Origin of the sequence: Hymenobacter sp. 15J16-1T3B (genome assembly GCF_020711235.1) — a bacterium.
In the GTDB taxonomy this organism is placed as follows: Bacteria; Bacteroidota; Bacteroidia; order Cytophagales; family Hymenobacteraceae; genus Solirubrum.
This window is the reverse complement of the sequence record NZ_JAJFAV010000015.1, coordinates 1-57,196: the sequence shown is the minus strand read 5'-3', so window position 1 is coordinate 57,196 and position 57,196 is coordinate 1. Positions and strand designations below refer to the sequence as shown.

The window sequence follows — 57,196 nt, the reverse complement described above, 5'->3', positions numbered from 1 at the left end:
CGCAGCAGCCGCCCGCGGGCACGGCCCCGCCCCAACCGGCCGCCCCACCGCTGCCCGCGCCGCTGCAGGCGCTGCTGCCCACCGCCCGCATCCCCTTCGACTCCGCCAGCGCCCGCCGCGACATCCGGCGCCTGCAGGCCGCCGGGCGCTGGCGGTCCGATTCGTTGGCCCGGATGCTGGTGCACTTGCGCCTGGCCAATGATTACCAACAGGTGCCCCGCCTGGATTCCGCCTATTGGCACCTGCTGCAGGCCCAGCGGGCGGCCGGGCCGGCACCCCGCCGCGCCCAGCCCGCCGAAGCCGTGCTGCTGGCCCGCGAGCTGGCCGTGTACCACTGGCAGCAGCAGAACTACGACAGCGCCCGTTACTACTACGCGCAGGGTGCTGCCCGCTTCACGGCCGCGGGGCTCGACAGCGTCCGCAGCGGCTTGCCGGTGGAGCAACAGCTGTTGCTGACCAGCGGCTACCACTGGGCTTGGGGCAGCGAGCTGGCCGGCCTCTGCGCCAACGCCGGGCTGGCCCACCGGCAGCTGGGCCAACTAGGAGCGGCCCTACCCAATTACGAGCGGGCCATTGCCCTATACCAGGGCCAAGCCAACCAGCCGGGACTGGTGTGGACGCAATGCCTGCTGGGCAAGGCCTACGAGGAGCAAGGCAACGACGCCCGTGCCGCGCAGGCCTTTGAACGCGCCCTGACCACCGCCCGCGCCATGCTCCGGACTGCGCCTAGTGCCGTAGGCACGTTTCAGGGCGCCCTTGACTACTACTGCCGGCTGCTGATTCGGCAGGGGCGGCAGGCGTACCTGGAGCAGCTGGTCGGCGAGAACTTGGCCGCCGTGGAGGCCGCCGGACACGACCCCGCCGCCGATGCCCGGGAGCTGCCCTTGCTGAGGGCGCGGCTGCAGCTGATGGTGGCCGGGGGGCGGGTGCAGCTCGCCCCGAGCCGGGCGGCGCAGCCGCTGCGGGAGGCCGCCGGCGCGTTGGCTGCCGTGCGCCGCTACTTCACCCCCGATCAGCTAACTATTGTCGACTACTACCAGCTGCGGGCCACGTGGTGGGCGCTCCAGGCTTGGCAGCAACCGGCGTCGCGCCGCGCCGCGCTGCTGCGCCGCGCCATTCCGACGCTGGATTCGGCCCGCTGGCCCAGCCAGCGCGAGCTGAGCCGCCGCGAGCTAGCCGATTTTGCCGTGGCCATGCAGCAGCCCGCCGTGGCCACCCGCCTGCTGGCGCCCCTGGTGCGGCCCTACGAGCGGCACCGGCGTCGCCTGCTGCTCAGCCAAGTATACAGCCTGCTGAGCCTGGCCCACGCCGCCACCGGCCGCTTCGACAGCGCCTACTACTACACCCGCCGGCACGAGCTGCTCACCGACACGCTGCGCGCCGCCCAGCAGTACGCCGCCCTGGCCGCCGCCGAAACCCGCTACCGCACCCGCGTCACCGAAGCCCGCCTGCAGCAGCTGACGACCCAGAGCGAGCAGCAGCGCCGCCAGACGCGGTGGGCCTGGGGCACGGCGCTGCTGCTCGGGGGCTTGCTCACGGCCGTGGTGCTGGCCCTGCGCCTTGCGCGCCGCCGGGGCCAGCTGCTCACCGCGCAGCGCAACCAGCTCCAGGACCAGGCCAGCCACCTCGCCGCCCTCGACCACGCCAAAAACCAGTTTTTTGCCAACGTCTCGCACGAGCTGCGCACCCCGCTCACCTTGGTGCTGGGGCCGGTGGAAACCCTGCTGACCAGCGCCGCGCCCCTGCCCAACGCCGTGCGCGAGCCGCTGGCCGTAGCCCTGCGGCACGGCCAGCGCCTGCGCGAGCTGATCAACCGCATTCTGGAGCTGACCAAACTGCAGGCGGGCCGCCTGGAGCTGCACCTGGCGCCCGTGCGGCTGGCGCCGCTGCTGCGCCGGTTGGTGGGGCAGTTCGAGGCCGCTGCCGCCCAACGCGGCCTGCACCTGCGCTTCCCCACCAACGTCGCGGAAGCCCTGCAGCTGCGCACGGACGCCGACAAGGTGGAGCAGGTGCTCACCAATCTGCTGGCCAACGCCCTGAACCACACTCCGCCCGGCGGCAGCATCACCGTCACGGCGGCCTGCACCGAGCCGGACCTGTGCACGCTCACCGTGCAAGACACCGGCCCGGGCATTGCCCCAGCCGAGCAGGCGCGCGTGTTCGAGCGGTTTTACCAGAGCCCGCAGCGGCAGGCGCAGGGCGGCACCGGCCTGGGCCTGGCCCTGAGCCGGGAACTGGCCGAGCTGCTGGGCGGCTCCCTCACGCTGAGCAGCCGGCTGGGCGAGGGCACCACGTTCACGTTCCGTCTCCGCGCCGCGCAACTACCTGGTGCTGATTCGGCGGAAGGTGACGCCCGCGCTGAGCCGCAAGTCCCGGCGGCTGATGCCGGAGTCGGCCAACCGGCGCAACCATTGGCACTGCGGCAAACTCCGTTGCCTATGCCGGCCCCGCCGCCCGCGGCTATGCCCGGCGTGCCCGCCGAGGCGCTGGCCCGGGTGCTGGTGGTCGACGACGAGGCCGACCTGCGCACGTATCTGCGCCAGCTGCTGGCCCCGCACTACCACGTGCTCGAGGCCGAAGACGGGCGCCAGGCCCTGGCCGTGCTGGCCCGCGAAGCCGTGGATTTGCTAGTGGTCGATTCGATGATGCCCCACGTAAGCGGCATTGAGCTGCTGCAGACGCTGAAAACTGACCCGGAGCGGCGCGGCCTGCCCTTCCTGATGCTCACGGCCCGGGCCGACGACGCCCACCGGCTCACGGCCCTGGAAACCGGCGTCGACGACTACCTGACCAAGCCCTTTGCCGCCGCCGAGCTGCTCACGCGGGTGCAGGCCCTGCTGGCGCGCTACCGGGTGCGCCAGCACTTCGCCGCCCTGCCCGCCGAGGTGTACTCCGGCGTCGACGACATGCTGGCGCCCGCCCCCCGGCCCGGGGCGGCCACCCCGGCGGCGCCCGACCTGCTGCCGCAGTGGCGGGCCGTAGCTGCCCTGCGCCTCACCGACCCCGACTTCGGCCCGGCCGACTTGGCGGCGGCGCTGCACCTGAGCGAGCGGACGCTGTACCGGCGCCTGAGCGAGCTGGCCGGCCTGACGCCCGCTGCCTGGCTGCGCGAGCTGCGACTCGACCACGCCCGCCGCCTGCTCGAAAGCGGAGCCTTTGGTACGGTGGCCGAGGTGGCCTACGCCGCGGGCTTTGCCAACGCCAAGCACTTCAGCACGCTCTTCGCCCAGCGCTACGGCCGCAAGCCCAGCGAGTACCGCCGCTGAAGCGGCTGCACTGTTGCCGGACTGCTCATGCCCGCCACGGCCTAGCCGTGGCGGGTTTTTAGTGCCCGCCGAGTCCGCGCCGCAGGGCCGAATTTCTGCCAATCTGGTCGGCGTGGCTGCCACGGGGCGGGCTGGCAGCGGGCCAAACCACATTGGCAAGCGCAGCGACCCGGTGGGAGGGAAGACCACAGAACTTTATCGGAAGAATGTAAAACGGCCGCCGCGGGTCTTGGCAAAGCGCCTGCCCGGGCCGGTCTGGCCGCGTTCCGGCCGGCCCCGGCGTGCGGCCCGCTCACTCCGATTTTCTGTCATCTACTCAACCGCAGTTTCCTATGCGCAACCTTTTCTCCTGGCCCGGCCGGGTGGTTGTTTTGTTGCTCCTGCTGGCGCTGCTGCCCGGCCGGGGAGCGGCCCAGAACGTGGGCATCAACACCACCCAGCCCACACAAACGCTCGACGTCAACGGCGGCCTGCGCGTGCGCGGCCTCAGCGGCGCCGGCGACAGCCGCCTCGTGACGGTGCAGCCCGACGGCACCCTGGGCCTGACGCCTTCCTTCTACAACGCCCAGGCCACCGGCGACCTGCCCGGCCTGCTGGGCGCGCCCACCACGCTCGGCGAATCCCCGGTGTGGGCCGAAACGCGCGGTAGCCTGCTGTACGAACTGGGCATAAGCATGAGCGGTGCCGGCGGCCTGGTCAAGATCTACAACGTGAGCAACGCCGGGGCGCCCGCGCTGCTGAGTACCCTCGCCACGGGCACCATCGTTTACAAAATGGCCCTCAACGGCGCGGGCAACATGCTTGTCGTCATCAGCTCAAGCGGCGGGCGGATGCAGCTCATCGACGTGAGCAACCCCGCGGCGCCAGCCTTGCTGAACACTTATTCCATCGGGTCCAACCCGCGCGGTCTGGCCATGCAAGGCAACACGGCCTTCGTGCTCAGCGGCAACCTCTCCACGCCGACCTTGCGCGTCTTCGACCTGAGCAACCCGGCCGCTGCCACCCCGCTGCTGCTGGCTACCATTCCCACGGCCTCCGCCGGCGAAGCGGTAGCCCTGAACGCCGCCGGCACCCGGGCGTACGTGGCGGAGTACGGCTCCGGCAGCACCGGGCAGATCGAAGCCTTCGACATTAGCACGCTGGCCAGCCCGACCTCGCTGGGCACGGTGACGATGAGTGGGTACGCGACCAAAATTGTGCTGGAAGGCACGCGGGCGTACGCTGTTTCCTCCAATATCCTCTACGCCTATGACCTGACGGGGCCCGCCGGCGTGGCTTCCCTGGGCTCATTAAACACCGGCTCGGCGGGCCCCGCCATCAACCTGACCGTGCACAACGGCCTAGCTTACCTGATGAACCTGCGCGCGCTGACGGTGGTGGACCTGAGCAACCCGGCGGCTTTGAGCCAAGTGAGCCAGGTGGTGCTGCCGCCCGCCGGCAACGTGCAGGGCGACGTGGTGCGCGTCGGCTCGTCGGTGTTTCTGCTGCGCACCATCGATGCTACCCTGCGCACCGGGGAGTTGCGCGAGTACCAGCTGGTGCAGGCGGGCCCGCCGCGCCTGGTGACGGTGAATGCCGACGGCACCCTGGCCTCGCTGCCCACCCCCACGCTGAGCCTGAGCGGGCAGACGCTGAGCATCAGCGGGGGCAACGCCGTCACCCTACCCAGCACCGGCGACAACCTGGGCAACGGCGTGGCCACCAGCGCCGTGCGCCTGCCCGAGCAGGACCTCTACCTGCGCGCCGGCACCGCCACCGACGACGGGCTGGGCCGCTACGGCAGCGGGCGCCTTTGGGCCGGCCAAGCCATCGACGGGCCGGTGCTCTACGGGCACGGCGGCGGGGCCCTGGGCGGGCGGGCGGGCGGCGCCGCCACCACCGCCCTGCGCTGGGCGGCCGACGGCAACGTGGCCCTGGGCAGCGCGGCCCCGCTGGTGCGCCTCGACGTGGACGGCGCCCTGGCCCTGCGACCCGCCGCCCCGGTGGCGCTGACGGCCAACAACCAGGCCGTGACGGTAGGCAACAGTTCCTACCTGCGGCTGACCTCCGACAATAACAGCCCCGGGCAGCGGGTGGCGGTGCTGAGCGCGGGCCTGGTGCCCGGGCAGATGCTGCTGCTCGAAAACGCGGGCAGCACCGGCAGCTTCTCCCTGGAAGAAGGCGCCTCCGTCGAGCTGACCGGCACCAGCGTAGCCCTGGGCCCGGCCGACGTGCTGCAACTCGTGTGGACCGGCGCCAAGTGGCTGCAGCTTTCCTTCAGCAATAACTAAGGCCCGGACCCATGAAGCGCGACACTTCCCTGAACCCCCACCGGCCGCCGCGCCGGGCCGCCCGTTGGCTGAGCACGGCGGCATTGCTGCTGCTGCCCCTGCTCGGGGCGGCCCAGCAGCAGCTCGGCATCGGCACCGACGCGCCCACCCAGACGCTGGACGTGAACGGCACGGTGCGCGTGCGCGGCCTCGGCAGCGCCGATACGCGCCTGCTCCGCGGCCAGTCCGACGGCACCCTGGCGCCCGGCACGGGCCTGTACGGCAGCAGCCCCACGGCGCCGGCCCTGACGCCGCTCGGCTCGGTCCCCATTGCCGCCAACGCCCGGTGCCTGGCCCTGCTCGGCCAGCGCGCCTACGTGGCCAACTACAGCGTGCCGTCGTTGCAGGTGTTTGATTTGAGCAACCCCGGCAGCCCCGCGCTGCTGCACTCGGTACCCCTGGCGTTTTTGCCGACGGGCCTGGCCGTGAGCGGGCCGCGGGCCTGCCTGGTAGGCGGTTCTTCCCTCGCCGTGTTCGACGTGAGCACCGCCCTGCCGGTGGCGCTGGCCACGATAAACACCGGCGGGCAGGTGCAGGCCGTGGCCCTGAGCGGCCCCACGGCCTACGTCACCAACATCACCACCAACGAGCTGATGGCCTACGACGTGGCGCTGCACACGCCCGGCAGCCAGCCCACGCTGCTGAGCACCATTAGCACCGGCGCGGGCCTGGATGAAGTGGCCGCGCGCGACAGCACCGTCGGCGTGATATGCACCGGCAACGCCACGAGTTATTCGCTGCAGCTGTTCGGCTTCGGCAGACTGGACCGGCCGGTGCGCAAGGGCGTCATCGGGGCGGCCACCGGCGCCAGCGCCCTGACCCTGACGGCGGACCGGGCCAGCGTGGTGAGCCTGGGGGGGCAGCTGCAGCAGTTTGATATAGCCGACCCGTTCCGGCCGGTGGCGGTGGGCGCCGCCACGCTGGGCATCACCGGCCTCGACGTGGCGGTGAGCAATGGCTGGGCGTACGTGGTGGGCACCAACAACGCCAGCAACACTCTGCTGGCCTACGACTTGACCGGCCCCGGCAACCCGGTGCTGCGGGGCTCGGCCAACACCGGCAACACTTTCGGCGTGGCCGTCAGCGGCGACCTGCTGGTGACCATCAGCGGGCAGATCAACGGCAGCGGGAGCAACGTGCTGCAGACCTTCCGCCCCCAGGCACCGCGGGCCCTGAGCATCAACGCCGACGGCGCGTTGGTGTCGCAGCCGGCGCCCACGCTGAGCCTGAGCGGCCTGCAGCTGAGCCTGGGCGGCGGAACTGCTGTGACCTTGCCCAACGCCGACAACCTGGGCAACGGCGTGGCCACCAGCGCCGTGCGCCTGCCCGAGCAGGACCTCTACCTGCGCGCCGGCACCGCCACCGACGACGGGCTGGGCCGCTACGGCAGCGGGCGCCTTTGGGCCGGCCAAGCCATCGACGGGCCGGTGCTCTACGGGCACGGCGGCGGGGCCCTGGGCGGGCGGGCGGGCGGCGCCGCCACCACCGCCCTGCGCTGGGCGGCCGACGGCAACGTGGCCCTGGGCAGCGCGGCCCCGCTGGTGCGCCTCGACGTGGACGGCGCCCTGGCCCTGCGCCCCGCCGGCACCGGTGCCGTGGGCCTCACCGCCGACGACCAAACCGTGCTGGTCGACAACCGGACGGTGCTGCGCGTGACGTCGAACAGCACGTCCGGCTTCGACCGCACCATCCTGCTCGGAGCGGGCGCGCTGGCCGGGCAGCAGCTGGTGCTGCAGAACGTGGGCACCAGCGGCACCTTCGAAATCCGCGACGGCAGCCCGAGCGTGAACCTCAGCCAGCACCACCTGCTTGGCCCCGCCGACGCGCTGCGACTGCTCTGGAATGGCTCGACCTGGCTGGAAATATCCTACAGCGACAACTGATGAAGCTCCTCCCTTTTACCCGCCACGGCGCTTGGCTGGCCCTGCTGGCGCTGCCACTATGGACCGCTCAAGCGCAAAATGTGTACGTGAACGGCGCCACCCTCACCGTGCAGCCCGGTGCCACCCTGCTGGTGGCTGATTCCCTGGCAATCAGCGCGGGCGGCGCCCTCACCATCGAGGGTACCTTGCAGCTGGGCGGCAGCCTCACCAATGCCGGCACGCTCACTGCCAGCGGCTGGGTGCTGCTCCGCAATGGCCGCCTGCTGCCCGGCGCGGCCAGTCTCGCGCAGGTGCGGGTGCTTGGCGGTCCTGGCCTGCTGCGCGTGCCCCAGGATGTGGTCATCGGCCAGCAGCTGGTCGTCGAGGGCATGGTGCGCACGGGGCGCACGGCGGCGGTGCAACTCGGGGCCGGGGCCACGCTTTCGGGCGAAGGACCCGGCCACTACGTGCAAGGCAACGTGCGCGTGACCCGCAGCACCGTCACCGGCCCCACCGACTTTGGCCTCGGCGCCACCCTCGACGGCAGCGGCCAGAACCTGGGCACGGTCAGCATCACCCGCACGGCCGGGCTGCAAGCCGCCGACCTGAGCTACGGCACCAACCTCGGCGCCGGCGCCCGCGGCATCGACCGGGTATGGACCATCGAAGCCGCGCAAGCCCCCACCGCCCCGGTGCCGCTGGCCCTCAGCTGGCTGCCCGACGACGACAACGGACTCAGCGGTTTTGGGCAGGCGCGGGTATGGCGGCAGGAGCAACCTGCCGCCGCTTGGCAGGCTGCCGGACCCTACGTCGATGCGTCGGCGCGCAGCATCAGCATTAGCACGGCCGCCTTCGGACGCTTTACCGTCAGCAACGCCGCCAATCCGCTGCCGGTGGTGCTGCTCAGTTTCACGGCCGAGCGGGAAGGGGAAGCGGCGCTGCTGCGCTGGGCCACGGCTCAGGAACGCAACAGCGCCTATTTCGCCGTAGAAAGCAGTCCGGACGGCCGCACGTTTCGCGAAATCGGCCGCATCGGGGCCCGCGGCACCAGCACCCAACGCAGCGAGTACCAATTGCGCGACGCCAACCTGAGCCGCTACGCCGCCCCGCTGGTGTACTACCGCCTGCGCCAGGTCGACCAAGACGGCACCGCCACGCTCTCGGAGGTGCGCACCCTGGCCGGGCCGGCGGGGGCGGAGCTGCTGGTGCAGGCCTACCCCAATCCCACCGCCACCGCTAGCACCCTGCTCATCCGCGCCGCCCAGGCCGGCCCCGCCACCCTGCGCCTGACCGACGCCCTGGGCCGCACCGTGCTCCAGCGGGAGCTGCACCTCACCGCCGGCAATCAGCGCCTGGAGCTGCCCGAAGCGGCCCACTGGCCCCCGGGCGTGTACGCGCTGCTGCTGCGCCAAGCCGGGCAACTGCGTACGCTGCGGCTGGTGCGGGAGTAGCGCCCAGGCTATGGTCGGCAAAGGCAAAAACGCCCCGTCCGGGCTGCCCGCACCTGCGGCAGCCCGGACGGGGCGTTTCGAAAACAAGCCCAGCCGATTATTGCTGGCCCGTCACTTCGCCCGCCAGCTGCACCAGATCCAGCCCGTCGAAGGTACCGGAGGTCATCATCAGCAGGTTGGCCTGGTGCCAGTCTTGCTCGCGCAGGAAAGCCGCCAGCGCCCGGCTGTCGGTAAACACGCGCAAATCGGGGCGCTGAAAGGCCTCGGCGACCTGGGCCTCGCTCAGCGGGGCCAGGCGCTTGTGGGCCAGCACCTGCGGGTTGAAATACACCACGGCCACGTCGGGCGCGTCGAAGGTGCCGGCGTACTGGGGCAGAAAGGCCGGGTTCAACGAGCTGAACGTGTGCAGTTCCAGGCAAGCCACCAGCCGGCGCTCCGGAAACTGGCGCTTAAAGGCCGTTGAAGTGGCTTTCAGCTTGCTCGGGGCGTGGGCGAAGTCTTTGTAGACCACCGACGTGTTGCCCTGCTTCACCAGCTCCAGGCGGCGGGCCGCGCCTTTGAACGAGGCAATGGCTTCGTAGAAGTCCTTGCCCTTGATGCCCAGCTGCTTGCACACCTCGCGGGCGGCCGAGATGTTGCGCAGGTTATGCTCGCCGAACACCTGAATCGGCACCAGCTCGTCCTTCTTGGTGATAAGGAAGGTCTGCCCGTTGCGAATCACGTTTTCGTGCGGGCCGTAGCCCACGTACTTCACGTCGGGGTTCGAGGGCACGCTCACCAGCTGCGCCTGCTCGTCGTCCTGGTCGAAGATGAGCACGCCGGCCTTGGGCGTCATCTTGGCAAAAATGGCGAACTGCTCGCGGTAGATTTCCTCGGTCGGAAACACGTTGATGTGGTCCCAGCTGATGCCGGAAATTACCCCGATGTGGTGTTGGTAGAGGTGAAACTTCGGGCGGCGGTCCACCGGCGAGGAGAGGTACTCGTCGCCCTCGATGACGATAATCGGGGCCGAGTCGGTGAGCTTCACCATCAGGTCGAAGCCCTCGAGCTGGGCGCCCACGGCGTAGTCGAACTCGCGGCCGTGGTAGCGCAGCACGTGCAAAATCAGCGAGGTGATGCTGGTTTTGCCGTGCGAGCCGCCGATGACGATGCGCTGCTTGTCCTTGCTGGCCTCGTAGATGAACTCGGGGAAGGAAAACACGCGCAGGCCCAGCTCCTGGGCGCGGTGCAGCTCGGGGTTGTCGGGGCGGGCGTGCATGCCCACGATGACCGCGTCGAGGTCGGGGGTGATGCGGGCCGCGTCCCAGCCCATGTCGGCGGGCAGCAGGCCGGCCTTGTGCAGGCGGGTGCGGGCCGGGTCAAAGATTTCGTCGTCGGAGCCGGTGACGTGCACGCCTTGCTGGTGCAGGGCCAGGGCCAGGTTGTGCATGATGCTGCCGCCCACCGCAATCAGGTGGACGCGCCGGTACGGGGGGTAAGCCATGCGGGCAGTCGGGGTGCGCTACTGTGGGGTGGACCCGGCCGAAAAGCCGGGCCGGCCGTAAACAGCCGGGCGGCAAAGGTAATAAGCCCGCCCGGGCCAAGGCATTGGCGCCGGGGCAATAGGGGCAAAGTAGCGAAAACTCCTTCCGCAATCAACGCCAATAAATACCCGGCTCGGCCGTATTTTTGACACCCCTTTCCGTATTTTCGGACCGAGAGGAGCAGCCGCACGATGATGGACGACAGCAATAGCCGCGTTAAACAACTGGCCGCCAGGGCCCACAAAGCCTGGAACCGTCCGGTGATGCCTTCCGCGCCCACCGGCAAGCTGCCCCCGCAGGCCCTCGACCTCGAGGCCGCCGTGCTGGGCGCGCTCATGCTGGAAAAAGATGCGCTGACCAGCGTCATCGACATTCTCAAGCCCAAGAGCTTTTACAAAGAATCCCACCAGCAGATTTTTCAGGCCATTCTGAGCCTGTTCGACAAAACCGAGCCCATCGACATTCTCACGGTGACGCAGGAACTGCGCACCATGGGCACCCTGGAAATGGCCGGCGGCCCGCAGTACGTGGCCCAGCTGACCTACCGCATTCAGTCGGCGGCCAACATCGAGACGCACGCGCGCATCATCACCGAGCACGCCATCAAGCGCGAGCTGATTGCCATTGCCTCCACGGTGCAGCGCGACGCCTACGAGGATACCCAGGACGTGTTCAACCTCTTGGACCAGACCGAGCAGGCCCTGTTTGAGGTGTCGGAGTCGAACATTCGCAAGAACTTCGACGACATGCGCAGCCTGATGGGCAAGGCCATCAAGGAACTGGAAGAAAAGAGCAAGCAAACCGGCGGCCTCACCGGCGTAACGTCGGGTATGATGGCCCTGGACCGCGTGACCTCGGGCTGGCAGAAGTCGGACCTCATCATCATTGCCGCCCGCCCGGCCATGGGTAAGACGGCCTTTGTGCTGTCGTGCATGCGCAACGCGGCGGTGATGGACAAGAAAGCCGTGGCCTTCTTCTCGCTGGAAATGTCCTCGATTCAGCTCGTGAACCGCCTGATTTCGGCCGAGGCCGAGCTGGACTCCGAGAAAATCAAGAAGGGCAACCTCGCGGACTACGAGTGGCAGCAGCTCAACCACAAGATTGCCACGCTCTCTAACGCGCCCATTTTCATCGACGATACCCCGGGCCTGAGCATCCGCGAGCTGCGCACCAAGTGCCGCCGTCTGAAGTCGCACCACGACATTCAGATGATCATCATCGACTACCTGCAGCTGATGACCGGCAACGGGGACGGCAAGCCGGGCGGCAACCGCGAACAGGAAATTGCCTCGATTTCGCGCGCCCTCAAGGGCATTGCCAAGGAACTGAACATCCCGGTTATTGCCCTCTCGCAGCTTTCGCGTTCGGTAGAAACCCGCGGCGGCGACAAGCGCCCGCAGCTCAGTGACCTGCGCGAATCCGGCTCCATCGAGCAGGACGCCGACATGGTAATGTTCCTCTACCGCCCTGAGTACTACGGCATCACCGAGGACGAAATGGGTAACCCCACGCAGGGTGTGGGCGAGGTTATCATTGCCAAGCACCGGAACGGCGGCCTCGACAACGTGCCGCTGAAGTTTATCGGCCGCTTCACCAAGTTCATGGACTTGGACGGGCAGGGGGGCTTCGCGCCCGAGGCCAGCTACAACACCGGGCAGCTGCCGGCCAGCACCTTCGACGAGCCCGACCCGGGCTTTGCACCGAACACCATCCGCCTCGGCTCGCGCATGAACGACGCGCCGCCTTCGCCGCAGCCGTTCCCGAAGAGCAACTTTGCCAACGAGGATCCGCCGTTTTAGGCCCCTGGTACTGCCCCGTACTACCGCGAGGCCCGGCAATTGCCGGGCCTCGCGGTGTTTTAGCCCGGAAGCCGCCGGAAATAGGCTAGCTTGCCGCGGTGCTTATTTATCCGGTTGCTATGAAATCGAGTGTATTGTTGTTGGCGGGCTCGCTGCTGAGTGGCGCTGCCCAGGTCCAAGCCCAAACCGCTCCCGCGCCCCGGCCTTGGCTGGTCGGAGTTGGGCTGACGGCCATGTCGGGGTACTACATCCGGGCCAATGAGTCGCTGGACGGGGTGCGGTTTGCCCCGAACCTGCACGCGCAGGTGGCCATGAGCCCCCGCGTGGCGCTGCAGGGCGCGGTGGCCTACCAGAAGCGCACTACCGACCGCGACGAGAGCGGTAATGCCACGCGCTACGTGCAGCACAAAGAAACCAAGTCGACGGTGGTGCCGGTGCTGCTGCGCGTGACGCTAGGCCCGCTGCCACGGAAGGCGCATGTGGCGCTGCTCGGCGGCCTCACCTTCCGGCATTCCGACCTGGTGAATCAGGAAACCTACTACAACACGGGCGGCACGTATCCGGGCACGTTTCGCAACGAACAGCTGGAAAACCGCCTGGATGTGTTCTTTTCGCTGGGGGCGGGGCTGCGCTACCAAGTGGCCCCGCGCTGGGCCGCCCTAGCCGATATCGGCCTCAACTTCCGGCTGGGTGGCGAGAAAACCCAGTATTACGAGCTGCTGCCGGCCTCCACGTTGGCCGTGGGCGTGGGCTATAGCCTGGGGGCGGCGCGGCCCTGAGGCGCGTAGCAAAGAACTGAGCAAAACGGCCGCCGGAACTGGTGTCCGGCGGCCGTGTGGCGGTTAGCGGGTGGCGTAGCTGAGCTTGCGCTGTTTCTTTTTCTCCTTCTTCAGGCGGTTGAGCCACATAATCACGCCCGTAATCGGGAACGTGACGCCTAGCAGGCAGACCACCAGGGCAACGACCTTGGACGGGGTGCCGAAGATGGCGCCGGTGTGGACGGGCTTGAAGGTGCGGCGCACGCGCTGACCCAGGTTGCGGTCTTTGAAGGCCAACTGGCCCAGCGGGCGGCCGCTGTACTGGTCGAGGTATAGCTCGTCGGTGGCGCCTTCGTAGGCGGCGTCGGCCGTGGTGGTCAGCACGCGCACGGCCTCGGCGGAGTCTTTGGGCAGCGAAATGGCGTAGGAGAGGGCCCCGGGCTCCTGCTGCTGGGCCACGCGGTAGGCCTGGTCGAAGCTCAGCTGCCGGCCGCTGGCGAGCAGTTCGGACTTGGGAGCTTCCGGGCCTTTAGGGTCGGAGCCGGTGACGGCGAAGATGCCGTTGTTGAACCACTCAAACGACCACGCCAGGCCGGTGAAGGCAAACACGAACAGGAACAGGGCCGAGTAGAACCCGAGCACAATGTGCAAATCGTGGTTGAGGCGCTTGAAGCTCGCGTCCCACTTCACGCTCAGGCGCTGCTTGAGAATCTTGTTCGACGCGGGCCACCACAGCACAAGGCCGGTGGCAATGATGAAGAGAAACAACAAGGTGCTCACGCCCACGACGAGCTTGCCCGCCGGCCCGCCCACCATGCCGCGGTGCAGGGCCATCATGGTGAAGAAAAACGAGTCGCGGTACACGTACGGGCCCACCACGGCGCCGGTGTAGGGGTTCACGAAGTACTGCGGGCCGCGGCCACCTTCGCCGCCCCCACCTTTGCCGCCTTTTTCACCCGGGCCACCTTTCGCACCTTGACCTTCGCTCCGGCTGCCCCGCTCGCCTCTTTGCTCGGCGCGGCCCTCCCGGCGCGGGCCGTCTTCGCCGCCGCGCAGGCTGCCCTCCCGGCCGCCTTCTTTGCTGCCGGGGCCACCCGGCCCGCCGGCCAGGCTAACCTCGACGGTGCGGGTGGGGTCGGCGTACACCTTTACCCCGGCCACTTTGGCCTTGGGGCCCGCCTTCGCCTTCGCGGCCGCCACCAACTGCTCCAAGCTCAGGCGCTGGGCGCCGGCGGGCGGCGTCACGTAGTAACGCTCGGGGTGCAGGCCTTGCTCCAGCTCCTTTTCGAACACGAGCACGGCGCCCGTGAAGCACACGACGGCAATGATCAGCCCGGCGACGAGGCTGAGGTAAAGGTGAATGTTGCGGAAGAGAATCTTCATGGCAGAGCAGCGGTGGCTAGGTATGCCGAACCCACCAGACCCGAAGGCCCGATGGGTTGGCGGCAAGGAAAGGCAGAACGGCTTAGAGCTTGTAGCCGAGCGTGGCCGCGAAAGTGCGCGGGGCAATGGGGTTCACGCTGTTGTCGTCGTGCAGGTTGTAGCTCAACTCGTTGAGCAGGTTGGCCAGCTTCACCCGCAGCGAGAAGCGCTGGTACGAGTAGCCCAGCGAGGCGTCGAAGAGGAAGTAGTTGGGCAGGGCAATGAACTTGTTGACGTCGGTAACCGGGTTGCCGTTGTTGTCGGTCCAGGGCTTGCCGGTGGCGGGGTTCAGCTCGCGCGGGTTGCGGCCGGCCAGCCGGTCGCCCACGTAGTAGGCCGTCACGCCGGCGCTCAAACCCTGCAGGGCACCGTTCTCCACGGTGTAGAACAGGCTGGCGTTGGCCGTGGTGGCGGGGTTGTAGCGCAGGCGGCTGCCGTTCTTGTAGATGTTGCTGTTGGTGTAGGCCGTGTTGTTGTAGCTGTAGCCCGCCAGCACCGACCAGCCCAAGTAAGGCTTGCTTTGCACGTCTACTTCCACGCCCTTGCTGGTCACCTCGCCCACCATTTCCAGGGCCGCCGGGTAGGCCGGGTTGAAGTTAGGCGAGGTCGGCAGGATGGTCTGCGTCTGGTTGCTGTTGACGATGCGGTAGGCCGTCACGTTGGCCGAGAGCAGGCCGCCGAACAGGTCGTTCTTGATGCCCACTTCGTACTGGTCGATAACCGAGGGAGGTAGGGCGGAGCCGGTGTTGCTCACGGCCGTATTGGCCTGCGGCATGAAGGAGTTCGAGTACGAGGCAAACAACGACATCGTCTTGATGGGCTGGTACACCAGGCCCAGGCGCGGCGAGAAAGCGTTGTCGTAGCGGCGGTTTTGCACGTAGCTACTGGCCACCTTGTTGGTGCGGTTGAGCACCGTGTTGTCGTAGTACACGTCGCTGGGCGTCTCCTGGTAGCTCCAGCGCAGGCCCACCAGCGCCTTCAGCTGCTCGGTGAAGGTCAGCAGGTCCTGGGCGTAGAAGCCTGCGCGGCGGGTGCCGCTCTGCGTGATGGAGTTGCGCACCAGGTCCTGGAAGCCGTTCAGGTGCAGCGCCGGCTGGCTGATTTCCTTACGCTGGTCCAGGATGTTGATGACGTCGTAGGTGGCTACGGCTGCGTTGGTGTTGGTCGGGTTTTCCGGGTTGGTGAAGGCCAGCGCCGTGGTTTGGTACATATCGGCGTCGGCGCCCACTAGCAGAGTGTGGCCCAGGAAGCCGCTGTGGAAGGAGCCCGTCAGGTCCAGCTGGGCCAGGAAGTAGTTTTCCTGGGTTTGGCTGCGCTGCAGGCCGCGGCTCCAGTTGCCGTAGGTGGCGCCGGGCGTGGCGATGATGCCCGTGGGGCGGGCGGCTGAGCGCAGGGCGTTGTCGTAGCGCTGGAAGCCGCCCACGGCGCGCAGCTGCCACACGTCGGTGAGGCGGCTGGTGAGCGTGGCGGTGGCGCTGGTCTGGCGGGTGGCGTTGCGGGCGCCGGCCACGTTCAGGTAGCGGCTGCGCGAGGGCTGAATCACGTAGTCGATGGCGCCGATGCCGTAGTCGGGCGTACGGTTGTCGCGCAGGTAGTCGCCCTCCAGCACCAGGTCGGTCTTGGGCGTGAGCTTGAAGAGCAGCGAGGGATTCACGTAGAAGCGGTCCGAGTTGACCACGTCGCGGTAGCTGTTGCCCTGCTCGTAGGTGGTGTTCAGGCGGTAGGCCACCTTGTCGCTCTTGCCCACGGCGCCGTACACGTCCACGATGGGCTTCCAGAACCCGAACGAGCCCACGCGCAGGCTGGCCGCACCGCCTTGCTCAAACTTGGGCTTCTTGGTCACCAGGTTCAGCACCCCGCCGGCGGCCACGTTGCCGTACAGAATGGCCGCGCTGCCCTTCAGCACTTCCATGCTCTCCAGCGAGGAGGTTTCGGGCATCACGCCGTTGTTGAAGCGCACCCCGTTTTTGAAGGTGTTGTTCGAGCCGTAGGCGAATCCCCGGCTGCCCAGCTCTTCCTGAAAGCCGCCGGTGGTGCTGGTCACGTACAGGCCGGGCGTGTTGGCCAGCGCGTCGCTCAGGCGCAGCACCTGCTGCTGCTCCAGCGTCTGCTGGTTCACCGTCACCACGGCCTGGGGCAAATCCAGCGGGCGGATGGGCATCTTGCTCACGCCAGTGGGCCGTTGGTTGATGGTGCGCGTCTCGGTGATGCGTACTTCGGCCAGCTGGCTGGTGCTCTTGGCCAGCGTCACGGCGGGCAGGCTCACGGTGCCGCGGGCCGGCACGTCCACCTCAATTTCCTGGGTCACGTAGCCCAGGTAGGCCACGGCCAGCGTCTGCTTGCCGGCCGGCAGGCGCAGGCGAAACGACCCGTCCGCTTCCGTGCTCGTGCCAATGGTCGTGCCCTTCACCATCACTGATACCTGCTCGGCGGCCTGGCCGTCGGCCAGCACCACGCGCCCTACTACTTGGCCATGCGCGGGCTGCGGCGTCGTGGTCGGCTCGTCGCCGGAACGGGGGGCATAGCTCAGATTGGCGTAGGCCGAGGCGGTCAGGGGAGCCACGGCGAGCAGCAGGAAAGGCAGGGAGCGGGTCATTCAGTTATTTAGACTGATTCAAAAGTGCTGCAAAGCAACGCACTGTTTAGATTATGTCCAAACAATCCTGAATTTAAAATGAACTTATTCTAAATAAGCTGACGAAAATCAGCCATTGAACCGGCTTCGGTTATTCTGAGCAGGGCGAAGGACCTACCTCACGAGCCGCACTAACTATGAAGCGCAGCCACCAATGCCCGTTATATAGGCATCGTGGCTGCGCTTTTTGGTCGTTGTGACGATTAGCGGTTGCTCGTTGGTATCAGCGGCGGGGTGCGGTTCGAGCAAGGTCCTTCGCTAAGGCTCCGGATGACGGACAGGTGTAATCAGTGCTGCGCCACGGCCACTGGTGCCAGCTCGAAGGCTTCGGCCAGCAGCTCATAGGAGCGGAGCCGGTCCTGGAAGTCGGCCGTGATGGTCACGACCACAATTTCCTCGACCTGGTAGCTGCGGGCTACCTCGGTGAGCTGCGTGCGCAGCTGCGCGGGAGTGCCGCTCAGGATGCGGCCGCGGTTGTAGGCCAGCCGGCCGCGCTCCTCGGCCGAGTAGGGGTAGTCGCGGGCTTCCTCGTAGCTGGGGAAGGGGCCGCGGCGGTTCTGCTCGATGCGCAGCATCTGCAACTCCATGGCGGCGCGCAGCTGGTTGGCCTTTTCCTCGGTGTCGGCGCAGAGCACGAACACGGCCACGTTGGCGGTGGGCGCCTGGAAAAAAGCGGAGGGCTTAAACCGGTCCCGGTACAGCTGCATCAGCTTGGGGCCGCCGTTGGGGTTGATAAACTGGGCGAAGGAAAACGCCATGCCCAAGTGGGCCGCGTACAGGCCGCTTTGCCCGCTGGAGCTGAGCAGCCAGGGCTCGGGCGCGGTGGGCGCCTGGGGCATGGCCTTCACCTTGGCGTGGATGGTGTCGGGCACTTCCTCGTCGAACAGAAAGGCTTTCAGGTCCATGAGCTGCTCGGCAAATTCCTCGTCGCTGAACTGGTTGCCGGGGTTGAGCACGTGGGCCGTAAACCGGTCGGAGCCCGGGGCGCGGCCGATGCCCAGGTCGATGCGGCCGGGGAAGAGCGTTTCGAGCATGCGGAAGTTTTCGGCCACTTTCAGGGCCGAGTAATGCGGCAGCATCACCCCGCCCGAGCCCAGGCGGATGCGCGCCGTTTGGCCCGCGAGATGGGCAATGAGCACTTCCGGGGTGGTGCCGGCCAGAAACGGCGTGTTGTGGTGCTCCGACACCCAGAAGCGCTGGTAGCCGAGGCGGTCGGCCAGCTGGGCCAGTTGCACGGTTTCGAGCACGGCCTGCCGGGGCGTGGCGCCGGGCCGCACCGGCGACTGGTCGAGCACGCTGAGGCGGAGTTGCGGGGTGGTTTCCATATCGGGGGTGGATGGATTCAGGCCCGTATAACCCCCCGGGCCGGGCGCCGGTTCGGGCCCGCGCGGTACCTTGGCCGATACCGCCCCGCCCGACCCGCCATATGGCCCGCGCCCCGATATTGCCGCCATGAACCCGCCGCCCGCGTCTCCGCTTGCCGTATTGCACGACTACTTCCGCCGCCAGCTGCCTGCGGCCACGCCCGACGAGCTAGCGGCCATCGAAGCCCTGTTTGAGCCCCGGCAACTCGCCCGGCACGAGGTGCTGGTGCGCGCCGACGAGGTAGCGCGCGTGGGCGCCTTTGTGGCGCGCGGCTGCCTGCGTTCCTTCGTGGTCGATGCCAAGGGCAAGGAGCACATCATTCAGTTCGCGCCCGAAAACTGGTGGATTTCGGACCAGAACAGCCTCAACCGGCACGAGCCCGCCCAGTTCAGCATCGACGCGGTGGAAGACGCCGAGGTGCTGCTCTTCGACGCCACGTTCTTCCGCAAGCTGAGCCAGCTCACGCCCGCCTTCACCGAGTTCTTTCACCGCCTGCTGCAAAACAACGTGCGCACCCTGCAGCGCCGCTTGGTACTGACGCTCAGCGCCTCGGCCGAGCAGCGCTACGTGGACTTTCTGCAGACCTACCCCACGCTGGCCCGGCGCCTGCCCCAGCGCATGATTGCCAGCTACTTGGGCGTCACCCCCGAGTCGCTCAGCCGTATTCGGCGGGAGCTGGCCGGGCACTGAGGCGGCCCCAACGCGCCCGGCCGCCGCCCCCGCGGGGCGGTGGCGCCGCTACTGGCCCAGCAGATCCTTTTCGTCTTTGAGCGGCACGCCCGAAAGCTGCCGCCGCAGCGCCTCCTGCACCAGCCAGAGCAGCTTGTCGGCCGCCGCAGCGTAGGGCAGGCCTTCCGGGCGGATGTTCGACACGCAGTTGCGCGCCTCGTCTGTCAGGCCCGGGCGCGGCCCGTAGGTGAGGTAGGCGCCCAGGCTGTCGGGGGCGCTCAGGCCGGGCCGCTCGCCGATGAGCACCAGCGCCAGCCGGGCGGCCACGGCCGCCCCGATGTCGTCGCTGAGGGCCACGCGGGCCTGCTCGGCCACCACCAGCGGAGCCAGCCGGAAGCCGGCTTGCTGCAGGCGCGGCACCAGCAAGGCCAGCACCGGGGCGGCGTGGCGGTTTACCGCTTCGGCCGAAAGGCCGTCCGCCAGAATGAGCACCACGTGGGCAGGGGCGTGGCCCGCGGCCGTTAGCTCCCGGCGGCATTCCGCGGCGAGGCGGCGGCCCAGGTCGGGGCGGTGCAAGTACTGCGGGCGGTCCTGGGCCTGGCTGCGGACGCGGCGCACGGGCAGCCCCAGTGGCTGCAGGGCCGGGAGCAGAGCCTCCACGTCGAGGGCGGAATACACCGCGTCGCGGGCGTGGGCGTGGGCCAGGCGAAAGGCCAGCGCCTCGCGCAGCGGCACGCTGCTGCCGGTGCGGCCCAGGGCAATGCGGGCCGCGGTGAAGGCCCGCAGCCCGGCCCAGGGGTCGGCGCCAGGAGCAGGCGAGTCGGCGGGCAGGGCGCTCATGTCAGGCCGTGGTAAACTGCGCAATCAGCTCCCGCAGCTGCGGAAACTCGGCGGTTAGCCCGGCCCGCTCCGCCAGCTCGAAATCGGCGAAATCGAAGCCAGGCGCGACGGTGCAGCTGACCAGGCCGAAGCCCGCTTCATCCCGCACGCGGGCGGCAAACCAAGTGCCGGCCGGCACCACCGCCTGCGGCACGGCGCCCTGCGCAAAGTCGTTGCCGAGCAGAATGATTGACGCCTGCCCGCCTTGAATCAGCACGATTTCCAGCGGCTGACCCTGGTGAAAAAACCACAGCTCGTCGGACTTGATGCGGTGGAAATGCGACTTGGCGGCGCCCTCCAGCAGAAAGTAAATGGCCGTGCTGACGTGGCGGGGCTGCTGCGCGGCGGTGGTGAGCTGCTCGGCCGCGCGGTACGTTTCGCGGTAGTAGCCGCCCTCGGGGTGGGGCAGCAGCTGCAGGTGGCGGATGAGGTCCTGGGCGTTCATGCCAGCGGATTAGGTGAAGAAGCAACGGGATAAGCGCGTAACCTGCGCTGGGCGTCGTTAGCCGCTGCCGGCAGCGGGGCGGCCGGGAAAGTGGCTATTGGCCGTTGAATTCGCCAATATGCCACAGAATGCCGGACGGGTCGTGCACAAACCCCTCTTTGCCCCATGACTCGTGCCGCACGGCTGTGACCCGGACGCCGGCGAAGCGGCCGGGCAAGTCCAGGGCGGTTAGCGTGGCCCAGTACTGCTCGACGTCTTCGACTTCCAGAAACAGCATGGTGTTATCGACCCAGTCGGGCACGTGATAGTCCTGCAGGTAGAAGCTTACGCCCTGCCACGCGAAAACGGACATGACCGGCGTCAGCACCGTTTCGGTGAAGCCCAAGGCGCGGTAGAAGCTGCGGGACAGGGCGTAGTCTTTGGCCCCGATAAAGGGGCGAAGGGAACGAATGGTGGGTTCCATGGGGCGTGAGAGGGCACGGCGTTAGGCAATGCCGGGCCGAATATGGGAGTTATCGGGTAAGCTAGCGGCGGGGCTTCACCGGGGGAGCTGGCCGGCGCTTAGCAGGCGGTGGTCCGCCGCGGCCGGCCGCAGCCGGTGGTGCTCGTCGAACAGCCCTTGCTGCTGCAGCCAGACCTCGAACTCGGGGGCCGGGCGCAAACCGAGCACCTGGCGCAGATACAGCGCGTCGTGAAACGAGGTGGACTGGTAGCCGAGCATGATGTCGTCGGCGCCGGGCACGCCCATGACGAAGGTGCAGCCGGCCACGCCCAGCAGGGTGAGCAAGGTGTCCATGTCGTCTTCGTCGGCTTCGGCGTGGTTGGTGTAGCACACGTCCACGCCCATGGGCAGGCCCAGCAGTTTGCCGCAGCAGTGGTCTTCCAGGGCGGCCCGGATGATCTGCTTGCCGTCGAACAGGTATTCCGGACCGATAAAGCCCACGACGGTATTCACCAGCAGCGGCCGAAAGCGGCGGGCCACGGCGTAGGCGCGGGCCTCGCAGGTTTGCTGGTCGAGGCCGTGGTGGGCCTGGGCCGACAAAGCGCTGCCCTGCCCGGTTTCGAAGTACATCACGTTGTCGCCCAGGGTACCGCGGCCCAGGCTGAGGGTGGCTTCGTGGGCTTCCTGCAGCAGGGCCAGGCTCACGCCGAAGCTGCGGTTGGCCGCTTCGGTGCCGGCAATGCTTTGGAAGGTAAGGTCGACGGGCGCGCCGCGGCGGATCAGCTCCAGGGTGGTGGTGACGTGGCCGAGCACGCAGGTCTGGGTCGGAATCTGGAACTGCGCGCGTACCCCGTCGAGCATGCGCAGCAGCTCGGCCGCGGCGGCCGGCGAGTCGGTGGCTGGGTTGATGCCGAGCACCGCGTCGCCGCTGCCGTAGAGCAGGCCGTCGACGAGGCTGGCGGCAATGCCGCGCAAGTCGTCGGTGGGGTGGTTGGGCTGCAGGCGGGTGCTCAGGCGGCCGGGCAGGCCCAGCGTGTTCCGAAAGCGCGTCGTGACCTGGCACTTGCGGGCCACGGCAATCAGCTCCTGGTTGCGCATGAGCTTGGACACGGCCGCCACCATTTCGGGCGTGAGGCCCGGCGCCAGGGCCTGCAGGGCCGCCGTGTCGGCCGCGTCGGCCAGCAGCCAGTCGCGCAGCTGCCCCACGGTGAAGTGGCCGACGGGCCCGAAGGCCGCCGCGTCGTGCGAGTCGAGAATGAGGCGGCTGACTTCGTCCTGTTCGTAGGGCACCAGCGCCTCCTGCAAAAACTGCCGCAGGGGCACGTCGGCCAGGGCGTACTGGGCCGCTACGCGCTCCTCGTAAGTGGCCGCCGCCAAGCCGGCCAGCTCGTCGCCGGAGCGCCGGGGCGAGGCCTTGGCCAGCAGCGTCTTCAGGTCGGGAAAAGCGTAAGTGCGGTGGCGGATGGTATGCCGGTAGACCACGGGACGTGCGGGTAGTAGGTTGCGGATAGTCGGGCGGCAGCGCGGGCTTAGGCCGGCGCCGCGGCCGCGTGGTCGGCGGTCAGCAGCGCTTCGCCGGGCAAGGGGCGCCGGTGCCGGCCCAGCAGCACGAACACGGCCAGCGCCACGGCCAGGGCGGCGAAGAACAGCAGGCTCAGCTGCCAGTTGTAATACACGATGGCGCCCAGGCTGAGCAGCGTCAGCCCCAGCGCCAGCAGCGGAAAGACGGGGTAGAACGGGGCCACGAAGGGGCGCGGCAGCTGCGGCTCCCGGCGGCGCAACTGCAGCAGGCTCAGCAGGCTCATGGCATACATCAGCACCGCGCCGAGCACCGAGAGGGTAATGACTTGGTTGGTGGTGCCCGTCAGCAAGGCCCCGGCGCCGACGGCCCCGCCGGCCACCAGCGCCCAGTGCGGGGTGCGAAAGCGCCGGTTCACGCGGGCCAGCCCGGCGGGCAGGTAGCCGCTGCGGGCCAGCGCGTACACCTGCCGGGAGTAGCCGATGATGGTGCCGTGAAACGAAGCCACGAGCCCAAACAGCCCGATGCTGGCAAACAGCTGCGTCCAGCGGCTGTGGCGGCCCAACACCGCGCCCAGTGCCTCGGGTAAGGGGTAGTCGAGGCGGCTGAGGTGCCGCCAGTCGCTCACGCCGCCGGTCAGCACCATCACGCCCAGAGCCAGCAACACCAGCGTGCCCAGCCCCGAGAGGTAGCCCCGCGGAATGCTGCGCTGGGGGTCTTGCACCTCTTCGGCCACCATGGCCACGCCCTCGATGGCCAGGTAAAACCAAATAGCAAAGGGCAGGGCCGCAAACAGCCCCGCCGCGGTGAGCGGGGGCTGATGCGCCAGAAAAGTGGCCACGCGAAAATGCGGCGCCACCAAGCCCATGTACACCAGCAGCTCGGCCACCGCCAGCACCGTCACCACCAGCGAGAAGCGGGCGGATTCCTTGATGCCGAGCAGGTTCAGCCCGATAAACACCCCGTAGCAGCCTAGCGCCACCGCCAGCACCGGCAGCGGCGGGTGCAGAAAGTGCGCGTAGGAGCCCAAAGCCAGGGCAATGGCCGGCGGGGCAAACAGGAACTCAATCAGCGTGGCGTAGCCGGCCACCAGCCCGCCCAGCGGCCCGAAGGCGCGGTAGGAATAGGCAAACGGCCCGCCCGCGTGCGGAATGGCCGCCGTCAGCTCCGTGAAGCTGAAAATAAACGTGACGTAGAGCACCGTCACGAGCAGGGTGGCGAGCAAAAAGCCCACCGGCCCGGCCACGGCCCAGCCGTAGTTCCAGCCGAAATACTCCCCCGAAATGACCAGCCCCACGGCAATGGCCCAGAGGTGAACGGGCCGCAGCACCGGGTGGAGCGTCGGCGGGGCGGGGGCAGCGGATGGCGGCATGGCGGCTCACGTTGGTTGGCCCGGAAGATATCAAACAAACCCGGCCGGCCGCACGCAAAAAAGCCCCGCCGACGGGGCGGGGCTTGCGGGCCGAACAACGGCGTGGCGCGGTTATTTCTGGCGCTCCAGGCTGATGACGTACAGGTTGTTGCGCTGGGGTTGGCTCAGCATCAGCTGCTGGTCTTCGTAGCCGGCGTAGCCGCAGGTCAGAGTGACGCGGGCGTTGGTGGGCAGCGTGAGGGTGAAGTCGCCCTGGGAATTGGTCACGGCTAGGATTTCGCGGGTGTTGGTTTTCCAGATGGTGGCGCCGGGCAGCGGCTGGCCGTCGGGGGCGGTGATGGTGCCGGCCACGCGCACGGCGAAATGCTCGTGCAGGATGTCGCTGCTGGGCGCTACCAGCGTGGCTTTGAGGCGCGTCGGGGCCACGGCGGCCGTTTTGGAAACGCCCTTGGCGGGCTTCACGGTGCTGGCTTTGCGGGCCGGCGCATCGGCGGCCACGGCCGAGGAGAAGGCGGCCATGGCGAAGAACAGAGCGGCGAGGAAGGAGGCGAGGTGGCGCATGGCAGGTGGTGTGGGGTGTTGCAGGTGAAGGCGCAACGAGCGGGGCGGCAACTCCGCTGGAGCGTTGAACCTGAGGCAAACATAGAACGGCCTTCGACGGACCACCCGCCATAGTTGCTGACCGCCGGCCCGGCCTGTGCGAACGGACCGTTTTCCTGGGTTGAATGAGCGCGCCCGGCCTTGGTTGCGTCCGGTCGGGTCCTCATTTCTTACCATAGATCAAGGCGCGGCCCCTGCCGGCGGCGGTACCTTTGCCCTGTACTTACCCGGAAGCCCGATGGACCGCAAAGCCTTCCTGAAAACCCTGGCCCTGTTGCCTTTCGCTTCCGCCGCTGCCATGAATCTGCAAGACCTGCATACCGTTTCCACGTCCTTCCAGACCAGCGCCAAGATGCCCGTGCTCTTCATCGGGCACGGCTCGCCGATGAACGCGCTGGAAGACAATCAATTCACCCGGGCCCTGAAAAAGATGGGCGAGGACATTCGCCGCCGGCAGAAGCCCAACGCCATCCTGGTGGTGTCGGCGCACTGGCTGACCCGCGGTTCGGCCGTGACCCTGAACGAGCGGCCCGAAACCATCCACGACTTCGGCGGCTTTCCGCAGGAGCTGTTCGCCATGCAGTACCCCGCGCCGGGCGCGCCCGATTACGCCCGCGAGGCCCTGGCCCTGGTGCCCGACCTGCACGGCTCCGACGAGTGGGGCCTCGACCACGGCACCTGGACGGTGCTGCACCACCTGTTCCCCGCCGCCGACGTGCCCGTGTTTCAGCTCAGCCTCGACGTGCGCAAGTCGCCCGCCCAGCACTTTGCCCTGGCCCAGCAGCTGCAGGCGCTGCGCCGCCGCGGCGTGCTCATCATCGGCTCCGGCAACGTGGTGCACAACCTGCGCCTGAGCATGCAGAAGCTCATGGCCGGCGACGCCTCCGCCTACGACTGGGCCGTGGAGTTCGACGAGTGGGTAAAAGGCAAAATCGATCAGCGCGACTTCCAGGCCCTGTTCGACGTGCAACAAGCCGGCGCCAGCGGCCCGCTCGCCGTGCCCACGCCCGACCACTACTGGCCGCTGCTCTATTCCCTGGCCCTGGCCGATAAGGACGAGCCCATCACGCACGCCTTTGAGGAGGTCAGCTTCGGCGGCCTGAGCATGCGCACAGTGGCCATTGGCTAAGGCAAGCAGCGTTGCGCGTGGCGGCTTCGGATGAGGTGCACACCGGCCGTCCGACCACCAACGTGCAACACGACAAGGCTGTGTCAGCGCCCAGCGCGCCGCACCATTTGCCCGTCGTCTTGAGCGCAGCGCAGGACCTTATGATCATTGAACGACATCGTTACAACGACTCGTGCTTGCGTGGTGAGGTCCTGCGCTGCGCTCAGGATGACAGCACCGAAAGGCCGGCTAGGCTGGCCGGAACCGCCACACCGGCAGCACTTCGCCGGCGGCAAAGGAGTCGCGCTCGGCCGGTAGCTCCACAAAGCCATCCGAGGGCAGCAGGCTGGCCAGGTCGCCGGAGCCGTGGGCGCGCTCGGGGCGGGCCAGCAGGCGGCCGTCGGGGCTGGGCACCAAGCTCACGAGCAGGAAGTGCGTCAGGCGCGGCTTGAAGGTTACGTCGGCGGCCAGGGCGGCCCGCTCGGGCGCGGCAAACTGCGGCGCGGGCAGCTGCACGGCCCGCAGCCAGGGCGCGGCGTAGCGGTAGTAATTGACGAAGGTGGAAACCGGGTTGCCAGGCAGGGCAAACACCACCGCGCCCGCGGGGTGGCGCCCAAACCAGAACGGCTTGCCCGGGCGCTGCTGCACCTCGTGAAACAGCTGCACGGCCCCGGCTTGCTGCAGGGCTTGCGGCAGGTAGTCGGCCTTGCCCTTCGACACTCCCCCGCTCAGCAGCACCGCGTCGTAGCCCGTCAGCAGCGGGGGCAGGCCCGCGTGCAGTGCGGCCGGGTCGTCGTCGAAGTGCAAGATGGTGCCCTCAGCCCCAGCCTGCTGCACCGCCGCCAGCAGCATGTAGGCGTTGGAGCGGCGAATCTGGTGGGCGGCGGGCTGCTCGCTGATGTCCACCAGCTCGTCGCCGGTGCTGACCACGGCCACGCGCGGGCGGCGCGCCACCGTCAGCGTCACGGCCCCGACGGTGGCCGCCACCGCAAGTTCGGCCGGGCCGAGCACGGTGCCCGCGGGCAGCAGCAAGTTGCCGGCCAGGCGGTCGGAGCCGCGGCGGTGCACGTTGTGGCCCGCGGCGGGCGGCGGCCCGTCGAGGGTGGCCACGCGGCGGCCGGCGGCGTGTTCTTCGATGCGCACATCCTCGTAGCGCACCACCGTGTCGGTGCCCGGCGGCAGCACCGCCCCGGTCATGATTTCGATGGCGGCCGTCGCGTCGCGCAGCGGAACCGGGGCTTGGCCCGCAAACTGGGTACTTTCCAGCACAAACTGCGTCTGCCCGCTGGCCACGGCGGCGTAACGCAGCGCCAAGCCATCCATCGTGACCCGGTCGAAGGGGGGAAAGTCGCGGTCGGCGTGCACCGGCGCGCGCAGCACCCGGCCGGCGGCTTCGGTCAGCAACACGCGCTCGGCGGGCAGGGGAGCGGCCGTGGCTTGGATGAGGCGGGTGGCTTCGTCGACGGTAATCATGGCGCAGCGGAAAGAAGGTTTCGGGCCGGAAGGTAGTGCCGGGCCGGGCCACAAGCGGCGCCTGGCTTGCGGAGGCATTGCAAGTGTGTGGTAATCAATTGTAAATCCGAGGGCTGGGCCGGCGGCGTGTTTGGCACCTCCACCTCGCTCAGCGCCGGCGCCGTACTGGGCGACGCCCTGGCGCACCTCTCCGGTGTGTCCGTGAGCAACCATAACCCGCTGGTTTTGGTGAGCTTCCTGACCGGCGTGGTCCGTTCGCCGTTTACGGCCGCCGTCTTGGTGCTGGAAATGACCGTCCGGCATTCTGCCTTTTTCCAGCTGCTGCTCAGCGGCCTGCTCGTGCAGGGCGTCGGCACGCTCGTCGGCTAGCACTCGTTCTACGAACACTTGAAAAGGCTTTCGTGCGCAAAACGCTGGCGCAGGCTCCACCCGCGGCCGGGGCCCTGCCCGGCCAGCGCCACCCGAAGAACCGTTTCTTTGTGGGACAAAAGCTCCGGAAAGCCGCCCATGCCCGGCCATCCGACCCGTTTCCCCGTTTCTTTGCTCATGCCCAATTCCGAAGCTCCTCAACTCACCCACCTCAATGCCGCCGGGCAGCCGGCTATGGTCGACGTCGGCCACAAAGCCGCTACGCGCCGCGTCGCCCGTGCCCGCAGCCGCGTGGTGCTCGGCGCCGATATTCTGGCCCTGGTGCAGCAGGGCGACCTGCCCACCCGCAAGGGGCCGGTGTTTCAGACGGCCATCCTGGCCGGCATCATGGCCGCCAAGAAAACGGCCGACCTGATTCCGCTGTGCCACCCGCTCGGCCTCGACGACTGCCAGGTGACGGTGACGGTGGCGCCGCCCGACGCGGTGGTCATCGAATGCACGGCCACCGTGACCGGCAAAACCGGGGTGGAAATGGAGGCGCTGACCGGTGCCTCGGTGGCCGCCCTGACCATCTACGATATGTGCAAGGCCCTCTCGCACGACATCGTTATTCAGGAAACCCGGCTGCTGTCGAAAACCGGCGGCAAAAGCGACTTTAAGCACGAAGAACCCGCCGCGTAACCGGCCGGGCTCGGTGCGACTTTCGGGAACAGAAGCTGGTTGCGGCCCGGGCGTTGCGCCAGCCGCAGCCGCCCGCCACGCATAGCCGTTCAACGAATCTCATGGAACCCACTCACCAGAAGCACGCCGCACTAGCCCGCCCCGACCTCGGCGAATTCGGCCGGCACGAACTGGGCCTGCTCGGGGCGCCCTGCGGCGTCATCAAGGACTTGGCGGCCCGTCTGCTGCCGCTGCTCACGCCCGCGCTGCGCGTGGCCTACGTGGATGCCGACCACGCCGCTGGCGACGAAGCCGAGGCCGGCGGCGCGGGCGGCGCCGATGCCATCCTGCAAGCCGGCGCCACGGCCGAGCTAACCGACAAAATCCACTTCCGCCGTCTCGACGTGCGCCGCGGGCTCGACAAGTTCATCCAGCCGCAGTGGCTCAACGAGCAGAGTCTGGTGCTCGTCAACGGCAACCACTTCCGTGCCCGGCAGCAGGTCATTATCATCGACCCGCGCAAGCCCCTCGATAAGAAGCTGGACCGCCTGACCGATGTGCAGCTGGTGCTGCTCAGCGAGGGCCAGACCGAGCTACCGGCTGCGCTGCGGGCCTACCTGCCCGCGCTGAGCCAAGTACCCGTGCTGCCCCTGGCCGACACCGCAGCCATTGCCGCTTGGCTGCTGCAGTGGCTGCAGCAGCGCCAGCCCCCGCTGCGCGGCTTGGTGCTGACCGGCGGCCGCAGCCAGCGCATGCACGAAGACAAAAGCCTGCTGCGCTACCACGGCCTCGAGCAGCGCGCGCACGCCGCCGCCCTGCTGGCCCCGTTCTGCGAAGATGTGCTCATTTCTTGCCGCCCCGAGCAGGCGGCCGGGTTACCGACCGGCTTGCAGCCTTTGCCCGACCAGTTTCTGGACCTAGGGCCGCTGAGTGGCTTGCTCAGCGCCTTCCGCCACGACCCCAACGCGGCTTGGCTGGTGGTGGCCTGCGACCTGCCGTTCCTCACCGAGCAGACGCTGCACTACCTCGTGGAGCACCGCCGCCCCGGCCGCATGGCCACCGCCTTGCAAAGCCCCGACAACGAGTTTCCGGAGCCGCTCATCACCATCTGGGAGCCGCGCAGCTACCCGCTGCTGCTGCAGATGCTGGCCCTGGGCTACAGCTGCCCGCGCAAGACCCTGATCAACGCCGACATTGAGCTGCTGCCCGCGCCCGCGCCCCTGGAGCTGCGCAACGTGAACACCCCCGCCGAGCGCGACGCGGCCCGGCAGGCCCTAGCGCCGCGCCGCTGATTGGCCTCTCCGAGTACGATGAACAACAAAAAAGCCCCGGACACTGGTCCGGGGCTTTTTTGTTGCCGATGGATGCCGATTTAGGCCTGGCGACGCTTGCGCAGGCGGCTGAGGGCGTAGGTAGCGCCGCCGGCCAGCAGCAGGGAGGCGCCGCCGTCGAGGGGCACGGCGGTGGGGTCGGCGGCGGGCGTGCCGGGTGTGGGGCCGCCCGAGCCCGGCGTCTGGGCCTGGGCAGTGCTGAGGGTCAGGGCCAGCAGCAAGCCGCCCGCTAGGCCGAAGAAAAAGGACGTTTTCATAAGCAGGGAAGCATCAAAAGACAAAGCCGAAAAGCAGGGGGCAGGCGACTATTCCACCACGAGGCGACGCACCACTACGCCCTGCGGCGTGGTGAGGCTCAGCGTGTACACGCCCGCCGACAGCCCGGTAAGCGGTAGGCTGCGGGTGGCGGGGCCGGCGGGCAACTCGGCCGTGCGCACCTGCTGACCCAAGGCGTTGCGCAGCGTCAGCGTGTGGGCTTGGGGGCGCAGGGCGGCGGGCAGCTCCACGGTCACGGCCGAGCGGGCGGGGTTGGGGTACACCAGTACCTGCTGGCTCAGGGCGGCCGGCGCCAGGGCGGTGATGCGCGTCGGCGTCAGCACCAGCTCGAAGCGGTTGGCAATGGGGCCGGCGGCGCTCAGCGTAAACGAATAGGCGGGCTGCTGGGCCAGGTCGATGGCGGCACCGGCTTGCAGGTCGCGCAGGTAGGCGTAGGTGCCGGCGGGCAGGTTGGCCAGCTGGGCCGCGCGCAGCGAGAACGTACCGGCGGCGGGTACGCTCACCTGCAGCGGTACCACCGTGGCCGTGGTCGTAATCGGGGCCAGGCCCTGCACCGACAGCGGTTCGCTGAGGCTGGAGAGGGCGGCCACGTTGAGGCCGGTGGTGTTCGGCAGTTTGTAGGCGTCGAAGTGGCCGTCGAAGCCGGTCGTGGCCCCCGTTTCGGTGTACACAAACACGTCGTCGGTCAGCGCGGCGGCGTTGCTCAGCGTCAGCTGCACCAGCGGCTGGGTGGCGGTGGTGCGCTGGAAAGTTGCTTGCGTGCCAAACGAGGTGACGCGGTTGCTGTTGGTCAGGTTCACGCTGCCGGTGGCGCCGGCCGTGCTGGCCCGCACGAAGAAGCCCTGGCCGGCCGCAATCAGGCCCGCGCCGGCGCCGATGCCGTTCACAAAGGAGCGGAAAACGCCGCTATTCAGGCCGGTGCTCTGGTACACGTACGCGGCCGCGTCCACGTTGGGGCGGGCGGCATCGGTTACCGTATTCCAGTCCAGCGGGGCGGGGTAGGGGTTGCCCACCAGGTGCCAGCCGGTTTGGTCCGTGGCCCCCGCCGCCGGAATGGGGGCCGAGCGCGTGAGGTTGCTCAGGCTGAAGTTGCCTTGGTTGAAGCTGCCCACGAAGTCGACCAGCGCCGCGTTGCTGATGTTGACCATGAAGCCGCGGCCCGGCGTCAGCGCGTCGGACGTGGCCGCGGGCGAGTAGAAGCCCTTGTCGAAGACCGATATGCCGGTGGCCGTGTTGTTCAGGCGGCTTTGGTCGTAGCCAAACACCGTCGGGTAGGGCGTCACCGTGGCGGGCGTGGCGGCCGAGTTGTAGGCGCTGTTGAGCACCGGCGTGAAGCCCGTCGTGGTCAAATCGGCTACGGTGCTGCCCGTGACCGGGGCGCTGTAGAGGCGGTAGCCCGCGCCGGCCGGGTTGCCGCTGCCGTCGATGTAGCGCTGCAGGGCGCCGGTGGCGCCCACCACCGTGCCGGTGCCGGCGTTGACGAGCAGAGCCGTGCCCGTGGCGCCCGACAGCAGCGTCAGGCGCTGGCCGTTGAGCTGCAAATTGCCGCTGCTGCTCAGGGTCAGCACCTGCGCCACGCTGGTGGGCGCCGACAGGGTCACGTCGTTGGCGTTGGTCGAGGTGAGGTTTCGCACCTGGCTGGGCAGGCCGTTGCCCGTCACTTGCGCCGTCGTGCCGCTGTACACGTAGCTGGCGTCGGAACTGAACGTACGCGTGCCGCTGAGCCGCACCGCGCCCGTGGCGCCCGAGAGGGTGATGCCGGCCGCGTCGCAGATGATGAGCGTGCCGCCGGCGTTCAGGCTAAAGTTGCCCGTGCCCGTCAGCAGCTGGCAGTTGGTGGCCAGCTTGCCGCCGCTCTGCACCGTCAGCGTGCCCGATACCGTCAGCGTGCCGTTGAGCGTGGCCGCGCCGGTGCCGGTGATGGTCACGTTGTTGTAGCTGCCGCTCACGTTCTGGGCCGTCGACACCACCAAGTTGGTCTGCGCGGCGGGCGTACCTTGGTTCAGGCGCACGCTGATGGTCGAGCCGCCGTAGTTGCCGGTGGCAAAGTCCACGTCGCCGTCGCCGTCTAAGTCGCCCACGGCCAGCCCCGAGGGGTTGTAGCCCACCGAAATCTGCGAATTGGTAGTCGGCGCGGTAAACACGCCGGCGCCGTTGTTGAGCCGGATGCTGACCACGTTCGAGCCCTGGTCGGCCGAGAGAATGTCCAGGTCGCCGTCGCCGTCCAGGTCGGCTAGGGCCACGTTTTCGGGTTGCGTGGCCACGGTGATTTCGGCGCCCGCGGCCGGGGCCACAAACACGCCGGTGCCGTTGTTGAGCCGCACGCTAACCGTGTTGCTGGTGTAGTTGCCCGATATCAAGTCCACGTCGTCGTCGCCGTCCAGGTCGCCCACGGCTATCTGCACCGGGCCGGTGCCCACCGTTATCTGCGAGCCCACGGCCGGAGCCGTAAATACCCCGCTGCCGTCGTTGAGGCGCAGGCTGACGGTGGTGCCGTTGGCGCTGCTGCCGTAGGAAGGCGTAAAGAGGTCAAGGTCCCCGTCGTTGTCGGCATCGGCCATGGCCATGCCGAGCGGGTAAATGGCCACGGCGACTTCGCCGTTGGTGGCCGGCGCAGTAAACACCCCGGCGCCGTTGTTGAAGCGCACGCTGACCGAGTTCGAGCCGTTGTTGGTGACCAGCAAGTCCAGGTCGCCGTCGCCGTCGATGTCGTTGAGCGCGGCGGCCAGCGGGTAGGAGCCCACGGCCACTTCGGCGCCCACAGCCGGGGCCGAAAACGCGCCACTGCCGTTGTTGAGGCGTACGCTGACGGTGGTGCCGCTGAAGTTTTGGGTGGCCACCAGGTCCAGGTCGCCGTCGGCGTCGATGTCGCCGAGCACCACCGTGCGGGCGGCGCCGCCCACGGCTACTTGCGAGTTGCTGGCCGGCGTCACGAAGTTGGTGGTGTTTAGGCCGTTGTTGAGGCGGATGCTGATGGACGCCAGCCCGAATTGCGGCGCCGCAATGTCCAGGTCGCCGTCGCCGTCCAGGTCGCCCACGGCCAGGTTAAAGTTCTGGCTGCCGCCGGCTACCTCCGGCGTGGCGGCCAGCGCCGAGAGGTTGGCGGTGCCGCCGGCGGCGGCCCCAATAAACTGGAATACCTGCGGCTGCACCAAGTTGCCGGTGGCGCCTTGCACGGCCGTGGTCACCGTGGCCGAAACAGTTTCCCCGGGGCGGAAATTGACGTTGGGGGCAAACGTCAGCGTGTTGCCGCTGACCGAGGCCTGGCCGCTGAGCCGCCCGCCGCGGTGGGGGCTGAACACGCGCAAAGCGCCCAAGGTGGCGGCGTTGTTAGTCAAGGCTTCCGAAAAAGTAACCGCCACGCCGCCGGCCACCGGGGCGTTACGCTGGTTGCGGGCCGGCGTCAGCGAGACAATGGTAGGGCCCGCGTTGGGACTTAGGGACGGCGCTGCCGGGACTACCGTGGGCACGGGGGCGGCCGTTACCTGCGGGCGCATCGCGCCGGGAGGAGCTTGGTTCGGGTTGGGCAACTGGGCGGCTGCCGGCAGCACAAGGCCGGCAAGCAGCGCCGCCGTCAGGCATAGTTCGGTGCGGCGCGAGGCCGCCGACTCGCTGGGGAGTAAGGGTTTTTTCATAAATGGCAATAAGGCAATGAGCTGAGGGATTAGGCGAGTTGCAGCCGAGGCCAGATAAGTAAGCACGCTCTCGTGCGTGGCTGATAAATATGCGGACAGGGTAAAACGCCAGGGGAACCGGTCACGGATTCAGCCTACTGGGTTGAATCCGCCCTAGTCCAGTGTCAAATGTCATAAGCAAATTTATATTATCTAGTATTTTTTGTAAGTATTAACGACAAAGTTGATTTGGATACCACGATGCCTCGCTGCGTGGCAAATCGGCAAGCCAATGAGAAGCACCAGCTGCCCGCAACAAGTAGCACGGCCGGCGTCTCAATACCGCGCGGAAAGCGGGTCGAGCAGCAGTAGGTAAGGCAAGTGACACCCCGACGGCAGCGGCCGTATCCGATTGACTTTCCTCGTTTTGCTACCCGCGTGCCAGTGGCTGGAATTGGGAAGTGGTGGATAGCCGGTTGACCAATAAGTGCTTGAAGAAAAACGGGGCGGGGGTAGGTGTGTCGTTATAGTCCAAGGAATAGTGCGCAAAACCCAACGACAGCTCAACCGGCCGCGTAAGGCATTTGATAGGCTGCCGTACTGCTGGGCTTGCCGCCGCATCCGTCCACTCTATTTTCTGTTCCAACCAACGCGCCTTTATGAGCACAGTTTCCACACCAAGCTCCGCCGATGGTCAGCTGCGGCCACCGGTGCCTACCGCCCCGGTCACGCTGCGCATCAACGGCGAAACCCACACCCTCGACCTCGCGCCCTGGACCAGCTTGCTCGACGCCCTGCGCGAGTACGCCGGCCTGACCGGCACCAAAAAAGGCTGTGACCACGGCCAGTGCGGCGCCTGCACCGTGCTTGTCGACGGCAAGCGCATCAACTCCTGCCTGACCCTGGCCGTGCTGCAGGAAGGCGCCGACATCACCACCATCGAGGGCTTGGGCTCGGAGCACCAGCTGCATCCCTTGCAACAAGCCTTCATCGACCACGACGCCTTTCAGTGCGGCTACTGCACGCCGGGCCAGATCTGCTCGGCCCAAGGGCTCATCAACGAAGGCAAGGCGCACAGCGAAGACGAAATCCGGGAGCTGATGAGCGGCAATATCTGCCGTTGCGGCGCCTATGTGGGTATTCTGGCGGCCGTGAAGGAAGTAGTGGACGCCAAAACCGCGAGCAAGCAATGAAACCGTTTACCCTCACCCGCGCCGAGTCGGTGGAGGCCGCCGTGCGCGACTTCACGGGCTACCAGGAGGCCGCTTTCATCGGCGGCGGCACCAACATCCTCGATTTGATGAAGGAAAACGTGGCAGAGCCCACGCACCTCATCGGGCTGAACAAGCTGCCGCTCAATAAAATTGAAGCTACGGCTGACGGCGGCCTGCGCCTGGGCGCTACGGCCACCAACGCCGACACCGCCTGGAACCCGGAAGTGCAGCAGCGCTACCCGTTGCTGAGCCAGGCCATTCTGGCCGGGGCCTCGCCGCAGCTGCGCAACATGGCCACCAACGGCGGCAACCTCATGCAGCGCACCCGCTGCTACTACTTCTACGACACGGCCACGCCCTGCAACAAGCGGGAGCCCGGCTCGGGCTGCGCGGCCATCGGCGGCTACAACCGCATCCACGCCATCCTGGGCGCGTCGGACAAGTGCATTGCCACCCACCCCTCGGATATGTGCGTGGCCCTGGCCGCGCTGGAAGCCGTGGTGCACGTGCGCAGCAAGGACGGCGAGCGGCAAATCAAGTTCGAGGACTTCCACCGCCTGCCCGGCGACGAGCCCCAGCGCGACAACACCCTGGAACCCGGGGAGCTGATTGTGGCCCTGGAGCTGCCCAAGCAGGGGTTTGCGAAGAACTTCAGCTACCTCAAGCTGCGCGACCGGCAGAGCTACGCCTTTGCGCTGGTGTCGGTGGCCGTGGGGCTGGAGCTGGAGGGCTCGACCATCAAGACGGCCCGCCTGGCCCTGGGCGGTGTGGCCCACAAGCCCTGGCGCGACCAGGATGCCGAAGCGCTGCTGGAAGGGCAGCCGGCTACCGAGGAAACCTTCAAAAAAGCCGCCGACAAGGTGCTGAAGGGCGCCAAGGGGCAGGGCATCAACGATTTCAAGATTGAGCTGGCCAAGCGCGCCATTGTGCGGGCGCTCAAGCAGGCCGCCGCCGGGGAGCACAAAGCCGCCGACATCTTCACCAACAGCAACCCATGAGCACCGATAGCAACACCAATTTCGTCGGCAAGGCCCCGAGCCGCGTCGAAGGGCCCAAGAAGGTGACCGGCGCCGCCAAGTACTCGGCCGAATTCGACGTGCCCGACCTTGCGTACGGCTACGTCGTGAGCAGCCCCATTGCCAAGGGCAAAATCAAGAAGATTCACGCCGACAAGGTGCTCAGCCTGCCGGGCGTGCTGCACGTGTTTTCGCACGAAAACGTGCCCTCGCTGGCTTGGTTCGACCGCAACTACAAGGACGATATTGCTCCCGGCGGTTCGCCCTTCCGCCCCCTGCACGACGACCAAATCAAGTTCAGCATGCAGCCGGTGGCGCTGGTGGTGGCCGAAACGTTTGAGCTGGCCCGCTACGCCGCTAGCGTCCTGACCGTCGACTACGAGCAACAGAAGCACGAAACCGACATCGAGAGCAAGCGCAACGACGGCTCGGAGCCCGGCCGCGGCAAAACCGGCTACATGCCCCCCGCGCGCCGCGAAGACGCCGACAAGGGCTTGGACCAGGCGGAGCACCGCATCCGCCACGAATACATCCACGGGGCGCAGCACCACAACCCGATGGAAATGTTCGGGGCCACGGTGCACTACCACCCCGACGGCAAGCTGACCGTGTACGACAAGACCCAGGGCGTGTACAACTGCCAGCAGTACATCACCAAAATCTTCGGCCTGAGCAAGGACGAGGCCCGGGTGGTAAACCTGTACATGGGCGGCGGCTTCGGCTCGGGCCTGCGCCCGCAGTACGAGCTGTTCCTGTCGGTGCTGGCCGCGCTGGAGCTGAAACGCTCGGTGCGCGTCACGCTCACCCGCCAGCAAATGTTCAGCTTCGGCCACCGCCCGCACACCCTGCAGACGCTGGAAATGGGCACCGGCCCCGACGGCGCCCTGCTGGGCCTGAAGCACTACGCCCTGCACGAAACCTCGCGCTTCGAGGAGTACACCGAAAACGTGGTGAACTGGTCGGGCATGCTCTACCAGTGCCCGCGCACCTACCTCAGCTACGAGGTGGCCCCGCTCGACGTGTACACCCCAATCGACATGCGCGCCCCCGGCGCCGCCACCGGCTCCTTCGCCCTGGAAGTAGCCATGGACGAAATGGCCTACGAAGCCGGCCTCGACCCGCTGGAATTCCGCCGCCGCAACTACGCCGAGGAAGACCAGAACAAAAAAGCGCCCTTCAGCAGCAAGAAGCTGCGCGAAGCCTACGACGAGGGCGCCCGCCGCTTCGGCTGGGACAAGCGCCCCATGGAGCCCCGCTCCATGCGCGAGGGCAACAAGCTCGTCGGCTGGGGCGTGGCCGGTGGCGTCTGGGATGCTTCCATGCAGAAAGCCGCCGCCAAAGCTACCATCACGGCCGACGGCAAGCTGACCGTGGCCAGCGCCGCCGGCGAAAACGGCACCGGCACCTACACCATTATGACGCAGATTGCGGCCGAAACCCTGGGTCTGCCCATGGAGGCCGTCACCTTCAAGCTCGGCGACACCACCTTGCCCGAAGCCCCCGTGCAGGGCGGTTCCTGGACGGCGGCTTCCGTGGGCTCGGCCGTGAAAAGCACCTGCGAGGCCCTAGGGGAGAAGCTGCTCAAGCTGGCCCAAAAAATGGACGACTCCCCGCTCCAGGACGCCAAGTTTGAGGACGTGGAATTCGTCAACGGCCACATCCGCCTGCGCAAGGAGCCCGAACAGTCGGTGATTTTGCGCGACGTGCTGCAGGTTAGCGGCGAGCGGGAAATCGAGGCGGATTCGTCGGCCATGCCCAACCCGCTGAACATGCAAAAGTACTCCATGCACTCCCACAACGTGGTTTTCGCCGAGGTGAAGGTGGACGAGGAACTGGGCACCGTGCACGTGTCGCGGGTGGTGAACGTGGTGGCCGCCGGCCGCATCCTCAACCAGAAAACCGCCCGCTCCCAGGTGCTCGGTTCGGTAGTCTGGGGCATCAGCATGGCCCTGATGGAGGAAACGGTGATGGACCACCGCTACGGCCGCTACATGAACCACAACTACGCCGAGTACCACGTGCCCACCAACGCCGACATCCGCGACATCGAGGTGCACTTCGTGGAGGAGGAAGACCCGCACGTGAACCCGCTGGGCGTGAAAGGCATCGGCGAAGTAGGCCTGCTGGGCGTGGCCGCCGCCATTACCAACGCCGTGTACCACGCCACCGGCAAGCGCGTGCGCGCCCTGCCGATTTACATCGACAAGCTGCTGTAAACCTGCGGCAACGCGCGAAACGAAAACGCCCCGAAACCACCGCGGTTTCGGGGCGTTTTCGCTGATTGCCCATCAGTCCCAAAGCCCGGTCGCGGCAAAAGCCAGCACCAAGCTCAGCCACAGCATCATGCCGTATGCCGCCAGACTGATAACGTTGGCCACTACTTTCTGCCAGCGGCCCTGGTAGCGCAGGTAGTCCAGCAGAAAGTACAGCAGGCCTCCGAAAGCCCCCGCTACCGGCACCGTGAGCAGCGGCAAAACGGTCCACAGACCAACTTTCAGATCGGTACCGCTGGCGAAAAACGTCATGAAGACGGCAGCCAACACAAAAGCAAGGGCGGCCCCCTGCGCTACGCGTTTGCCCACGGGGCTGGGGTGAAGGGTTGACGGAAGGTGGGGTTGAGCAGTCATGATTCTGGGGTTTGCGGTAAGGCTGATGCGCCGCATGCGCGGATTTCACGCAAGAAGGAACGGGGGGCTGCCGCGGGAAAACTAGCGGATAAGGGAGGCGCTGGCCGTAGGCGGGGGCGCCGCCGCGGGGTCGTCGGGGGCCCGGTGGTACTCGGCCAAGGCTTGGTCGAGGGGCCGGCCCTGGTCGTGAATGCACGCGCAGAAACGGCTGCCCGCCTGGGTGCGGGGGCTGCCCTTGAACTGCGCCCGGCAATCGGCCAGGGTGTTGAAGGGCTTCACGTCGAAGGAATGGATGCCCACCACGACCAGCGCGACGGCCGCCGCTGCCCCCGCGAAGAAGCTTACTGGGAAGCGGGTGCTGAGTGACGGCCCATCAGGCGGCATTAGCGGCGCGGGCGGCTGGGTGAAGGGTAGCAGGAACTTGAGCCGGTCGTAATACCAGCAGAGCAAAAACAGGTTGGCCAGCACCATCAGCGGCGAGGTGAGCAGCGAGCCGTCGAAGCGCATGGCCACCGACAGGACGCATATATTCAGAATGATGGGAAAGAAGAGCACCGCCCCGAGCGCCGCCGTGCCGGGGAGCAACAAAAGCAGGGCCGCCGTTAGCTGCAGCACGCCGATGAACGGGTAGTAAAAACCGGTGTGGTGCAGGGCCTCCAGGTAATGGCCCATCGGGTGGTTGTTGGACAGGGACGTAAACCGCTCCCCCGCCACCTTCACCAAGCCGGCCGGGATAAAGCCGGCGGCCAACGCCAGCCGGTTGCATACCGCGAAAGCGCGCAACCAGCGGTTTTGCCGGGCCCGGGCATGCAGGCGGTCCAGGACGAAAGCTAGGCGCATAACGGGCTGTGGTAGTGTGAGAAATACGGTGATGTGCAAATGTATAAAGTTCTTTGAAATTCAAAGTGAGGTTGCAGTGAAATAAGTTTCCCGCTGCGTTGGCGCGGGCATCGGCCGGGCGCTGGGCGCCAGATTTACGTGAGCAAGCTGTGTCGTTTGGCCAAAAACGCCCGCGCCGCCCCGACCTCCGGTCGGCCAGCCCCGGTCGCGTGGGCCACTTCCGTCAGGCGCTGGTAGTAGTCTTGCGCCTTGGCCAGGTCGCCGCTGCGCTCGGCCGCCACGGCCGCGCCGTAGAGGCCATTGAAGCGGTTGGGGTGCTGCTGCAGGTCGGCTTCGTAAGCCGCCAGGGCCGCGGCCGGGTCGTCGAGTTGCAGCAGCAGATCCGCCAGTTGCTCGCGGGCCGGCAGCACTTCGCCGGGCGTGACGGGGTGCTTGGCGGTCTGGTCTTCCAGGGCGGCGGCCTGCTCCAGGCGCTGCCGGGCTTCGGCCGGGCGGTGTTCGGCCAGCAGCAACCAGCCCTCGGCGGCGAGCAGCTGCACGTGCACCTGCTGGGCTTTGTAGGCGTCTTTTTCGGCCAGCAACGCGGCGCGCAGGGCGCGGAGCTGGCCGACCTCGCGCCGGGCGGAATCGGGCTGGCCGAGGCGGGCGTGGCCCAGGGCGCGGGCGAAGTGCGTAATAGCCCGCTGCCAGGGAAACCTCGCCCAGTCGAGGTTGGCGCGCTGGGGCCGCAGCCGGGCCGCGGCGGCCCACTGCTTGTTTTCCAGCGCGTAGCGGGCGGGCACGGCGGCAAAGGCGTAGGCCACCTTAAACGTCATCGGCGACACCTCCCGCATGGAAGCCAGGTAGCTTACCTGCTGCCGGGCGCGCCGGTTGTCGCCCTGCTGCAAATAGGAATAAGTGAGGTAGTCGACGGCGTGCAGCTCCTCGTCCCAGTGGCCCCGCAGCCCCGCGTTTTCGGCGTAGCAGCGGGCCGACGAAGCGGCAGCCAGGTTGGACGCAATGCATTCGTCCCACAAGCCCAGCCGGGTGAAAATGTGCGAGGGCATGTGCTGGGCGTGGGCCGACGACGGGGCCACCGACGCGTATTGCCGGGCGGCCGGCAGGGCCAGGGCGGCCAGCTCGGGGTAGTCGTAGGTGTGGATGAGGTAGTGCACGATGCCCGGGTGCCGGGGCATTTGCGGCTGCAACCCCTCCAGGATGGCCCCGGCCTTGCGCTGCTTGCGGAAGGACTTGTCGGCGGGGTCGGCGGCCGCGTCCAGGGCCAGGGCGTAGAAAATGGCCGCTTCCGGATCGGTGGGGAAGCGGGCCGCCACCTGGGCCATGGCCTGCTCAAACCGCTGGGTGCGGGTGCGGTGGTCGAGGTGCTGGTAGTCGCGGTAGAAGGCGGCCACGGCGCCGATGTAGGCCGCTTCCCGCGCCGACTGCTGCGGCTGGCGCTGGGCCAGCGCCACGGCCTGCGCGCCCTTGGCCAGCTCGGCCGGCGTGGGGGGCGCCCACAGCGGGTGGTAGGAGCACATGGCCACGCCCCAGTAGGCCATGGCGCAGTCGGGGGCGCGGTCGATGATGCGGGCAAACACCTTTTCCGCCTCGTCGTACTCGAAGGAGTGCAGCAGGGCTACGGCCAGGGCAAAATCGGCCTGAATGGTCTTGGAGCCGCTCACCTGAAAGTCGACGGTGCCGAACTGCTGATCGGCCGGGCCGCACATGGAAATAGGCCCGCGCAGCATGCTGAATGTGGTGGGCGGCTTGGCCGATTCCACCTTGCCTTTCTCGACGCAGGCCGGCAGCCGCAGCAACAGCAGGCCGCCGACGAGCAGCCAGGGGGGGAGGCGGAGAATGGTCATGGGCAAAGCGAAGAATTGCGACGAAATGTACCGCGGATTTGGCAGCCAACCCGCGGCGGGCGTTACTTCTCGCCGTAGGCCACCACCGTGCCGTAGGCCAGCGTTGCCGAGCCGTCGGTGCACTGCTCGTCGATGCGGGCGAAGACCTCCGCGCGAATTTGTTCCTGCGTGGCCGCGTCGGCCTGGCTCATGGCCGCCACCACCGGCGCGGCCACCTCGTTCATAAACTGCCAGTAGGCCTCTTTGCTGCCGCAGCGTAGCTGGCCGGTGAGCTGGGTGTCGCGCACGTGGCGGAAGCCGGCCTGCTCCAGCAAGCCGGTGAGGACGCCCGGGCTGCCGCAGCGAAACATGCCCGGCGCCCCGGCCGGAGGCGTGGGCAGCTGCAGGTGCCGGCTGATGGTGCTCATGATGGTCGTAATCCAGGCGTTCTGGGCGGGCACGCTCCACACCGATGCGGCCAGCCGGCCCCCGGGCTTGAGCACGCGGCGCATTTCCTGGGCGGCCAGCAGCAGGTCGGGGAAAAACATGAAGCCGAAGCGGCAGCTGACCGCGTTGAAGGTGTCGTCGGGGAAGGGCAGCGCGCACACGTCGCAGACCACCGTTTCGTAGTTATCGATGCCGCGGGCCGCGGCTTTGTCGCGCGCCACGGCTAGCATGTCTTCGGCCAGATCGGTCATGACGACTTTGCCGTCCTTGGCCAGCGAGGCAATGCTCAGGCCCGGCTCCCCGGTGCCGGCGGCCACGTCGAGCACCAGGTCGGTGGGCTTGATGTGCAAGGAGCGGATAATTTCTTCACCCATGGGCCGCAGCCAGTTCATGGTGAAGTCGTCCCACTTGCGCCACCCGCCGGAAAACTTGTTCCAGGTGGCTTTCTGCTGCTCGCGGATGGTTTCGAGTTCGGCGTTCATAGCGTTGGGAGTTGGTTGGGAAAGAGGGCGGAGACGAAAAGCGGCGGGGACGAGTAGTAAAGGCCAATGGATGGTCTAAGCGCGGATTTAGGGCTTAGATCTGCGCAGCCTTTCAGCAAGTAAACTGCTTGTGTAATTGACTATAGCCTAGATAATATAGGGTTTTTAAATGAGAGAAGAAAGCCCCACCGCGCTTCATGGATTAGCTCTAGGTTTTCCGGCGCGGCGGCGCGGATGGGCGCACTGAACCCGACCTGTAGCCCGCTGCTTGTGACATCAGGCAGAATTCTAGTCGCGTTGTTGAGTAGCGCATTCGGGGGTGCTTGCGCTGGTCTGGGGTTCTGCATGATGCCGCAGGCCGCGGTGCCGCAGCTTTCAGCCGCACAGCTGGTCGGGGGACTTGGCCTTCCGCCGGGCCGCTGACGCTAACCGCCGCCTACTGCTGCGGCAGCAACCACTTTTTGCGCTGCGCGGTTAATAATGCCAGGGACCTGCGCCCGAGTGGCCGGGCATTCCGCCGTTCCACCCGTCAAAACCAGCGGCGGCACCCGCGCGTACTGCCCACGGCCTCGTTGCCGCGCCACCTGCTTCCTCATGACCGAACTCCAACGCCTGCTCTTCGCCTACGATGACTACCGCGCTGCCGGCCGCGCCTGCGCCCTGGCCACGGTGGTGGAGGTGCAGGGCTCGGCCTACCGCCGCCCCGGCGCCCGCATGCTCGTCACCGACGACGGGCAGCTCACCGGCGCCATCAGCGGCGGCTGCCTCGAGGGCGACGCCAAGCAGCGCGCCCGGCAGGCCTTGGCGCGTCGGCAGCCCGCGCTGGTCACCTACGACACCTCCGACGAAGACGACCCGCGCCACGGCTTGGGACCCGGCTGCCAGGGCGTGGTGCGCATCCTGCTCGAGCCGTTGGATTTTCACGACCCCGACAACCCGCTGGAGCTGCTGCGCGGCTTTGCCCGCCACCCCGAGCCCGCCGTGCTGGCCACCGTCTTCCGCTGCGCCGCCGGCCAGGCCGTGGCCGCCCTGGGCCAGCGCCTGCTGCTGATGCCCCAGGGCGGGCAGGTGCGCGGCTCGGTTCTCGACAACCTGACCCTGACCGCTCAGATTCACCGCGACGCCACCCAGGCCCTGGCCCAGGACCAGTCGATGATCCGCGAGTACGCGGCCCCCGATGGCGGCACCGTGCGCGTGTTCTTGGAGGTGTTGCGCCCGCCCTTGCGCCTGGCGGTGTACGGCGCCGGCAACGACGCTCAGCCCTTGGTGCGGCTGGCCGCCTCGCTGGGCTGGCACGTCACGGTCGTCGACGGGCGGCCCCGCCAAGCCGCCTTGGAGCGCTTCGCCGACGCGGCCGCGGTGCAGGTGGTGCCGCTGGGCGAAGTGCCCGCGCTGCCGCTCAGCGCCGATTACGCCGTGCTGCTCACCCACAATTACGCTTACGACCTGGCCGTGCTCCAGCACCTGCTCGCCGCGCCAACGCCGTACATCGGCCTGCTGGGCCCGCGCCAGAAGGCCGCCCGCCTGCTCGAAGAGCTGACCGAAACGGTGCCCGACGCCGAAGCCCGCCTGCAGGGCCGCCTCTACAGCCCCATCGGGCTGAACCTCGGGGCCGAAACGCCGGAGGAAATAGCCTTGTCCATCGTGGCCGAAATTCAGGCCGTGCGCCAGGGCCGGGCCGGAGGCATGCTCACCCACTCCCAAGACCCCATTCACGCCCGCCCCACCGACGTGGCCGCGCCCGATTCGGCCGCGGTTGTGGCTGGCGGCAAGTCGCGCTACCGCCACGTGGTCGTAACAGAGCCCAGCTGCGGGGTGTAATTTCCGAGCCCGCACGGTGGACGCCGTCCGGAAAGCGTTGCTTCTGGCGTCCTTTCGCGTAGCTACTCCCGGGCGGGCGCCGGTAGGCGCAGGGGCTCAGGGGTGCGCCGCCACCCACACGGTGCCGTCCTCGTACTCCTCCTTTTTCCAGATGGGCACGACCTCTTTCAGCGTGTCGATGATGTACTGGCAGGCGGCAAACGACTCGGCGCGGTGCGGGGTCGACACGGCCACCACCACGGCCACGTCGCCGATTTCCAAAGTGCCTTTGCGGTGCACCACGGCTACCTGCTGCAGCATGGGCCACTTCGCTACGGCCTGTTCGGCCACCTTGCGCAGCTGGTGCACGGCCATTTGGTCGTAGGCCTCGTAGTGCAGGCGCACCACGCGGCGGCCGGTGCTGCGGTTGCGGATGGTGCCGATGAAGGAGTTGACCGCCCCGGCGCCGTCGGCCTGCACGGCCTGGAGCACGGCGGCCACGTCGATGGGCCGGTCGGTGAGTTCGATGAGCATTGGAGTAGATGAAAAACGGAGAATTAACAATTAAAAATGAGGGGGCGACATCAGCCCTGGCTCCGCAAACGGTGCGAAACAGGCCAATTGTTAATGCTCCATTTTTTAATCAGTAATTCAAGCCCTAGCCGCCGCTGACGGGCGGAATCAGCGCAATTTCGTCGCGCTCCTGCAGCTCGGTTTCGGGTTGGGCGTACTCGTTGTTGACGGCCACGGCGAGGCTGCGCAGCTGGCCCAGGGCGGGGAAAGACTGGTGCAGCTCGGCCAGTAGCTGCTGCACCGACTGGCCTGCGGGCACGGTCAGCTCCAGCGCGGGGCGGCCGACGATGTCGCGGGTGATGCCGAAGAGGGCAATGGTTAACTTCATGGGGCCTTAACCGGAAAAGCAACGGGTTGGGTTGCGAAATTTGCCGAAATCGAACACAATTGCCGCCGCGCCGTTGTTGGGAGCACGCGGCCGTCGTCCCGGCGGCGCCCTTTTTCGCTGACATGATTGATACCGTTCCGTCTGCTTTGTTCGACAGCCACGGCCGGCCGCTGGAGTACCTGCGCCTGGCCGTGACGGACCGCTGCAACCTGCGCTGCTTTTACTGCATGCCCGCCGAGGGCATCGAGTACGTGCCCAAACAGCAGCTGCTCAGCTACGAGGAGATGGAGCGGCTGGTGGGCATCATGGCCGGCCTGGGCGTGCGCAAGGTGCGCCTGACGGGCGGGGAGCCGTTCGTGCGCCGCGAGCTGGTGCCCTTCATGGAGCGCCTGAGCCTGATTCCCGGCATCACCGAGCTGACGCTGACCACCAACGGCGTGCTGACCGCCCCGCACGTGCCCGCCCTGGCCCGCTTGGGCGTGCGCGCCGTCAACCTCAGCCTCGACACGCTCGACCGCGCCCGGTTCGAGCGCATCACCCGCCGCGACGAGCTGCTCCGGGTGCTCGACACGCTCTACGGCCTGCTGGCGGCCGGCATCCGCGTCAAAATCAACGCCGTGGTAATGGACGGGCAGAACACCGAGGACCTGGTGCCCCTGGCCGCATTGACGCGCACGCTGCCGGTGGACGTGCGCTTTATCGAGGAAATGCCCTTCAACGGCGGCTCGCACGAGGCCACGCCCGCCACGCTGCCCTGGCACCACCGCCGCATCCGGGAGCACCTGGAGCAGCACTTCGGCGCGCTTCGGCCCGAGCCCGCCCGCCCCGGCGACACGGCCTCGCACTACACCGTGGCGGGCCACGCGGGCCGGCTGGGCATCATTGCGGCGTATTCGCGCACGTTCTGCGGCAGCTGCAACCGCATCCGCCTCACGGCCGAGGGCGCGGTCAAAACCTGCCTCTACGACCAGGGCGGGCTGGATTTGCGGGCCCTGCTGCGCGGCGGGGCCGCCGACGAGGAGGTGCGTGCGGCCCTGCGCCAAGCCTTTTACCACCGCGCTGCCAACGGCTTCGAGGCCGAGCAGCGCCGCCCCCTGCACCAGCTCAGCTTCGAGTCGATGTCGACGATTGGGGGGTAACGCCGCGTGGCGGTGGCCCCTGATGCGTAGCTTGCCGGGCCGGCTGATTGCCTGCCGGCGTCGCGCATGAAATTCCTGCTCATCCTGCTCGGCCTGGGGCTGAGCCTATACGTGCTCCTGTGCCTGCTGCTCTACTTTCAGCAGGAGCGCCTGCTGTTCTTCCCCGACCGGCTGCCGGCCGATTACCGCTTCCGCTTTCCGGGGCGCTGGGAAGAGCGGTGGACCACGGCCCCCGACGGCACGCGCCTGCACGGCCTGTTGTTTCACACTCCCCAGCGCCGCCGGGGCGTGGTATTTTACCTGCACGGCAACGGCGGCGCCCTCGACAGCTGGGGCGAGGTGGCGGCGCTTTACACCGACCTGGGCTACGACGTGTTCCTGCTCGATTACCGCGGCTACGGCAAGAGCGAGGGCCGCCTCAGCAGCGAACCGCAGCTGCTCACCGACGTGGAAGCGGCCTACCAGCAGCTCCTGACCACCTACGCCGCCGACAGCACCGTGGTGCTCGGCTACTCGCTCGGCACCGGCCCCGCGGCCTGGCTGGCGGCCCGGCACCGGCCGCGCCTGCTCATCCTGCAAGCGCCGTATTACAGCATGCAGGACATGGCCCGCAGCCATTACCCCTGGGTGCCGGGCTTTCTGGTGCGCTACCCGCTGCGGACCTACGAGGTGCTGCCCCGCGTGCAGGCGCCGGTTGTGCTCTTCCACGGCGACCAAGACGAGGTCATTTACCCAGGCTCGTCGCGGCGGCTGCGGGCCCTGCTCAAGCCCACCGACCGGCTAATCGAGCTGCCAGGCGCGGGGCACAACGGCATGACCGATAATGCGCGCTACCAGCAGGTGCTGGGCGAGCTGCTGGCCGGGCAATAGCCGAGGTCCGGGGCCGTTGAAAACGAAAAAATCCGCATTTTGCGGAAGCGTCACCTTTCTGTCCGTTTGCCATGCCCATTCCAACCGTCCATGAGTTTGCGGCCGCGCTCCACGCAGCGGCCGCCGAAGCCGCCCCCGCGGAGCTTGCCGTGTTGAGCAATCCGCTGCTGACGGCCTTTGAGGAAGTCAAATCGTTTCGTCCGCTGAGCGTGCGGCCGGTGAAGGCGCCCTGGGAGGGCACCGCCCTGGCCTTCGAAGCCTCCTGGCCCGATACGCACGCGCTGGTGGTGGCCGCCCGGGTGTCGCCGGAACACGGCACCGCCGCCCAGCTGATGCTGCGCCGCGCCGGCCAGACGATTTACGCCGTCAACTCCACCCCCGAGCAGCTAGCTACCGACGTGGCCCAGTGCCTGGGGCGCCACATCCGCTACCACGCCGCGGCGCCCACGGCCGCCCCGGCCCCTAGCGCCGACACCAGCCCGGCCCAGCCGGTTTAAGCCTGTGCGCCTGTATTTGCCTGCCCACCGCCGCGGCCCCCGAGCCGCGGCGGTGGGCAGTTGCGCGTTGCGGACACCCGTTTAGGTCAGTGCGGCACGAAGAAAAGCCGCTATTTGCCCAAGCCCACCCAGCCGCGCTGCATGGCGTAGTACACCGCCGTGCCCACTGTCAGGCCCACCAGGTAGCCGTAGGGCAGGCCCCAGCACAGCAGGCCCACCAGCACCACGACCAGCAGGCTGGCGCGGGAGTCGGCCACGTCGCGCAGCAAGACGGCCAGAGTTAGGGCTTCGAAGAGCAGCAGCACGCCCAACACCGGCAGCGGGAATATTTGCACGACTTGCTGAAAGCCCTGGCTGAAAAACAGCCCCAGCACCAGAAACAGTCCGCCGTAGAGCAGCACCGAGCCGCCCGTGCGCGCCCCGAAGGCGTAGTGCCCGGCCAGTCCGCCCGAGCCGTGGCACACCGGAAAACCGCCCAGCAGCGGGTTCACCAAGTTCATCAGGGCGTAGGTAAAGCTGATCTGGCGCACGGTGATGCGGCGCTCCGGGAAATGGTCGTGCAGCACCTGCCGGGTAGCCAGGATGGAATTGCCGAGCGAGAGGGGAATCTGCGGCAGGGCCAGCAGCACGGCGCCGGCCAGCACGTCGGGCCAGGCGGGCACGCGCGGGGCGGGCAGGTGCAGGCCGAGGGCGCGCTGGGCGGTGGCCAGGTCCAGCTTGAATGTCAGGCCGTAGGCCACGCCCAAGGCAATGACCAGCAGGGCCGCGGGCACGCGGCGGTTGCCGAGCAGGACCACCGTAATCAGAAACGCCGCGGCCGCCAAGGCGTAGCCGCCTAGCCCATCGGCGGGCACATACTCTTTCAGGGCCAAAGTCGAGAGCTGCAGGGCCAGCCCCAGCTGAATGCCGCGCACCACCGGCTTGGGCACCAGGCGCGCCAGCGCATCGATGAGGCCGGTTACCGTCAGCAGCAGCATGCTCACGCCAATGGCCAGCCCGCCGCCGAAAATGAGCCGGCCGGGCAGCTTCTGGGCAATGACCAGCGCAGCAAAGGCTTTGAGCGGCTGCACCGGCATGGGTAGCCCGTACCACAGCCCCGAAAACACCTGCATCAGCCCGAACATGATGAGTACCCCGGCCGCGTCGACGTCGGAGGCGGCGATGATGCCGATGAGCAGGGGCAGGTCGGTGCCCAGGTCGCCGAAGGCGCCGGCCAGCTCGTTGCGGTCGAAGCGGAGGCGGGGGCGCACGGGCGGGGAAGCAGTTTCGGGCATGAAGCAGGAGGGGTGGCGGCGGGTTTGCGCGCAACGCGGGCATTTCCGGCGCCTGAAAATAACGCAGGCTTTTGGCCCGCGAGGAACAGGTGAGCCGCCCAGGCATACGGCCGGGGGCGCCACGTAGGTTGGTGCCCCCGGCTGATTTCGGGCAGCGGTTCCGCTACGCAGCAGCCCGACGCGCCCGAAATCAGCTGGGTGGCGGGCTCAGGCTTCGGCCCAGGCCAGGATGCCGCCTTCGAGGTTGTGCAGGTTGGTAAAGCCGAATTCGGCCTGCAGCTGCTGAATGGCGCGGGCGCTGCGGGCTCCGGAGCGGCAGTACACCACCACCGGCTGCTCGCGCGGCACGGCGGCTACCCCCGCGGCCAGCTGGCCCAGCGGCAGCAGCAGGGCGCCGGGCAGGTGCTGGGCTGCAAACTCGTGCGGTTCGCGCACATCAAGCAAAAAGGGCGGGGCAGGGGACTGCAGCCGCGCCCGCAGCTCGGCGGCCGTGATGCCGGCGGGCGGGGCGGCGCAGCCGGGGTCTTGGTAGTCGGCAGGGTTGGCGGTGGCCGTTGTGATTAGGCTGCGCTCGGGGTGACGAGCGAAGCGCAGGGTGCGCGTCTGCATGGTCAGCGCGTCGAGCACCCACAGGCGGCCGCTGAGCACTTCTCCCAGATCGAGCACCACTTTCAGCGCTTCCGACGCCTGCACCGTGCCGATGAGGCCGGGCAGCACCCCCAGCACGCCGGTCGTATCGCAGTTGGGGGCTTCGGCGGGGCCGGGCGGCTCCGGAAACAGGCAGCGGTAGGAGGGCCCCCCGCGGTAGTTGAACACCGACACCTGCCCCTCGAACTTGTAGATGGCGCCCGACACCAGCGGCTTGCCGAGCAGCACGCAGGTGTCGTTGAGCAGGTAGCGGGTAGGAAAGTTGTCGGTGGCGTCGACGACGAGGTCGTAGGCCGCCACCAGCGACTGGGCATTGGCTGGCGTGACGCGCAGGGCGTGCACCTCGGGGTGCACCAGCGGGTTGAGGCGCTGCACCTCGCGGGCGGCGGTGGCCGCTTTGGGCTGGCCGAGGTCGGCGGGGCCGTAGAGGATCTGGCGCTGCAGGTTGCTGAGTTCCACTTGGTCGGCGTCGGCAATGCCGAGGGTGCCCACGCCGGCGGCGGCCAGGTACTGCAGCACCGGGCAGCCCAGGCCGCCCGCGCCCACCACCAGCACCCGGGCCGCGCGCAGCTTCAACTGACCTGCTTCGCCGATTTCGGGCAGTTGGAGGTGGCGGCGGTAGCGGTGGCGTTCGTCGGGAGTAAGCACGGCGGAAAAGCTGGTGAAAGGCCTGCGACCAAGGCGCGGCGGGCTGCCTCTCAAACTCCTAGGCGCCCGGAAAGGTTGGGCGCGCCTTGGCGGAACAATGGCACAGTAGTAACCAACGAGTAACCTAATGCTAATAGCTGTGCTCGTGATAAGATATTGAATATCAGGGCAAAATGCGTTGCTTATTAAATTCATTCATCCAGCCTTCATCGGTCTGCCTGGCTAATCAGCAGCTACGGCAAACAGCAGGCAACGCGGCGGGCGGCGGTGCGTACCCAAGAACAAATCCTGGGCGCGGCAGCGCGTCCTTCTCCCACAACCGCCACCATTTTTCATGGCCGAAACTTCCCTGCTGGACCGCAGCCGCACCGTGGCGGAACCTAGTTTCAACCGCTGGCTGATTCCGCCCGCCGCCCTGGCCATTCACCTGGCTATCGGGCAGGCCTACGCCTTTAGCGTGTTCAAGAATCCGCTGATGTCGCTGCTCAGCCACGACGTGGACCACCCCGCGCCCGGCGACTGGACGGCGGGGCAGGTCGGTTGGATTTTCTCCATTGCCATCGTGCTGCTGGGCTTATCGGCGGCGGTGTTTGGCACCTGGCTGGAGCGGGTGGGGCCGCGCAAGGCCATGCTGACTTCGGCCCTGTGCTTCGCGGGCGGCTTTTTTCTCGGCTCCTGGGGCGTGCACCTGCACTCCTTGCCGCTGCTCTACTTCGGCTACGGCGTGGTGGGCGGCATCGGGCTGGGCATCGGCTACATCTCGCCGGTGAGCACGCTCATCAAGTGGTTTCCGGACCGGCCGGGCGTGGCCACCGGCATGGCCATCATGGGCTTCGGCGGCGGCGCCATGATTGCCTCCCCGCTGTCCCTGGCGCTGATGAGCCATTTCAAAACGCCCACCGACCACGGCGTGGCGGCCACGTTCATTGCTCTGGGCGTCATTTACCTGCTGTTTATGCAGCTGGGCGTGTGGACCATCCGGGTGCCGGCCGAGGGCTGGAAACCGGCCGGCTACGTGCCCGCCGCCAACCACCACGAGATGATAACCACCGGCAACGTGCTGGCCAGCCAGGCCATCCGCACGCCGCAGTTCTGGCTGCTGTGGGTGGTGCTGTGCATGAACGTGACGGCCGGCATCGGCATCCTGGAAACGGCCTCGCCCATGATTCAGGAAATCTTCTCCGACCAGGTGCTGGGCGCGGGCCGCGGCATCACGGCCGCGGCGGCGGGCGGCTTCGTGGGGCTGCTGAGCTTGTTCAACCTGCTGGGGCGCTTTTTCTGGTCGTCGGCCTCCGACAAAATCGGGCGCAAGCGCATCTACCTGCTTTATTTCGGGTTGGGCATCGTGCTATACGCCCTGCTGCCCACACTCGGGCGCCACGCCTCGCTGACCTTGTTCGTGGTGGCCTGCTGCGTCATTCTGAGCATGTACGGCGGGGGCTTCGCCACCATGCCGGCCTTTCTGAGCGACCTGTTCGGCAAAAAGGAGGTAGGCGCCATCCACGGCCGGGTGCTCACAGCCTGGAGCACGGCCGGGGTGCTGGGCCCGCTGCTGGTCAACTACCTGCACGAAAGCGCCAAGGCCAAGCACCTGGAAGGCGCCGCGGCCTTCCAGAACGTGTTTTACACCATGGCCGGGCTGCTGGTGGTCGGCTTCCTGGCCGATGCGCTCATCCGGGCCGTCAACGACCGGTACTTCGTGCACGAGACGGTGTCGCGGGCTGAAGCCGAGGCGGCCCCGGCCCACTAGCCGCACTTGCTGATCTGCTAACCCGACCCAACGATATGGAACCGCAACCCGCTGCCCCGGCGCCCGCTGCCGAACCGAGCTCCAACCTGAAAGTCGCCCTGGCCTGGCTCTACGTGGGCGTGCCGCTGCTCTGGGGCATCACGCAGACATTCATCAAGGCCCTGGCCCTGTTTAAGTAAGCCGCCACGAGGGCGGCCGCGTGAACAATTAGCCGCGTTGGCAGCTATTCACTGATGCCGGCTCGTTTGCCGAAGCCTTTTTTTCTCATACCCGCATGCCCGCTCCCGTTTTTCTGCCGCCGACCAGCTACGAATACGCCCGCGTGCAGCGCGTGGTGGGAGAGGCCCGCACCGCGGCCGACGACGTGCTGGCCGCCGAGGAGCCGCTGGAAATCCGCTTGGGCTACGGCCCGAGCGGGCAGCGGGCGCACCGCACCCTGGCCGTGACCATGCGCACGCCCGGCCACGACGAAGAGCTGGCCGCCGGCTTTCTGCTCACCGAGGGCCTGATCCGACGGCGCGAAGAGCTGCTGGGCGTGCGCCCCTGCCCCGACGTGCAAAAGCCCGAGGAGCAGGGCAACGTGGTGCGCGCCGAGCTGGCCGCCGACCTGCCGCTGGACCTGCCCCGCCTGGAGCGCCACTTCTACACCAGCAGCAGCTGCGGCGTGTGCGGCAAAACCAGCATCGAGGCCGTGCACGCCGCTGCTTGCCCCGTATTGCCCGCCGAGGGCCCGCTGATTCCGGCCGCCGTGATTCACGAGCTGCCCGAGCGGCAGCGGGAGGCGCAGGCCGTGTTCGAGCAGACCGGTGGCTTGCACGCCGCCGCGCTGTTTTCGCCCGCGGGGGAGCTGCTGCTGCTGCGCGAAGACGTGGGCCGGCACAACGCCCTCGACAAGCTCATCGGCGCCGCCCTGCTCGACGGGCAGCTGCCCCTGCACCGGCACGTGCTGCTGGTGAGCGGCCGGGCCTCTTTCGAGCTGGTGCAGAAGGCGGCCGTGGCCGGCATCGGCGTGCTGGCCGCCGTGGGCGCGCCCAGCTCCCTGGCCGTGCAGGCCGCCCAGGATTTCGGCATGACGCTGCTGGGCTTCGTGCGCCAGCAGCGCTACAACATCTACTCGCACCCCTGGCGCATCGTATGACCCGCCGGGCCGCGCTACCTTGGCGCGCCGTTTGGCCTTCCCCGCCCATGAAACTCCGCATCGAAGACAACACCCTGCGCCTGCGCCTCTCCGAGGAGGAAGTGGCGCAGTTTGCCCAGGCCGGCCGCGTGGCCGCCGTGGTGCCGCTGGCCCCCGGCCCCGACGGCCAGCTCACCTACGCTTTGCAGCGCACCGACGACGACTCCACCGCCGCCGCGCAGGCCCTGCGCGTAGCGTACACGCCCGGCGCCCTTTCCGTGCTGGTGCCCGCCGGCCTGGCCCAAGACTGGCTGCAGCCCGCCGAAATCAGCCTGGCCGGCACCGTCGACATGACGGACGGGCAGGAGCTGCGTATACTGGTCGAGAAAGACCTGGGCTGCCGGCACTAGGCAGGCCGTGATAGGTGATAAGTGGCCGGTAACACGTCTGCTGACTCACCTAGCCGGCCACCGACCCAGCTGTCCACTTCTGCCATTTATTCCCATCCACCGATACCAAAGCCTCCCGCAGTCGTCAGGCTCCCCGCGGAGAGAGGCCGAGGAGGTTCCCGCCATGGAAAAGTCGCCCGCCCAAGACCCCAGCCAATCCGGCAAAACCAACGAGCAGCACGCCGCCGGCAACGTGCCCCGCAGCGGCGAGCGGCCCAGCCAGGGTGCCGCGCCCACCAACGACCACTACGACGCGGGCGGCAAGCCCGACGCCGACAAGCGCCCCATGCAAGCCCCCGACACGCTCGGGGCCAAGCACAAATACCCCGTGCTGGCCCAGCCGCCCGAAGACTTCACCGGCCTCACGCTCACCAAGCCCAGCAAAGTGGCCGCGGGCCTGACGGCCGTCATCAAGAGCATGGAGTTCAGCTGGGGCGAAGCCGGCCTGGGCCGCGGCACCCAGGCCCTGCTCAAGCTCAACCAGATGGACGGCTTCGACTGCTCGAGCTGCGCCTGGCCCGACCCCGACACCCACCGCTCGGTGGCCGAATTCTGCGAGAACGGGGCCAAGTCGACGGCTTCGGATGCCGACCACCGTACCATCGGGCCGGACTTCTTCGCCCAGCACAGCGTGGCCGACCTCTCGCGCTTCACCGACCGCGACCTGAACAACGCCGGCCGCATCACCCACCCGCTGGTGCTGCGCCCCGGCGCCACGCACTACGCGCCCATCGAATGGGAAGAAGCCTTCCGGCTGATCGGGGAGAAGCTCAACGGGCTGAAGTCGCCCGACGAGGCGGCGTTCTACACCTCGGGCAAGGTGCCCAACGAGCCGGCCTACGCCTACCAGCTGTTCGTGCGCGAGTTCGGCACCAACAACCTGCCCGACTGCTCCAACATGTGCCACGAGTCCAGCGGCTCGGCCCTGACCAACACCGTGGGCCTGGGCAAGGGCTCGGTGACGCTCAACGACATCTACGAGGCGGAGGTCATCCTTATCATGGGGCAGAACCCGGGCACCAACCACCCGCGCATGCTCACGGCCCTGCAGAAAGCCAAGCGCAACGGGGCCCAGATCATCAGCATCAACCCGCTAATGGAAGCCGGGCTGAACCACTTCCGCAACCCCCAGGACTTCATGAACCCGCTGCGGGCCCTGGGCGCCCTGCTCGGCGACGGCACGCAAATCACCGACCTCTGGCTGCAGGTGAAGGTGAACGGCGACATGGCCGTGCTGCGCGGCATCATGAAGTACCTGCTGGAGGCCGAGGAGCGCAACCCCGGCCAAGTCATCGACCACGACTTCATCCGCGAGTACGGGGCCCATTATGAGGAGTTTCTGACCGAGCTGCACAACACCAGCTGGGAGGACATCGAGCAGATGAGCGGGGTGCCGCGGGCCCAATTGCTGGAAGCGGCCAACATCATCGGGCCGAAAAAGAAGATTATCACCTGCTGGGCCATGGGCCTCACCCAGCAGAAAAACGCCGTGTACAGCATCGGCGAAATCGTGAACCTGCACCTGATGAAGGGTGCCATCGGCATTCCGGGCGCGGGCCTCTGCCCGGTGCGTGGGCACTCGAACGTGCAGGGCGACCGAAGCATGGGCATCTGGGAGCGGCCGAGCAAGGTGTTTCTCGACGCGCTGGAAAACGAGTTTGACTTCCAGCCCCCGCGGGAGCACGGCCTCGACTCGGTGGAAACCGCCAAGGCCATGCACGACGGGCGCGTGAAGGTGTTCGTGAGCATGGGCGGCAACTTTCTCTCGGCCATGAGCGACACCGAGTTCATTGCCGAAGCCATGCGCAAGCAGGAGCTGACGGTGTTCGTGGCGCCCAAGCTCAACCGCGGCCACCTCGTCACGGGCGACACCTCGCTGCTGCTACCCTGCCTGGTGCGCGCCGAAATCGATACCCAGCGCAACGGCAAGCAGTTCGTAACCTGCGAAAACTCCATGGGCGTAGTCGAGGCCTCGCACGGGGTGTTGCAGCCCATCGAAGGGCAGATACTGAGCGAAACGGCCATCGTGTGCGGCATGGCCATTGCCACCCTGGGCGAGCGGACCACCACCGACTGGGTGGCCATGATGGAGAATTACGACGTCATCCGCGACCATATTGCCCGCACCATTCAGGGCTTCGAGGACTTTAACCAGAAGGTGCGGCGGCCCGGCGGCTTCTATTTGCCCAACGGCCCGCGGGAACGGAAATTCACCACCGACAACGGCCGGGCCAACTTCACCGTCACCGAGTTCAAAAAGCACGAGCTGCTACCGGATCAGCTGGTGCTCTTCAGCATCCGCTCGCACGACCAGTTCAACACCATTATCTACGACTACAACGACCGGTACCGCGGCGTGTTCGGCGAGCGGCGCGTCATCTTCCTGCACCCCGACGACATGCAGGCCCGGGGCATTCAGCCGCGGCAGCTGGTGAACATTACCAGTCATTTCGAGGGGCAGCAGCGCCACGCCGAGCGGTTCGTGGCCATTCCTTACGACCTGCCCCGCGGCAACTGCGCCGCCTACTACCCCGAAATGAACGTGCTGGTGCCCGTGGCCAGCGTGGCCGACGTGAGCAACACGCCCACCTCCAAGTTTGTGGTGGTGACGGTGGTGCCCTTGCCCGAACTCCTGCCCGAAGGCGAAACCAAGGCCCAGCCCCTGCGTGCGGCTGTCAGCCGGTAAACTTAAGCTGAGCCTGAAAAGCCCGCGGGCAGCATAAGGAGCAGCTTAAATGCTTCTCCTGGCCCCTTTCCCTTTTCGAAGAGGGAAGTGAGGCGCAACGCTAGTACTAGTCTGCCAGGATATAAAAAAAGCCCGTTTGCAGCTTGCAAACGGGCTTTTTGGTTGAATCAGGTAGGCCGCTAGTTCTGTCGTTCGGCCAGGTTGCGCAGCTGCTCCACTACTTCGGCCGGGCCGCGGTACACGAGGCGGCCGTTCTGCAGGTCGCCGGTGTACACTTCCATTTCCGGGGCGGCGGCGCAGAGGAACACCCGCAGGGATTCGCGGGCGCCAGGGCGCACGAAAGTGATGCCCGGTTTGGCGTCGGGGCCATCGGGCCAGGAAATCTGGTAAAAGCCGGTGGCGACGAGGTAGTTATCAAGCATAGGGTGGGGGAAATGTTTGGAGCCACAAGCATATTCCGTCCCTGTATAGTTCCAACCCGGATAAATAGTAAAACACTTATTTTAGACTGCGGTAACTACGGAGCCGGCGGGGGCGCTTGCCGCTGGCCCCGCCCCGCACAGCCCCGCCCGCTCCGCGGGCTTAGGAGCTGCGACTAAGGCGGTTGGCCGACGCCAGCCAGCGTGTAACCGGGCAGCTGGCTCGGTTTTGGTGGCCCGACCGCCGGGCCCGGCTAGGCGCTTAGCAAACGTTTGCGCACCGATGCGGCTGATTCAAAACCACTTAGCGGGTTAACAATCTGCGCGGTAGCTTACGTACAAGCCCAAAAAACCTGCGCGAGTGGCACCCGAACTGATGGAACCGAGCATGCGCCTTCCCGCTACTTCTTCGCCCTTGCGCCCTCTCTCAACTCTTACGCTTCGGCCCCGGCTCCGGCCCGGGCTTCGCCATACCATTCATGACGCAAGAACAACTACGCTTAGCCGCCGCCAAATCAGGCGACGCGGCCTGGCTGCAATTCGGGCCTTACCTGACGGAACGCCAGTGGGGCACCGTGCGGGAAGACTACTCCGCCCACGGCAACGCCTGGGACTTCGTGTCGCACAACATGGCCCGCAGCTACGCCTACCGCTGGGGCGAAGAAGGCATCGGCGGTATTTCGGACGACCAGCAGCTGCTGTGCTTCGGCCTGGGGCTGTGGAACGGGGCTGATCCGTTTCTGAAGGAGCGCCTGTTTGGCCTCACCAACGGGCAGGGCAACCACGGCGAGGACGTGAAGGAGTGCTACTACTACCTCGACAGCACGCCCACGCACTCCTACATGAAGATGCTCTACAAGTACCCGCAGCGGGCGTTTCCGTACCGGCAGCTGCTGCAGGAAAATGCCCGCCGCGGGCGCGACGAACCCGAATACGAGCTGCTCGACACCGGCATCTTCGACCAGGGGCGTTACTTCGACGTGTTCCTGGAATACGCCAAGGCCGGCCCCGATGACCTGCTCATCACCGTGACGGTGCACAACCGCGGCCGCAAAACCGCCCGCCTCGACGTGCTGCCGCAGCTCTGGTTCCGCAACACCTGGAGCTGGGGCTACGACAGCTACCGCCCCGAGCTGCAGGCCGCCGGGCCGGGCGAAATCCGGGCCGAGCACCGCGACCTGGGACGCTACCACTTCTACTGCGAGCAGCCGGGCGAGCTGCTGTTCTGCGACAACGACACCAACGGCACCGTGCTCTACGAGCTGGAAGCCGGCCCCGAGGAGTACTTCAAAGACGGCATCAACGACTACGTGGTGCAGGGGCGCCGCCGGGCCGTGAACCCCGCCCGCCGCGGCACCAAGGCCGCCGCCCGCTACCACCTCAAGCTGGCCGGGGGCGCCTC

At 67.6% G+C, this 57,196-nt stretch carries 45 protein-coding genes and 1 pseudogene (1 of these 46 cut by a window edge); 24 read left to right on the top strand and 22 right to left on the bottom strand.

Translation table 11 applies throughout. The annotated features are described in order from the left end of the window. The 4 genes from LJ737_RS21475 to LJ737_RS21460 all read left to right on the top strand — a co-directional run. A protein-coding gene (locus tag LJ737_RS21475) for an ATP-binding protein (RefSeq protein WP_227768816.1) crosses the window boundary here: on the top strand, window positions 1–3,266 show its 3' portion. It extends 73 nt beyond the left edge of the window; 3,266 of the gene's 3,339 nt are visible here — the last part of the coding sequence; its start codon lies beyond the left edge, outside the window; the stop codon is at window positions 3,264–3,266. A 332-nt stretch (window positions 3,267–3,598) separates the two neighbouring features. Beyond that, a complete protein-coding gene (locus LJ737_RS21470; protein ID WP_227768815.1) occupies window positions 3,599–5,536 on the top strand; it encodes an LVIVD repeat-containing protein in 1,938 nt (645 codons plus the stop codon). 11 nt (window positions 5,537–5,547) lie between these two features. Then, on the top strand, window positions 5,548–7,458 hold the full coding sequence (locus tag LJ737_RS21465) for an LVIVD repeat-containing protein (protein ID WP_227768814.1): 1,911 nt from the start codon (window positions 5,548–5,550) through the stop codon (window positions 7,456–7,458). Continuing rightward, a complete protein-coding gene (locus LJ737_RS21460) occupies window positions 7,458–8,888 on the top strand; it encodes a T9SS type A sorting domain-containing protein (RefSeq protein ID WP_227768813.1) in 1,431 nt (476 codons plus the stop codon). Before LJ737_RS21465 ends, LJ737_RS21460 begins: the two co-directional genes overlap by 1 nt. 97 nt (window positions 8,889–8,985) lie before the next feature. On the opposite strand, the gene LJ737_RS21455 is transcribed toward LJ737_RS21460, so the two are convergent. Continuing rightward, entirely contained in the window at window positions 8,986–10,371 is a 1,386-nt protein-coding gene (locus tag LJ737_RS21455; protein ID WP_227768812.1) for a UDP-N-acetylmuramate--L-alanine ligase, read from the bottom strand. Between the two features lie 303 nt (window positions 10,372–10,674). Between LJ737_RS21455 and dnaB the strand changes: the two genes are divergently transcribed. Then, window positions 10,675–12,210, top strand: coding sequence for a replicative DNA helicase (dnaB, locus tag LJ737_RS21450; RefSeq protein WP_227768811.1), 1,536 nt, complete (start codon window positions 10,675–10,677; stop codon window positions 12,208–12,210). Between the two features lie 119 nt (window positions 12,211–12,329). Then, window positions 12,330–12,989: an outer membrane beta-barrel protein gene (locus LJ737_RS21445; RefSeq protein ID WP_227768810.1), complete on the top strand. Its 660-nt coding sequence runs from the start codon at window positions 12,330–12,332 to the stop codon at window positions 12,987–12,989. Window positions 12,990–13,052: 63 nt separating this feature from the next. Here LJ737_RS21445 and LJ737_RS21440 read toward each other — a convergent pair whose 3' ends face one another. From LJ737_RS21440 to LJ737_RS21430, 3 genes are all read right to left on the bottom strand, one after another. Next, complete coding sequence (locus LJ737_RS21440; protein WP_227768809.1) at window positions 13,053–14,351, bottom strand: PepSY-associated TM helix domain-containing protein; 1,299 nt, start codon at window positions 14,349–14,351, stop codon at window positions 13,053–13,055. Between the two features lie 82 nt (window positions 14,352–14,433). Beyond that, entirely contained in the window at window positions 14,434–16,986 is a 2,553-nt protein-coding gene (locus LJ737_RS21435) for a TonB-dependent receptor (protein ID WP_227768808.1), read from the bottom strand. Window positions 16,987–17,312: 326 nt separating this feature from the next. Beyond that, on the bottom strand, window positions 17,313–18,350 hold the full coding sequence (locus LJ737_RS21430; protein ID WP_227768807.1) for an LLM class flavin-dependent oxidoreductase: 1,038 nt from the start codon (window positions 18,348–18,350) through the stop codon (window positions 17,313–17,315). 160 nt (window positions 18,351–18,510) lie between these two features. On the opposite strand from LJ737_RS21430, the gene LJ737_RS21425 reads away from it, so the two are divergent. Next, entirely contained in the window at window positions 18,511–19,080 is a 570-nt protein-coding gene (locus LJ737_RS21425; RefSeq protein WP_227768806.1) for a Crp/Fnr family transcriptional regulator, read from the top strand. A 48-nt stretch (window positions 19,081–19,128) separates the two neighbouring features. Here LJ737_RS21425 and eutC read toward each other — a convergent pair whose 3' ends face one another. The 6 genes from eutC to LJ737_RS21395 form a co-directional block, all read right to left on the bottom strand. Beyond that, window positions 19,129–19,899 (bottom strand): ethanolamine ammonia-lyase subunit EutC, encoded by a 771-nt coding sequence (gene eutC, locus LJ737_RS21420; RefSeq protein ID WP_227768805.1) that lies wholly within the window; start codon window positions 19,897–19,899, stop codon window positions 19,129–19,131. A 1-nt stretch (window position 19,900) separates the two neighbouring features. Continuing rightward, window positions 19,901–20,383, bottom strand: coding sequence for a cupin domain-containing protein (locus LJ737_RS21415; protein ID WP_227768804.1), 483 nt, complete (start codon window positions 20,381–20,383; stop codon window positions 19,901–19,903). Between the two features lie 94 nt (window positions 20,384–20,477). Further along, a complete protein-coding gene (locus LJ737_RS21410; RefSeq protein WP_227768803.1) occupies window positions 20,478–20,846 on the bottom strand; it encodes a VOC family protein in 369 nt (122 codons plus the stop codon). Window positions 20,847–20,921: 75 nt separating this feature from the next. Further along, a complete protein-coding gene (locus LJ737_RS21405) occupies window positions 20,922–22,307 on the bottom strand; it encodes an ethanolamine ammonia-lyase subunit EutB (RefSeq protein WP_227768802.1) in 1,386 nt (461 codons plus the stop codon). A 47-nt stretch (window positions 22,308–22,354) separates the two neighbouring features. After that, complete coding sequence (eat, locus tag LJ737_RS21400) at window positions 22,355–23,716, bottom strand: ethanolamine permease (protein WP_227768801.1); 1,362 nt, start codon at window positions 23,714–23,716, stop codon at window positions 22,355–22,357. 111 nt (window positions 23,717–23,827) lie between these two features. After that, window positions 23,828–24,277 carry a carboxypeptidase-like regulatory domain-containing protein gene (locus LJ737_RS21395; protein ID WP_227768800.1) on the bottom strand — a complete coding sequence of 150 codons (450 nt, stop codon included), beginning with the start codon at window positions 24,275–24,277 and terminating at the stop codon, window positions 23,828–23,830. Between the two features lie 277 nt (window positions 24,278–24,554). Between LJ737_RS21395 and ygiD the strand changes: the two genes are divergently transcribed. After that, window positions 24,555–25,445 (top strand): 4,5-DOPA-extradiol-dioxygenase, encoded by an 891-nt coding sequence (ygiD, locus tag LJ737_RS21390; protein WP_227768799.1) that lies wholly within the window; start codon window positions 24,555–24,557, stop codon window positions 25,443–25,445. Window positions 25,446–25,673: 228 nt separating this feature from the next. Here ygiD and LJ737_RS21385 read toward each other — a convergent pair whose 3' ends face one another. After that, window positions 25,674–26,897: a molybdopterin molybdotransferase MoeA gene (locus LJ737_RS21385; protein ID WP_227768798.1), complete on the bottom strand. Its 1,224-nt coding sequence runs from the start codon at window positions 26,895–26,897 to the stop codon at window positions 25,674–25,676. An 87-nt stretch (window positions 26,898–26,984) separates the two neighbouring features. On the opposite strand from LJ737_RS21385, the gene LJ737_RS21380 reads away from it, so the two are divergent. The 3 genes from LJ737_RS21380 (at window position 26,985) to LJ737_RS21370 (ending at window position 29,218) form a co-directional block, all read left to right on the top strand. Beyond that, window positions 26,985–27,266: a chloride channel protein gene (locus tag LJ737_RS21380; protein WP_227768797.1), complete on the top strand. Its 282-nt coding sequence runs from the start codon at window positions 26,985–26,987 to the stop codon at window positions 27,264–27,266. A 177-nt stretch (window positions 27,267–27,443) separates the two neighbouring features. After that, window positions 27,444–27,947: a cyclic pyranopterin monophosphate synthase MoaC gene (moaC, locus tag LJ737_RS21375; protein ID WP_227768796.1), complete on the top strand. Its 504-nt coding sequence runs from the start codon at window positions 27,444–27,446 to the stop codon at window positions 27,945–27,947. Window positions 27,948–28,048: 101 nt separating this feature from the next. Next, window positions 28,049–29,218 carry an NTP transferase domain-containing protein gene (locus LJ737_RS21370; RefSeq protein WP_227768795.1) on the top strand — a complete coding sequence of 390 codons (1,170 nt, stop codon included), beginning with the start codon at window positions 28,049–28,051 and terminating at the stop codon, window positions 29,216–29,218. A gap of 80 nt (window positions 29,219–29,298) precedes the next feature. On the opposite strand, the gene LJ737_RS21365 is transcribed toward LJ737_RS21370, so the two are convergent. Both LJ737_RS21365 and LJ737_RS21360 read right to left on the bottom strand, forming a co-directional pair. After that, window positions 29,299–29,514: a PID-CTERM protein-sorting domain-containing protein gene (locus LJ737_RS21365; protein WP_227768794.1), complete on the bottom strand. Its 216-nt coding sequence runs from the start codon at window positions 29,512–29,514 to the stop codon at window positions 29,299–29,301. 48 nt (window positions 29,515–29,562) lie between these two features. Beyond that, window positions 29,563–33,168, bottom strand: a complete 3,606-nt coding sequence (locus LJ737_RS21360; RefSeq protein ID WP_227768793.1) for an FG-GAP-like repeat-containing protein — start codon at window positions 33,166–33,168, stop codon at window positions 29,563–29,565. A 638-nt stretch (window positions 33,169–33,806) separates the two neighbouring features. Between LJ737_RS21360 and LJ737_RS21355 the strand changes: the two genes are divergently transcribed. The 3 genes from LJ737_RS21355 to LJ737_RS21345 are packed head-to-tail and all read left to right on the top strand — an operon-like array spanning window position 33,807 to window position 37,593. Beyond that, window positions 33,807–34,340 (top strand): (2Fe-2S)-binding protein, encoded by a 534-nt coding sequence (locus LJ737_RS21355; protein WP_227768792.1) that lies wholly within the window; start codon window positions 33,807–33,809, stop codon window positions 34,338–34,340. Continuing rightward, window positions 34,337–35,359 carry an FAD binding domain-containing protein gene (locus LJ737_RS21350; protein WP_227768791.1) on the top strand — a complete coding sequence of 341 codons (1,023 nt, stop codon included), beginning with the start codon at window positions 34,337–34,339 and terminating at the stop codon, window positions 35,357–35,359. Before LJ737_RS21355 ends, LJ737_RS21350 begins: the two co-directional genes overlap by 4 nt. After that, entirely contained in the window at window positions 35,356–37,593 is a 2,238-nt protein-coding gene (locus LJ737_RS21345; protein ID WP_227768790.1) for a xanthine dehydrogenase family protein molybdopterin-binding subunit, read from the top strand. Before LJ737_RS21350 ends, LJ737_RS21345 begins: the two co-directional genes overlap by 4 nt. A gap of 72 nt (window positions 37,594–37,665) precedes the next feature. On the opposite strand, the gene LJ737_RS21340 is transcribed toward LJ737_RS21345, so the two are convergent. From LJ737_RS21340 to LJ737_RS21325, 4 genes are all read right to left on the bottom strand, one after another. After that, a complete protein-coding gene (locus tag LJ737_RS21340) occupies window positions 37,666–37,902 on the bottom strand; it encodes a hypothetical protein (RefSeq protein ID WP_227768789.1) in 237 nt (78 codons plus the stop codon). A 183-nt stretch (window positions 37,903–38,085) separates the two neighbouring features. Next, window positions 38,086–38,844 carry a DoxX family protein gene (locus LJ737_RS21335; protein ID WP_227768788.1) on the bottom strand — a complete coding sequence of 253 codons (759 nt, stop codon included), beginning with the start codon at window positions 38,842–38,844 and terminating at the stop codon, window positions 38,086–38,088. Window positions 38,845–38,978: 134 nt separating this feature from the next. Beyond that, complete coding sequence (locus tag LJ737_RS21330; protein ID WP_227768787.1) at window positions 38,979–40,688, bottom strand: hypothetical protein; 1,710 nt, start codon at window positions 40,686–40,688, stop codon at window positions 38,979–38,981. Between the two features lie 62 nt (window positions 40,689–40,750). After that, complete coding sequence (locus LJ737_RS21325) at window positions 40,751–41,596, bottom strand: class I SAM-dependent methyltransferase (protein WP_227768786.1); 846 nt, start codon at window positions 41,594–41,596, stop codon at window positions 40,751–40,753. Between the two features lie 594 nt (window positions 41,597–42,190). On the opposite strand from LJ737_RS21325, the gene LJ737_RS21320 reads away from it, so the two are divergent. After that, window positions 42,191–43,417, top strand: a complete 1,227-nt coding sequence (locus LJ737_RS21320; protein ID WP_227768785.1) for an XdhC family protein — start codon at window positions 42,191–42,193, stop codon at window positions 43,415–43,417. A 96-nt stretch (window positions 43,418–43,513) separates the two neighbouring features. On the opposite strand, the gene LJ737_RS21315 is transcribed toward LJ737_RS21320, so the two are convergent. After that, window positions 43,514–43,930, bottom strand: a complete 417-nt coding sequence (locus LJ737_RS21315) for a molybdenum cofactor biosynthesis protein MoaE (protein WP_227768784.1) — start codon at window positions 43,928–43,930, stop codon at window positions 43,514–43,516. A 124-nt stretch (window positions 43,931–44,054) separates the two neighbouring features. Further along, the gene (moaD, locus tag LJ737_RS21310; RefSeq protein WP_227768783.1) at window positions 44,055–44,297 is read right to left on the bottom strand and encodes a molybdopterin converting factor subunit 1; all 243 of its coding nucleotides are present in this window, start codon (window positions 44,295–44,297) and stop codon (window positions 44,055–44,057) included. 122 nt (window positions 44,298–44,419) lie between these two features. On the opposite strand from moaD, the gene moaA reads away from it, so the two are divergent. The 3 genes from moaA (at window position 44,420) to LJ737_RS21295 (ending at window position 46,803) form a co-directional block, all read left to right on the top strand. After that, on the top strand, window positions 44,420–45,436 hold the full coding sequence (gene moaA, locus LJ737_RS21305; RefSeq protein ID WP_227768782.1) for a GTP 3',8-cyclase MoaA: 1,017 nt from the start codon (window positions 44,420–44,422) through the stop codon (window positions 45,434–45,436). A 66-nt stretch (window positions 45,437–45,502) separates the two neighbouring features. Next, complete coding sequence (locus LJ737_RS21300; protein ID WP_227768781.1) at window positions 45,503–46,306, top strand: alpha/beta hydrolase; 804 nt, start codon at window positions 45,503–45,505, stop codon at window positions 46,304–46,306. 71 nt (window positions 46,307–46,377) lie between these two features. Then, window positions 46,378–46,803: a hypothetical protein gene (locus LJ737_RS21295; RefSeq protein ID WP_227768780.1), complete on the top strand. Its 426-nt coding sequence runs from the start codon at window positions 46,378–46,380 to the stop codon at window positions 46,801–46,803. 110 nt (window positions 46,804–46,913) lie between these two features. Here LJ737_RS21295 and LJ737_RS21290 read toward each other — a convergent pair whose 3' ends face one another. Both LJ737_RS21290 and moeB read right to left on the bottom strand, forming a co-directional pair. Continuing rightward, on the bottom strand, window positions 46,914–48,077 hold the full coding sequence (locus tag LJ737_RS21290) for a putative sulfate/molybdate transporter (RefSeq protein ID WP_227768779.1): 1,164 nt from the start codon (window positions 48,075–48,077) through the stop codon (window positions 46,914–46,916). A gap of 207 nt (window positions 48,078–48,284) precedes the next feature. Next, on the bottom strand, window positions 48,285–49,373 hold the full coding sequence (gene moeB, locus LJ737_RS21285) for a molybdopterin-synthase adenylyltransferase MoeB (protein WP_227768778.1): 1,089 nt from the start codon (window positions 49,371–49,373) through the stop codon (window positions 48,285–48,287). A 334-nt stretch (window positions 49,374–49,707) separates the two neighbouring features. Here moeB and LJ737_RS21280 point away from each other — a divergent pair, with 334 nt between their 5' ends. From LJ737_RS21280 to LJ737_RS21260, 5 genes are all read left to right on the top strand, one after another. Beyond that, on the top strand, window positions 49,708–51,123 hold the full coding sequence (locus tag LJ737_RS21280; protein ID WP_227768777.1) for an L-lactate MFS transporter: 1,416 nt from the start codon (window positions 49,708–49,710) through the stop codon (window positions 51,121–51,123). Window positions 51,124–51,158: 35 nt separating this feature from the next. After that, on the top strand, window positions 51,159–51,302 hold the full coding sequence (locus LJ737_RS21275) for an MFS transporter small subunit (protein WP_227768776.1): 144 nt from the start codon (window positions 51,159–51,161) through the stop codon (window positions 51,300–51,302). Between the two features lie 95 nt (window positions 51,303–51,397). Then, a complete protein-coding gene (gene fdhD, locus LJ737_RS21270) occupies window positions 51,398–52,261 on the top strand; it encodes a formate dehydrogenase accessory sulfurtransferase FdhD (RefSeq protein WP_227768775.1) in 864 nt (287 codons plus the stop codon). Window positions 52,262–52,308: 47 nt separating this feature from the next. Continuing rightward, window positions 52,309–52,650 (top strand): DUF7009 family protein, encoded by a 342-nt coding sequence (locus LJ737_RS21265; protein ID WP_227768774.1) that lies wholly within the window; start codon window positions 52,309–52,311, stop codon window positions 52,648–52,650. A 163-nt stretch (window positions 52,651–52,813) separates the two neighbouring features. Beyond that, window positions 52,814–55,375 (top strand): FdhF/YdeP family oxidoreductase, encoded by a 2,562-nt coding sequence (locus LJ737_RS21260; protein WP_227768773.1) that lies wholly within the window; start codon window positions 52,814–52,816, stop codon window positions 55,373–55,375. A gap of 179 nt (window positions 55,376–55,554) precedes the next feature. On the opposite strand, the gene LJ737_RS21255 is transcribed toward LJ737_RS21260, so the two are convergent. Then, window positions 55,555–55,797, bottom strand: a complete 243-nt coding sequence (locus LJ737_RS21255) for a hypothetical protein (protein WP_227768772.1) — start codon at window positions 55,795–55,797, stop codon at window positions 55,555–55,557. Window positions 55,798–56,273: 476 nt separating this feature from the next. On the opposite strand from LJ737_RS21255, the pseudogene LJ737_RS21250 reads away from it, so the two are divergent. Further along, window positions 56,274–57,196, top strand: a pseudogene (locus LJ737_RS21250) (MGH1-like glycoside hydrolase domain-containing protein); the annotation flags it as partial.

Coding starts and splice junctions, on each gene's coding strand:
- LJ737_RS21470 (WP_227768815.1), top strand. CDS start 3,599: ATGCGCAACCTTTTCTCCTGGCCCGGCCGGGTGGTTGTTTTGTTGCTC.
- LJ737_RS21465 (WP_227768814.1), top strand. CDS start 5,548: ATGAAGCGCGACACTTCCCTGAACCCCCACCGGCCGCCGCGCCGGGCC.
- LJ737_RS21460 (WP_227768813.1), top strand. CDS start 7,458: ATGAAGCTCCTCCCTTTTACCCGCCACGGCGCTTGGCTGGCCCTGCTG.
- LJ737_RS21455 (WP_227768812.1), bottom strand. CDS start 10,371: ATGGCTTACCCCCCGTACCGGCGCGTCCACCTGATTGCGGTGGGCGGC.
- dnaB (WP_227768811.1), top strand. CDS start 10,675: ATGCCTTCCGCGCCCACCGGCAAGCTGCCCCCGCAGGCCCTCGACCTC.
- LJ737_RS21445 (WP_227768810.1), top strand. CDS start 12,330: ATGAAATCGAGTGTATTGTTGTTGGCGGGCTCGCTGCTGAGTGGCGCT.
- LJ737_RS21440 (WP_227768809.1), bottom strand. CDS start 14,351: ATGAAGATTCTCTTCCGCAACATTCACCTTTACCTCAGCCTCGTCGCC.
- LJ737_RS21435 (WP_227768808.1), bottom strand. CDS start 16,986: ATGACCCGCTCCCTGCCTTTCCTGCTGCTCGCCGTGGCTCCCCTGACC.
- LJ737_RS21430 (WP_227768807.1), bottom strand. CDS start 18,350: ATGGAAACCACCCCGCAACTCCGCCTCAGCGTGCTCGACCAGTCGCCG.
- eutC (WP_227768805.1), bottom strand. CDS start 19,899: ATGAGCGCCCTGCCCGCCGACTCGCCTGCTCCTGGCGCCGACCCCTGG.
- LJ737_RS21415 (WP_227768804.1), bottom strand. CDS start 20,383: ATGAACGCCCAGGACCTCATCCGCCACCTGCAGCTGCTGCCCCACCCC.
- LJ737_RS21410 (WP_227768803.1), bottom strand. CDS start 20,846: ATGGAACCCACCATTCGTTCCCTTCGCCCCTTTATCGGGGCCAAAGAC.
- eat (WP_227768801.1), bottom strand. CDS start 23,716: ATGCCGCCATCCGCTGCCCCCGCCCCGCCGACGCTCCACCCGGTGCTG.
- LJ737_RS21395 (WP_227768800.1), bottom strand. CDS start 24,277: ATGCGCCACCTCGCCTCCTTCCTCGCCGCTCTGTTCTTCGCCATGGCC.
- ygiD (WP_227768799.1), top strand. CDS start 24,555: ATGGACCGCAAAGCCTTCCTGAAAACCCTGGCCCTGTTGCCTTTCGCT.
- LJ737_RS21385 (WP_227768798.1), bottom strand. CDS start 26,897: ATGATTACCGTCGACGAAGCCACCCGCCTCATCCAAGCCACGGCCGCT.
- moaC (WP_227768796.1), top strand. CDS start 27,444: ATGCCCAATTCCGAAGCTCCTCAACTCACCCACCTCAATGCCGCCGGG.
- LJ737_RS21370 (WP_227768795.1), top strand. CDS start 28,049: ATGGAACCCACTCACCAGAAGCACGCCGCACTAGCCCGCCCCGACCTC.
- LJ737_RS21365 (WP_227768794.1), bottom strand. CDS start 29,514: ATGAAAACGTCCTTTTTCTTCGGCCTAGCGGGCGGCTTGCTGCTGGCC.
- LJ737_RS21360 (WP_227768793.1), bottom strand. CDS start 33,168: ATGAAAAAACCCTTACTCCCCAGCGAGTCGGCGGCCTCGCGCCGCACC.
- LJ737_RS21355 (WP_227768792.1), top strand. CDS start 33,807: ATGAGCACAGTTTCCACACCAAGCTCCGCCGATGGTCAGCTGCGGCCA.
- LJ737_RS21350 (WP_227768791.1), top strand. CDS start 34,337: ATGAAACCGTTTACCCTCACCCGCGCCGAGTCGGTGGAGGCCGCCGTG.
- LJ737_RS21345 (WP_227768790.1), top strand. CDS start 35,356: ATGAGCACCGATAGCAACACCAATTTCGTCGGCAAGGCCCCGAGCCGC.
- LJ737_RS21340 (WP_227768789.1), bottom strand. CDS start 37,902: ATGACGTTTTTCGCCAGCGGTACCGATCTGAAAGTTGGTCTGTGGACC.
- LJ737_RS21335 (WP_227768788.1), bottom strand. CDS start 38,844: ATGCGCCTAGCTTTCGTCCTGGACCGCCTGCATGCCCGGGCCCGGCAA.
- LJ737_RS21330 (WP_227768787.1), bottom strand. CDS start 40,688: ATGACCATTCTCCGCCTCCCCCCCTGGCTGCTCGTCGGCGGCCTGCTG.
- LJ737_RS21325 (WP_227768786.1), bottom strand. CDS start 41,596: ATGAACGCCGAACTCGAAACCATCCGCGAGCAGCAGAAAGCCACCTGG.
- LJ737_RS21320 (WP_227768785.1), top strand. CDS start 42,191: ATGACCGAACTCCAACGCCTGCTCTTCGCCTACGATGACTACCGCGCT.
- LJ737_RS21315 (WP_227768784.1), bottom strand. CDS start 43,930: ATGCTCATCGAACTCACCGACCGGCCCATCGACGTGGCCGCCGTGCTC.
- moaD (WP_227768783.1), bottom strand. CDS start 44,297: ATGAAGTTAACCATTGCCCTCTTCGGCATCACCCGCGACATCGTCGGC.
- moaA (WP_227768782.1), top strand. CDS start 44,420: ATGATTGATACCGTTCCGTCTGCTTTGTTCGACAGCCACGGCCGGCCG.
- LJ737_RS21300 (WP_227768781.1), top strand. CDS start 45,503: ATGAAATTCCTGCTCATCCTGCTCGGCCTGGGGCTGAGCCTATACGTG.
- LJ737_RS21295 (WP_227768780.1), top strand. CDS start 46,378: ATGCCCATTCCAACCGTCCATGAGTTTGCGGCCGCGCTCCACGCAGCG.
- LJ737_RS21290 (WP_227768779.1), bottom strand. CDS start 48,077: ATGCCCGAAACTGCTTCCCCGCCCGTGCGCCCCCGCCTCCGCTTCGAC.
- LJ737_RS21280 (WP_227768777.1), top strand. CDS start 49,708: ATGGCCGAAACTTCCCTGCTGGACCGCAGCCGCACCGTGGCGGAACCT.
- LJ737_RS21275 (WP_227768776.1), top strand. CDS start 51,159: ATGGAACCGCAACCCGCTGCCCCGGCGCCCGCTGCCGAACCGAGCTCC.
- fdhD (WP_227768775.1), top strand. CDS start 51,398: ATGCCCGCTCCCGTTTTTCTGCCGCCGACCAGCTACGAATACGCCCGC.
- LJ737_RS21265 (WP_227768774.1), top strand. CDS start 52,309: ATGAAACTCCGCATCGAAGACAACACCCTGCGCCTGCGCCTCTCCGAG.
- LJ737_RS21260 (WP_227768773.1), top strand. CDS start 52,814: ATGGAAAAGTCGCCCGCCCAAGACCCCAGCCAATCCGGCAAAACCAAC.
- LJ737_RS21255 (WP_227768772.1), bottom strand. CDS start 55,797: ATGCTTGATAACTACCTCGTCGCCACCGGCTTTTACCAGATTTCCTGG.